General features: G+C 45.1%; 53 protein-coding genes (1 of these 53 running past the window's edge). 51 read left to right on the forward strand and 2 right to left on the reverse strand.

All coding sequences use genetic code 11. From position 1 onward, the window contains the following. The 17 genes from V8Q34_RS10750 to V8Q34_RS10830 all read left to right on the forward strand — a co-directional run. Positions 1-1410 (forward strand): ATP-binding protein (locus tag V8Q34_RS10750; protein ID WP_335835402.1); only part of this gene is annotated, 1410 nt, incomplete at its 5' end. 145 nt (positions 1411-1555) lie between these two features. Then, entirely contained in the window at positions 1556-2026 is a 471-nt protein-coding gene (locus V8Q34_RS10755) for a MarR family winged helix-turn-helix transcriptional regulator (protein WP_335835403.1), read from the forward strand. Next, positions 2023-2208: a cysteine-rich KTR domain-containing protein gene (locus tag V8Q34_RS10760; protein ID WP_033139363.1), complete on the forward strand. Its 186-nt coding sequence runs from the start codon at positions 2023-2025 to the stop codon at positions 2206-2208. The genes V8Q34_RS10755 and V8Q34_RS10760 overlap by 4 nt, the downstream gene beginning before the upstream one ends. 94 nt (positions 2209-2302) lie before the next feature. Continuing rightward, positions 2303-4030 carry an ABC transporter ATP-binding protein gene (locus tag V8Q34_RS10765; RefSeq protein ID WP_335835404.1) on the forward strand — a complete coding sequence of 576 codons (1728 nt, stop codon included), beginning with the start codon at positions 2303-2305 and terminating at the stop codon, positions 4028-4030. Continuing rightward, complete coding sequence (locus V8Q34_RS10770) at positions 4027-5880, forward strand: ABC transporter ATP-binding protein (RefSeq protein ID WP_103731791.1); 1854 nt, start codon at positions 4027-4029, stop codon at positions 5878-5880. The genes V8Q34_RS10765 and V8Q34_RS10770 overlap by 4 nt, the downstream gene beginning before the upstream one ends. 106 nt (positions 5881-5986) lie before the next feature. Further along, entirely contained in the window at positions 5987-6655 is a 669-nt protein-coding gene (locus tag V8Q34_RS10775) for a putative ABC transporter permease (protein ID WP_227242607.1), read from the forward strand. Continuing rightward, positions 6652-7737 (forward strand): sporulation integral membrane protein YtvI, encoded by a 1086-nt coding sequence (gene ytvI / locus V8Q34_RS10780; protein ID WP_158587217.1) that lies wholly within the window; start codon positions 6652-6654, stop codon positions 7735-7737. Before V8Q34_RS10775 ends, ytvI begins: the two co-directional genes overlap by 4 nt. Before the next feature lie 22 nt (positions 7738-7759). Further along, the gene (locus V8Q34_RS10785; RefSeq protein ID WP_033139366.1) at positions 7760-8395 is read left to right on the forward strand and encodes a cytidylate kinase-like family protein; all 636 of its coding nucleotides are present in this window, start codon (positions 7760-7762) and stop codon (positions 8393-8395) included. Then, on the forward strand, positions 8376-9707 hold the full coding sequence (locus V8Q34_RS10790) for an MATE family efflux transporter (RefSeq protein WP_335835405.1): 1332 nt from the start codon (positions 8376-8378) through the stop codon (positions 9705-9707). Before V8Q34_RS10785 ends, V8Q34_RS10790 begins: the two co-directional genes overlap by 20 nt. Positions 9708-9727: 20 nt before the next feature. Then, the gene (locus tag V8Q34_RS10795; protein WP_335835406.1) at positions 9728-9934 is read left to right on the forward strand and encodes a hypothetical protein; all 207 of its coding nucleotides are present in this window, start codon (positions 9728-9730) and stop codon (positions 9932-9934) included. A gap of 75 nt (positions 9935-10009) precedes the next feature. Next, positions 10010-10153 carry a hypothetical protein gene (locus V8Q34_RS10800; protein WP_156120799.1) on the forward strand — a complete coding sequence of 48 codons (144 nt, stop codon included), beginning with the start codon at positions 10010-10012 and terminating at the stop codon, positions 10151-10153. Positions 10154-10240: 87 nt separating this feature from the next. Further along, on the forward strand, positions 10241-11278 hold the full coding sequence (locus tag V8Q34_RS10805; protein WP_335835407.1) for a phosphotransferase family protein: 1038 nt from the start codon (positions 10241-10243) through the stop codon (positions 11276-11278). Positions 11279-11401: 123 nt separating this feature from the next. Then, positions 11402-11782 (forward strand): hypothetical protein, encoded by a 381-nt coding sequence (locus tag V8Q34_RS10810; RefSeq protein WP_033139369.1) that lies wholly within the window; start codon positions 11402-11404, stop codon positions 11780-11782. 93 nt (positions 11783-11875) lie between these two features. Continuing rightward, entirely contained in the window at positions 11876-12460 is a 585-nt protein-coding gene (locus tag V8Q34_RS10815; protein WP_033139370.1) for a TVP38/TMEM64 family protein, read from the forward strand. Positions 12461-12480: 20 nt separating this feature from the next. Next, a complete protein-coding gene (locus tag V8Q34_RS10820) occupies positions 12481-13125 on the forward strand; it encodes a CDP-alcohol phosphatidyltransferase family protein (RefSeq protein ID WP_103731795.1) in 645 nt (214 codons plus the stop codon). Positions 13126-13182: 57 nt separating this feature from the next. Beyond that, on the forward strand, positions 13183-13893 hold the full coding sequence (locus tag V8Q34_RS10825; protein ID WP_335835408.1) for a response regulator transcription factor: 711 nt from the start codon (positions 13183-13185) through the stop codon (positions 13891-13893). Continuing rightward, positions 13874-15244, forward strand: coding sequence for a sensor histidine kinase (locus V8Q34_RS10830; protein WP_335835409.1), 1371 nt, complete (start codon positions 13874-13876; stop codon positions 15242-15244). Before V8Q34_RS10825 ends, V8Q34_RS10830 begins: the two co-directional genes overlap by 20 nt. An 870-nt stretch (positions 15245-16114) precedes the next feature. Here the strand turns inward: V8Q34_RS10830 and V8Q34_RS10835 are convergent. Further along, positions 16115-16837 carry a FadR/GntR family transcriptional regulator gene (locus V8Q34_RS10835; protein WP_335835410.1) on the reverse strand — a complete coding sequence of 241 codons (723 nt, stop codon included), beginning with the start codon at positions 16835-16837 and terminating at the stop codon, positions 16115-16117. A gap of 347 nt (positions 16838-17184) precedes the next feature. On the opposite strand from V8Q34_RS10835, the gene V8Q34_RS10840 reads away from it, so the two are divergent. The 8 genes from V8Q34_RS10840 (at position 17185) to V8Q34_RS10875 (ending at position 24208) form a co-directional block, all read left to right on the forward strand. After that, positions 17185-18015: a transketolase gene (locus V8Q34_RS10840; RefSeq protein ID WP_335835411.1), complete on the forward strand. Its 831-nt coding sequence runs from the start codon at positions 17185-17187 to the stop codon at positions 18013-18015. Beyond that, on the forward strand, positions 18012-18959 hold the full coding sequence (locus tag V8Q34_RS10845; RefSeq protein ID WP_335835412.1) for a transketolase family protein: 948 nt from the start codon (positions 18012-18014) through the stop codon (positions 18957-18959). The genes V8Q34_RS10840 and V8Q34_RS10845 overlap by 4 nt, the downstream gene beginning before the upstream one ends. Beyond that, positions 18956-19849 (forward strand): NAD(P)-dependent oxidoreductase, encoded by an 894-nt coding sequence (locus tag V8Q34_RS10850; RefSeq protein ID WP_335835413.1) that lies wholly within the window; start codon positions 18956-18958, stop codon positions 19847-19849. The genes V8Q34_RS10845 and V8Q34_RS10850 overlap by 4 nt, the downstream gene beginning before the upstream one ends. 15 nt (positions 19850-19864) lie before the next feature. Next, on the forward strand, positions 19865-20869 hold the full coding sequence (locus tag V8Q34_RS10855) for a 2-keto-3-deoxygluconate permease (protein WP_335835414.1): 1005 nt from the start codon (positions 19865-19867) through the stop codon (positions 20867-20869). After that, positions 20859-22088, forward strand: coding sequence for an amidohydrolase family protein (locus V8Q34_RS10860; protein WP_335835415.1), 1230 nt, complete (start codon positions 20859-20861; stop codon positions 22086-22088). Before V8Q34_RS10855 ends, V8Q34_RS10860 begins: the two co-directional genes overlap by 11 nt. Positions 22089-22100: 12 nt before the next feature. Next, the gene (locus V8Q34_RS10865; RefSeq protein WP_335835416.1) at positions 22101-23069 is read left to right on the forward strand and encodes a D-2-hydroxyacid dehydrogenase; all 969 of its coding nucleotides are present in this window, start codon (positions 22101-22103) and stop codon (positions 23067-23069) included. 211 nt (positions 23070-23280) lie between these two features. Next, entirely contained in the window at positions 23281-23736 is a 456-nt protein-coding gene (locus V8Q34_RS10870; protein ID WP_335835417.1) for a GNAT family N-acetyltransferase, read from the forward strand. Positions 23737-23812: 76 nt separating this feature from the next. After that, positions 23813-24208 (forward strand): hypothetical protein, encoded by a 396-nt coding sequence (locus tag V8Q34_RS10875; protein ID WP_335835418.1) that lies wholly within the window; start codon positions 23813-23815, stop codon positions 24206-24208. Between the two features lie 71 nt (positions 24209-24279). Here V8Q34_RS10875 and V8Q34_RS10880 read toward each other — a convergent pair whose 3' ends face one another. Next, positions 24280-25260 (reverse strand): LacI family DNA-binding transcriptional regulator, encoded by a 981-nt coding sequence (locus tag V8Q34_RS10880; RefSeq protein WP_033139381.1) that lies wholly within the window; start codon positions 25258-25260, stop codon positions 24280-24282. Positions 25261-25627: 367 nt separating this feature from the next. Here V8Q34_RS10880 and V8Q34_RS10885 point away from each other — a divergent pair, with 367 nt between their 5' ends. The 26 genes from V8Q34_RS10885 to V8Q34_RS11010 all read left to right on the forward strand — a co-directional run. Next, a complete protein-coding gene (locus V8Q34_RS10885; RefSeq protein ID WP_033139382.1) occupies positions 25628-26854 on the forward strand; it encodes an extracellular solute-binding protein in 1227 nt (408 codons plus the stop codon). A 118-nt stretch (positions 26855-26972) separates the two neighbouring features. After that, the gene (locus V8Q34_RS10890) at positions 26973-27857 is read left to right on the forward strand and encodes a carbohydrate ABC transporter permease (protein ID WP_335835419.1); all 885 of its coding nucleotides are present in this window, start codon (positions 26973-26975) and stop codon (positions 27855-27857) included. Between the two features lie 25 nt (positions 27858-27882). Beyond that, positions 27883-28713 (forward strand): carbohydrate ABC transporter permease, encoded by an 831-nt coding sequence (locus V8Q34_RS10895; protein WP_335835420.1) that lies wholly within the window; start codon positions 27883-27885, stop codon positions 28711-28713. Between the two features lie 18 nt (positions 28714-28731). Further along, positions 28732-30216 carry a glycoside hydrolase family 32 protein gene (locus V8Q34_RS10900; RefSeq protein ID WP_335835421.1) on the forward strand — a complete coding sequence of 495 codons (1485 nt, stop codon included), beginning with the start codon at positions 28732-28734 and terminating at the stop codon, positions 30214-30216. A 59-nt stretch (positions 30217-30275) separates the two neighbouring features. Further along, entirely contained in the window at positions 30276-31634 is a 1359-nt protein-coding gene (locus tag V8Q34_RS10905; protein ID WP_244805906.1) for a NosD domain-containing protein, read from the forward strand. Between the two features lie 105 nt (positions 31635-31739). Next, positions 31740-34214: a GH39 family glycosyl hydrolase gene (locus V8Q34_RS10910; protein WP_335835422.1), complete on the forward strand. Its 2475-nt coding sequence runs from the start codon at positions 31740-31742 to the stop codon at positions 34212-34214. Positions 34215-34457: 243 nt separating this feature from the next. Next, positions 34458-35366 (forward strand): alpha/beta hydrolase, encoded by a 909-nt coding sequence (locus tag V8Q34_RS10915; protein ID WP_335835423.1) that lies wholly within the window; start codon positions 34458-34460, stop codon positions 35364-35366. Positions 35367-35508: 142 nt separating this feature from the next. Continuing rightward, positions 35509-36870: an MFS transporter gene (locus tag V8Q34_RS10920; RefSeq protein ID WP_335835424.1), complete on the forward strand. Its 1362-nt coding sequence runs from the start codon at positions 35509-35511 to the stop codon at positions 36868-36870. A 308-nt stretch (positions 36871-37178) separates the two neighbouring features. Further along, on the forward strand, positions 37179-38156 hold the full coding sequence (locus V8Q34_RS10925) for a LacI family DNA-binding transcriptional regulator (RefSeq protein WP_033139389.1): 978 nt from the start codon (positions 37179-37181) through the stop codon (positions 38154-38156). Between the two features lie 78 nt (positions 38157-38234). Further along, on the forward strand, positions 38235-39236 hold the full coding sequence (locus V8Q34_RS10930) for a LacI family DNA-binding transcriptional regulator (RefSeq protein ID WP_244805904.1): 1002 nt from the start codon (positions 38235-38237) through the stop codon (positions 39234-39236). Between the two features lie 229 nt (positions 39237-39465). Beyond that, entirely contained in the window at positions 39466-40797 is a 1332-nt protein-coding gene (locus tag V8Q34_RS10935) for an ABC transporter substrate-binding protein (protein ID WP_244805903.1), read from the forward strand. Between the two features lie 39 nt (positions 40798-40836). Next, the gene (locus V8Q34_RS10940; RefSeq protein WP_033139392.1) at positions 40837-41715 is read left to right on the forward strand and encodes a carbohydrate ABC transporter permease; all 879 of its coding nucleotides are present in this window, start codon (positions 40837-40839) and stop codon (positions 41713-41715) included. Then, entirely contained in the window at positions 41712-42545 is an 834-nt protein-coding gene (locus tag V8Q34_RS10945; protein ID WP_033139393.1) for a carbohydrate ABC transporter permease, read from the forward strand. Before V8Q34_RS10940 ends, V8Q34_RS10945 begins: the two co-directional genes overlap by 4 nt. Before the next feature lie 6 nt (positions 42546-42551). After that, a complete protein-coding gene (locus tag V8Q34_RS10950) occupies positions 42552-43340 on the forward strand; it encodes an alpha/beta hydrolase (protein ID WP_052098874.1) in 789 nt (262 codons plus the stop codon). A gap of 3 nt (positions 43341-43343) precedes the next feature. Next, positions 43344-44114, forward strand: coding sequence for an alpha/beta hydrolase (locus V8Q34_RS10955; RefSeq protein ID WP_033139394.1), 771 nt, complete (start codon positions 43344-43346; stop codon positions 44112-44114). A gap of 32 nt (positions 44115-44146) precedes the next feature. After that, positions 44147-44920: an MBL fold metallo-hydrolase gene (locus V8Q34_RS10960; RefSeq protein WP_197064066.1), complete on the forward strand. Its 774-nt coding sequence runs from the start codon at positions 44147-44149 to the stop codon at positions 44918-44920. A 103-nt stretch (positions 44921-45023) separates the two neighbouring features. Beyond that, positions 45024-46442 carry a sucrose phosphorylase gene (gene gtfA, locus V8Q34_RS10965; RefSeq protein WP_335835425.1) on the forward strand — a complete coding sequence of 473 codons (1419 nt, stop codon included), beginning with the start codon at positions 45024-45026 and terminating at the stop codon, positions 46440-46442. 61 nt (positions 46443-46503) lie between these two features. Continuing rightward, complete coding sequence (locus tag V8Q34_RS10970; protein WP_033139397.1) at positions 46504-48219, forward strand: sensor histidine kinase; 1716 nt, start codon at positions 46504-46506, stop codon at positions 48217-48219. 5 nt (positions 48220-48224) lie between these two features. Next, a complete protein-coding gene (locus tag V8Q34_RS10975; protein ID WP_335835426.1) occupies positions 48225-49817 on the forward strand; it encodes a helix-turn-helix domain-containing protein in 1593 nt (530 codons plus the stop codon). Positions 49818-49908: 91 nt separating this feature from the next. Continuing rightward, the gene (locus V8Q34_RS10980; protein WP_103732704.1) at positions 49909-51441 is read left to right on the forward strand and encodes an ABC transporter substrate-binding protein; all 1533 of its coding nucleotides are present in this window, start codon (positions 49909-49911) and stop codon (positions 51439-51441) included. A gap of 22 nt (positions 51442-51463) precedes the next feature. Next, positions 51464-52372, forward strand: coding sequence for an ABC transporter permease (locus tag V8Q34_RS10985; protein ID WP_103732703.1), 909 nt, complete (start codon positions 51464-51466; stop codon positions 52370-52372). A 15-nt stretch (positions 52373-52387) separates the two neighbouring features. Beyond that, positions 52388-53269: a carbohydrate ABC transporter permease gene (locus tag V8Q34_RS10990; protein WP_335835427.1), complete on the forward strand. Its 882-nt coding sequence runs from the start codon at positions 52388-52390 to the stop codon at positions 53267-53269. A gap of 7 nt (positions 53270-53276) precedes the next feature. Next, the gene (locus tag V8Q34_RS10995; RefSeq protein ID WP_335835428.1) at positions 53277-54158 is read left to right on the forward strand and encodes a Nif3-like dinuclear metal center hexameric protein; all 882 of its coding nucleotides are present in this window, start codon (positions 53277-53279) and stop codon (positions 54156-54158) included. 12 nt (positions 54159-54170) lie between these two features. Continuing rightward, positions 54171-54992: a ChbG/HpnK family deacetylase gene (locus V8Q34_RS11000; RefSeq protein ID WP_335835429.1), complete on the forward strand. Its 822-nt coding sequence runs from the start codon at positions 54171-54173 to the stop codon at positions 54990-54992. Positions 54993-55007: 15 nt separating this feature from the next. After that, positions 55008-55814, forward strand: a complete 807-nt coding sequence (locus tag V8Q34_RS11005; protein WP_335835430.1) for an alpha/beta hydrolase — start codon at positions 55008-55010, stop codon at positions 55812-55814. Between the two features lie 1266 nt (positions 55815-57080). Then, a protein-coding gene (locus V8Q34_RS11010; RefSeq protein ID WP_118593761.1) for a family 43 glycosylhydrolase crosses the window boundary here: on the forward strand, positions 57081-57671 show its 5' portion. It continues 1233 nt past the right edge of the window; the window shows 591 of its 1824 coding nt (coding positions 1-591); its start codon is at positions 57081-57083; the stop codon falls past the right edge of the window.

Raw genomic sequence — 57671 nt, forward strand, 5'->3', positions numbered from 1 at the left:
TATGATACATTATCCGGCTTTTCCAATCAGGACAGCGGAGGTATCCTGATTTTCGGTCTTGATGAGAGAGCGGCATTCCGGGCGGTAGGCGTATATGACCTGCATGATCTGCAGAAGAAGGTGACAGAGCAGTGCAATCAGATGGAGCCGCCGGTCCGCGCTGTATTTACATTTGCGGAATACGAAGGTGTAAACATATGTTCCGCAGAGATTCCTGCCATTGACCTTGCAGAACGTCCCTGTTACTATAAGGGCGCCGGTAAAGTAAAAGGCGCATATATACGGGTTGGAGATGCGGACCTTCCCATGACGGACTATGAGATCTACAGCTATGAGGCATACCGTAAGCACGTGCATGATGATGAGCGTACTGTGGAGAGAATCCCGGTTTCCATGCTGGAACAGACAAGGCTGGAACGTTTTTTGAACGATAAGAAGGCAGAGCGTCCGCAGTTTTCTCTCCTTCAGGAGTCACAGATGCTGGAGATGCTCAATGTGACCAGAGGAGGCATTCCCACTCTGGCCGGGATTATGAATTTTTGCATCTATCCTCAGGGTATATTTCCTCAGTACAGCATAACCGCGGTCGTGGTACCGGGCTATGGGATTGGGGACGTGGGTGAAGACCTGGAGCGCTTCATGGACAACAGGAGAATCTGCGGAACAATCTCCGAGATGGTGGAGGAGGCTGTGGGTTTCTGTAAGCGCAACATGAAAGTAAAGACCATCATTGACCCGGATACCGGCAGGCGGAGGGATAAGGCCGAATATCCTCTGAACGCAGTCAGGGAAGCTGTTTTAAATGCCCTGATCCACAGAGATTACAGTGAGCATACAGAGGGGACTCCGGTGCAGATCGACTTTTTTAAAGACCGCCTGGAGATCCATAGCCCGGGAAACCTGTACGGCAGGATGACAGTAGAGCAGCTTGGCGTGGCCCGGCCTGACCTGCGCAATCCGGCCCTGGCAGTCATGGCGGAGAGCCTGACCGGAGCGGAGAACCGTTATTCCGGTATCCCCACGATCCGCAAGGAAATGGCAGATGCCGGTCTGCCTGACCCGGTCTTTGAGAACCGGCGCAATGAATTTGTTGTGACTCTCTATAACGGTACTGTCAGCTACCGCAGTGTGTCATCAAAACCTTCGGTAGTCATGGAAAGTGCATTGTATGCTGTGAACGGCCCGGATACGGAAGAGATGCCGGGGGAGAAAAGCGTACAGGATTTACTGAAATTCTGCGCACAGCCAAGGTCAAAGACAGAGATCGCAGAGTTTATGGGCGTGAAAACTTTGTATTATGCCATGAAAAAATATGTGAATCCGCTTTTGAGAAGCGGGAAGCTGGTCATGACTCTGCCGGAGAAGCCACAGAGTAAGCTGCAGAAGTATTATGCGGCGGGGAGGGGATGAACCTCCAGAGCCGCATCTATGCAGATACAAATAAAAAATATTATAAATATTCTAAAGCTTTTATGAAACCTATTGACAAAATCCCGTTTCGGACTTATGATTATTAAAATCCGAAACGGGATTTTGAGCTGTAAAGGAGGAAAAAATGAAAAACAATGCGAAAGAACAATTGGCAGCTTTAAATCAGCTTGACAGAAAGCAGGGAGAATTATACCATCGCTTTGCTGTCCGCTTGGGGATTTCTGATACAGCATTTTGGGTTTTATACAGCCTTTGCGAATCAGATGAGATTTATACACAAAACAGTCTTGCAGAGTTGTGGTGCATTCCGAAACAGACAATCAACTCAGCGATCAATGTCCTTGTAAAAGCCGGCTATGTACAGCTTGCCCCGATACAGAAAGCGCGTAACAGCAAATCTATTCATTTAACAGAAAAGGGAAGTGAATTTTGCAGGGAAATGATCCTGCCGTTGTTTATTGCTGAGCAGAAAGCATTTTCAAGGTTGTCAGAGACAGAACGGGATACGGCAGTTGCCCTTTCTGAAAAGCATCACCTATTCCTCAAGGAGGAGCTGGGGCATCTGTTGGAATGCGGAAAAGGGGGATCGGAATGAGAGAGCAGTGGCTTCTATGCCCCTTTTGTAAAAGTAAAACAAGATTAAAGATACAGGAAAATACAGTGCTGCAGAATTTTCCTCTATTTTGTCCGAAGTGTAAGCAGGAAGCCCTGATTACCGTGAAGCAATTTAAAATGTCTATTATCAAAGAGCCAGACGCGAAGACGCAGAGCCGATAACTACGATTTTTATTCGTGGTTATCGGCTCCTTTTTATTTATGACAATAGAAAATTCGCTGGGGCGTGCTTTCTATTGACGAACAGGAGGTTACAATGAAGAAACTATTATATTTTTTGAGGCCGTATAAAAATAAACTCCTGCTTATGATAGGATTGCTGTTTATACAGGTCATGGGAACCCTATATATCCCGACACTCACCGCAGATATTGTAAATAACGGCATTGTGACAGGGGATCTGGATCATGTGTGGAAAACAGGCGGGTTTATGCTGCTGACCGCTGTGGTCACTGCGGTATTTTCCGTTCTCGGGACATATACATCCACATATATATCCACCGGCATGGGGTGTGATATCCGTGGGGCCTTATTCCGGAGAGCACAGGAGTTTTCTATCAATGACTTTAACAGGTTCGGCGCGGCATCCTTGATCACACGGAGCACCAATGATGTGACACAGATACAGGTGGCCTTCTCCATTATTGTTGAAATGCTGCTTCCTGCCCCATTTATGACGATTGCCGGATTGATCCTGGCATTTTCAAAAAACAGGCTGCTGGCATTCACGATTCTTGGCTTTATGATAGCGATCATTGTTTTTGTTGTCATGATGGGTAAAAAAGTCATCCCTATATTTGACAGTCTGCAGGTCCTGCTGGATAAGATCAACCGGACTGTCAGAGAAAGTATTATCGGGGTCAGGGTGATTCGTGCTTTTAACCGCACCGGATATGAAAAAATGCGCACGGATAAAACTTTCCAGGAGTATGCCGCAACAGCTATTAAAGCAAATAAGATATTTGCAGTCATGATACCATTCGTCATGGTGCTTATGAATGTCTGTACACTGGTGATCATCTGGGTCGGCGGCAGTCAGGTGGCGAGAGGCGGTATGGAGATCGGAGATATTATGGCGATCATTGAATATGCTATGCTGACACTTATGTATCTGCTGATGGGAGTTGCCGTATTTATCTTCATTCCCCGCGCCCAGATCTGTGCGAACCGTATCACTGAGGTATTGGAAAACAGACCGGAGCCGGCAGCAAGTATTATGCAGATTAGCGAGGGAGAAGCAGACGCGGCTGTGGAATTCAGAAATGTGACATTCCGTTACGCGGGAGCAGAGGAAGTGGTACTGCAGGATATAAACTTCACTGTAGAAAAAGGAAAGACAACAGCAGTTATAGGCAGTACCGGTTCGGGAAAATCTACGATCGCCTGCCTTCTGATGCGGTTTTATGATATTGAGAACGGGAATATTTTGATCGACGGAAAAGATGTGCGTGAATATCCGCAGGAGGAGCTGCGTGACAAAATCGGTTACGTGCCGCAGAAAGCCTTTCTTTTCAGCGGGACGATCGCGGATAATCTGCGTCATGGAAAAAAAGACGCAACAGAAAAGGAAATGTACCATGCTGTGAAGACCGCTCAGATCGACGACTTTATCACAAATCTGGAAAAAGGGTTGGAATCTCCGGTCTCTCAGGCTGGGAGTAACTTTTCCGGAGGGCAGAAGCAGCGGCTTTCTATTGCAAGAGCACTCATAAGGAAACCGGAGATTTTTATTTTTGATGACAGTTTTTCAGCGTTGGATTTTAAAACGGATGCCCGTCTGCGTAAGGCACTGAAACAGGATGTATCAGAAAGTGCGGTCATCATTGTGGCCCAGCGGATCAGTACGATCCTGGATGCCGATCAGATCATTGTGTTGGATGAAGGAAAGATCGTCGGCAAGGGTACACATAAAGAATTACTTGAGAACTGCCCGGTTTATCAGCAGATAGCCAGGTCACAGATGAGTGAGGAGGAATTGGCATGATAGAAGAAAAAGGAGCTATGGACGTACAGAACAATACCGATTCCCTGGGAGAAGGAATGACAGCAGACCGTGCGCAAAATATCAAGGGTACATTAAAACGTTTCTTCAAGGATTTGATGAAGCAGAAGGGAAAGATTATTTTCACATTTATCTGTCTGGCTGTTTCCGCTGTGTGTACGATTTTAACACCGACACTGATCGGCCGGGCGATTAACCGGATTTTTGACGGAGTGCAGAATGCAAGGGCCATTGGCGGGATATTTACTGTAAACCTTATATCCATGGGCAACATTATGTTCGTCATCCTGGTATTGTATCTGCTTGGGGCGCTTTTTAACTACATTCCACAGTATATTTTAGCCGGCGTATCGCAAAAACTGACACTCTCTCTGCGGGAATCCATAAGCGGGAAACTGAACCGGCTTCCGCTTCGGTATTATGACACGCACAAAAAAGGCGATATTCTGAGCCGTGTGACCAGTGACCTTGAAAAAGTGGCGGATACACTGCAGGAAGGGCTGACACAGTTTATCTCTGCGGTGATCACGATCACCGGCGCATTCGTAATGATGCTTTCGATCAGTCCTTCTTTAACACTGGTTGCATTACTCACCATAATTGTGAGCATGACGGCTGCCGTTTTGATCTCCATGAAGACAAACCGCTATTACGCAAAAAATCAGTCCGCACTTGGGGAATTGAATGCCAATATCGAGGAATCTTTTACAGGCAACAGCCTGATCAAGGCATTTAATCTGCAGGAAGAGATGATAAAGAACAATGATGAGCTGAATGAAAAATTGAGGAAGACTTCTTTGAACGCGCAATTTATTACCTATGCCATCAACCCTCTGATCCGCCTGTTGGGACAGATTGGTTATGTGGTCATAGCTGTCCGCGGAGCCATGTCCGTGATCAGCGGCACAATCTCTATTGGTGAAGTACAGGCTATTTTCCAATATATAAACCAGATATCCGAACCGGTCACGGAGATGTCCTATACACTCAACAGCCTGCAGGCAGCAATCGCTTCCGTAGAGCGGGTTTATCAGATCGAAGACGAGCTGGAGGAATTACCGGATGCAACCAACGAGGTCTTGCTTCCGACCCCCCGGGGAAATGTTTCTTTTGAGCAGGTACGGTTTGGATACAGCGATGACAAAATCCTGATGGAAAATATTGATTTCCGGATACAGGCAGGCAGTCAGATTGCTGTTGTGGGACCGACGGGAGCTGGAAAAACAACGCTTGTCAATCTGCTGATGCGGTTCTATGAATTGCAGGGCGGCAGGATCACCATTGATGGTGTCAACATCAGGGACATGAACCGAAAAGAGCTGCGTTCTATTCTTGGAATGGTATTGCAGGATACCTGGCTGTTTAATGGCACGATCGCCGAGAATATAGCCTATGGATATGAGGATGCTTCGATGGAAGAAATCATAGGGGCTGCGAAGGCGGCCAGAATCGATCATTTTATCCGTACTCTGCCCCAGGGATATCAGACCATTTTAGATGATGAACTGACGGGCATCTCTGTGGGCCAGAAACAGCTGATGACAATTGCAAGGGTGATTCTTGCCAACCCGGCCATTTTAATTTTGGATGAAGCAACATCCAGCGTGGATACACGGACAGAGGTTGAGATCCAGAAAGCCATGAATCATCTGATGAAAGGGCGGACCAGCTTTGTCATTGCACACCGCTTGTCCACTATCCGGGATGCGGACCTTATTTTAGTGATGCGGGAAGGAACGATCATCGAGCAGGGCACCCATGAGGAGCTGCTCGCCCGCAATGGCTTTTACGCTGAACTGTATCAAAGTCAGTTTGCCGCACAATCCGTTTAGGAGCTTTGGATAGGTGATGATGCGCATATACAGAAAATATATCCGAGCATGATGGCTGCCCGTCAGGCGGACAGAGGGTACAAAAAACAGGAAAGGAGGCGTTTTGATGAAGCAGAATACCATGACAAAACCTATTGCTTATGAGAATATGTTTTGGCTGTTTATGATCGGCAGTGTCTTAGGCGTGATTCTGGAAGGTATCTGGTGTCTGATCCGGACGGGACATTGGGAGACCCATGTGGTTTCCATGTGGGGACCGTTTTGTATTATCTATGGTTTTGGAGCAGTCGGGCTTTATCTGGGATCTGTCCGGTTAAAAAATAAAAGCCGGATAACGCAGTTTCTGGTATTTTCCCTGATTGCCGCTGTGTTTGAGTATGCCTGCAGCTGGGTTCTGGAATATTGGCTCCATATGAAAGCCTGGGATTACAGCAGGCATTTTCTGAATATCGAAGGCCGGGTAAGTCTTAAAATGACTGTTTTGTGGGGGGCACTGGGAATTGTTTTCTCACGATGGTTAGTGCCGGTGATCGATAAGATGTTTGACAGGATGCAGGCGAAATTTTGGAAAGCGGCCTGTATCTTCATGAGTGTATTTATGGCTGTTAATCTTTCCCTGACAGCCATGTGCCTGGTCCGCTGGAGAGACCGCCATGAAGGGATAACGCCAAAAAACCGTGTGGAACGGGTTATTGATGAGACATATGATGACAATAAAATGGAAAAAAGATTTTGCGAATGGAGCTTTATGGACGGAAAGGAGCGTGCTTATTGAAAGAACAGAGGAATGACCGTCAGCAGACGGAACAACAGCGGGGGTTCATAACGAAATTCGTTTATTGGGCAATCATAGCCATAATTACATACGGTATCATAAAATATGCATTACCCGTTTTATCCCCGTTTTTGATCGCGGGAATCATAGCCTGTATTTTAAACCGCCCGATCTGTATGCTGTCAGAAAAAACGCATCTGAAAAGACCCTTTATCTGCATTCCTGTTGTGGTACTGTTTTTCATAATCATAGGGATTTTGTTTGGAGCCGCAGGAGGTAAAATTGTGGAGGGAATGAAAGAAACTGCAGACGCTCTGCCATCGCTGTTTACGGAAGTCGTTTTTCCGTTTTTAGAGGCCGCAGCAGATAAACTGGATGGACTGCTGGCAGTGCCTGGTCCGGATGCAGGAGAGATTTTTTCTGTCCTTATGCAGTCAATGGGAAAAGGGATCACGGCTGCATCGGGTTTTCTTTTTAAAATGATTACGGGAGCTGCATCTGTAATCCCATCCTTATTTTTAAAGACGATCATAACGATCATTGCCACTGTTTTCCTTACGATTGATTTTGAAAGGATAAAAACATTTATCATACGCCAGATTCCGGACAGCAAACGTCAGGTTTTCAAAGAGGCACGTTCTTTTTTTGGCGGAACGATTTTAAAATGCCTGGTCTCTTATATAGCAATCTTTGGCATTACTTTTCTGGAGCTTGCGTTGGGATTTACGTTTCTGAGAATCCCACATGCCATTCTGCTTGCCGCACTGGTTGCCGTTGTGGATATTTTACCGGTTTTAGGAACAGGGACTGTACTGCTGCCGTGGGGAGTTCTTTCATTGGTCATGGGGGATTATGGAATCGGAACAGGTATCCTTCTACTCTATCTCGTTATAGCTATCGTAAGAAATACCATAGAGCCAAAACTTGTGGGAAAACAGATGGGTCTGCATCCTATGGTTACCTTTGCAGGTATGCTGCTCGGTTTAAAATATTTCGGATTTTTAGGTATGCTTGGTGTACCGCTGTTTTTTGCATTTTTATACCGGTTAAATGAAAAAGGGATGATTGCTTTTATTAAATAAACTGAACACAGGAGGAAATAATATGAAAACAATAACAGTGAGCCGTGAGTTTGGAAGCGGCGGCAGGGAACTGGGAAAACGTTTGGCAGATGTTCTCGGTGTCGCTTATTATGACAAAGAGATCATCAGCAAAATTGCGGAAAACCTTAAGCTGGATGAACAGTATATCGAAAACCATCTGGAAAGAGATTTTACTGTGAACTTTCCGTATACCTTTCGGTGTAGTTTCAGCACACCGTTTTATGCCATGAATCAGGTAGTGGATATGCTGGTAGAACAGCACAAAATTATCCGTACCCTTGCAAAAAGGGAAGACTGCGTGATCGTAGGCAGAGGCGCAGACGCTGTACTTCATGATATGGGGCCATACAACATTTTTGTATATGCGGATATGGCTGCAAAAAAGGAACGCTGCCGGAATCGGGCATCTCCGGGCGAAACACTGTCTGAGCGCGAACTTGAACGCAGGATCAGGCAGATAGATAAAGCCCGGGCGGCAAGCTATGACCTTGTTTCCGGGTACCCGTGGGGGGATAAGAGAGCTTATCATCTCTGTGTCAATACCACTGGTCTTGATATCCCCCAAATTGTGCCGCACTTGGCGGCTTTTGTAAAAATCTGGTTTGAAAGGAAAGATCATGGCGATTCAATTATCTGATCATTTTGATTATAAAAAATTATTTAAATTTGTATTTCCATCTATCATTATGATGGTATTTACCTCTATTTACGGTGTGGTGGACGGTCTGTTTGTATCCAATTTTGTCGGAAAGACTGCTTTTGCCGCTATAAATCTGATCATGCCGGTTGATATGATCTTTGGTGGTGTCGGTTTTATGCTGGGGACAGGCGGAAGCGCTCTGGTTGCCAAAACACTGGGAGAACAAAAACGGGAAAAAGCAAACCGTTATTTTACCATGATGGTCTGGATAACAGTCATCTCAGGCGCTGTTCTCTCCATAATCGGAATCGCAGTCATGCGTCCGGTAGCAGTCTGGTTAGGGGCAGACGGAGGCATGCTTCCCAATTGTGTACTCTACGGCAGGATCATGATGGGCTTCAGCATTTCCTTTATGCTCCAGAACGCGCTTCAGGGATTTCTGATCACGGCGGAGAAACCAAATCTCGGTCTGGCGGCGACCGTAGCGGCAGGTGTGACCAATATGGCATTGGATGCCCTGTTTATCGTTGGTTTCAAATGGGGAGTAGCAGGTGCGGCTATTGCCACAGGGCTGAGTCAATGTGTGGGGGGCCTGATCCCACTCATTTATTTCCTGCGGCCCAATACCAGCCTTCTCCGCCTGACAAGAACCAAGTTGGAGGCAGTTCCTATCGTCAAAGCCTGTGCGAACGGCGCATCCGAAATGGTATCGAGTGTTACTTCATCCGTCGTGGGTATCTTCTATAATTTTCAGCTGCTGAAATATGCCGGAGAAAATGGCGTCGCCGCTTACGGTGTTCTCATGTATGTTCAATTTATTTTTGCCGCTGTCTTTATTGGATATTCTATGGGATGCGCGCCGGTCATCAGCTATCACTATGGCGCTGATAACCATGCAGAACTAAAGAATCTGTTCCGAAAAAGCATCATCCTGATGGGGGCGATTGGCGGAGGTATGGTCGTGGCGGCGCAGATTTTTGCCCTTCCGCTTTCCGATATCTTTGTGGGATACGATATGACACTCTTTAAGATGACGGTTCATGCCCTTCGGATTTCCACCATATCATTTCTGATCGTGGGATTTAATATTTTTGCGTCTTCCTTCTTTACTGCCCTCAACAACGGTGGTGTGTCGGCAGCGATTTCTTTCCTGCGGACATTTATCTTCAAGCTTGCCGCGGTATTGTTTCTGCCTGTTTTACTTGGTCTGGACGGCATATGGTGGGCGGATGTCACAGCGGAAATTTTTGCGTTTGTAATCTCACTTTTCTTTTTGATCAGGGAAAGAAAGAAATACCATTATATGTAATAGCAGAAAGGATGTTTATCATGAAAAAGAGTACCAAAATGTTATTGATCGGAGCAGGGATCACCGCTCTTGGATTTGCCGCCTATTCATTTTTTAAAGAGTTGGTTTCAGACACAGTGGAGAACGAAGATCTTGACTGGGTAAATGCCACAGCAGAAGCAGCCGGACAGTCGAAGGCAGGTCAGGAATATTATTCCTATCACTCCGGGTTAAAGAGAAGCGAATGAGGATGGAGGTAACGTTTAAAGTTTGAAATCCTATGGATGCAGCAAGTGACTATGCAAAGCAGCGGAGGTGTTGTTATGAAGTTTGTTGACAATAAGAAAAAGTACAGTTTGTTAAAGTTGGGTGCTGTAGTAATTGCTGCACTTGTAATATTAGATATAATCGGCAGGAAATATGAAAAAAGATATTTTACAGTGCCGATAAAACTGAGGATCAAATAAAGAAGAGAGGGTGCAGCATCTGTATCAGGATTAAGCCGATCATGCATGGGTTTAAAAGGGATAAAATAAGTTGGAGGTTGAAGATTAGTGAAGACTGTGACGAAGAACGTATTCACAAGAGAGCAGATTCGCAGACTGGTCAATAAGCATTTTCCCGGTGCGGAGATCACTTCAGTCAGGACATTAAAAGGCGGTACATTTAATACCCTTTATCAGATCGAAGGAACCGGCGGCCTTGAAAAAGGAGTGGTCTTAAAAACAAGCCCCATAGAATCTGTTGGGGTTCCGAATCATGAGAAGGATATTTTGCGTGCTGAGATCTATGCCTATCAATTATTGAAACATGTGAAAATCCCGATTCCAAAGATATATGTCTACGACTTTTCCAGGAAAGTTATTCCCTGTGATTATTTTATTATGGAACGGATAAAAGGAAAGTCCTGGTATGAACTCTGGCCCGGGAAAAATCCGGAACTTATGAGGGCACTTGGACGTTACACAGCGAGAATACATAGTGTGGAATATGATTGGTTCGGAGATATAAACCATGCTTTTGCAGGACGCTTCTCTACATGGGGCAAGGCTTTTACCTTTATGGTAGATGATGTTTTGTACGAGATCAGTAAGCAGGGGGGAAAACTGCCCTACAAGGAAATAAGGTCAGCAATATATTCCAGAAGGGAATTGTTAGATACGGTAAAAACCCCCGTGTTAGTGAATTTCGATATGTGGGCAGGAAACGTGTTTCTGAGTCAAAAGCGGACGTCTTCCATTTCCGCGATCATTGATTTTGAACGAAGCTTTTTTGGTGATCCATTGGCTGCTTTTGTATCTGCTTTGTTTATATACGATGATGTGGAAAAAGAGACGGATTTTATAGCTGGCTACAATGAGGTGAGCAAACGACCGCTCATCCTTACATCCGGGGACCGTGAAAAGATGATCCTGTATGAAATGCTGCTGTATCTTCGCAGTTACTGCGAAACCCAGCGTTATAATTTCTGGATGCGTAACATCCAGCGATTGAGTATCCAATCATTAATTCTATATGATTTGCGAAGACTGAAGAAATTATCTATGAAAAATCAGAGAACAGTTTCAAATCATAAAAACCATATTCAATGATAAATGTAACTTTAGATTTATTAAGAAGTTTTTTAGGAATGGTTAAGATTTTTTGATGATACTTAAGATAGTAACGAAACACAGTTACATATCAAAAAATCCAATGCGAAAGGAGCAAAACAAATGAATGACAGCAAAAAAGCAAGGAATGGAATCTTAAAGAGAGGACTTGTACTCAGTGTAGTATGTATCATGGCACTTGGTATGGTAGCCTGCGGGGGAAAGGATAAAAATGCAGCACCCCCTCAGCCGGGAGTAAAGAACGAGTCCGCCCAGCCGGAGACAAAGAACAGGTCCAATTCGTCTGCTGACGAAAAGGAACAGGATAGCAAGAAAACACCACAGAAAAAAAACAGTACCGGTGTACAGAAGGACAGGGAGAAAGATACTGAAACAAAGAAAAAAACACAGTCAAAACAAGATAAGGATAAAAAGAATAGCGATACGAAAAAATCGAACATAGCAAATAAAAATGATTCTGTAAAGGACAAAAGTAATAATTAAAAGGAAACATGATGGGCTGTACAGGAGTGTACAGCCCATTTCATCCTTAATACATTGAGAAAGAAATATCCAAAATGGAGGTGATGCACAAAAATGAATATAGATGATTCAAGCGGTAAGAAGAAATGGATAACCGCTTTTCTGCTCCTGATGTGTCTGGCTTTCTGTGCCGCCCTTTTTAAAGCTTATCTGGACGGCAGGTTTCATTCTGTAGAAACGCTGCAGCGGTATATTGCAGGTTTTGGGCTTCTGGGTCCCGTTATATTGACCGGGATCCAGGCGGTACAGGTGGTGCTGCCAGTATTGCCCGGATTCTTGGGGTGTATTGTAGGAGCTGTTCTTTTTGGATGGATGGGAGGGTTCTGGTGTAACTATATCGGAATATCCGCAGGTTCTGTCATCGCTTTCTGGCTGGCCAGAAAATATGGCAAAGATTTGGTTTCCCGGATGTTTCCCGGAAAACGATATGAAAAATGGGCCACTTGGGCAGCGGAGAGCAGATTCTATACAATTGTGCTGTTTCTCGGTATGGTACTGCCATTATTTCCAGATGATTTTTTTTGTTATTTTACCGGTATAACAAGAATGACTGCCCGCAAATTTACTGCGATTATCATATTTGGCAAGCCGTGGTGTATCCTGGCATATAGTCTGATATTCTCAACGGTTGTATCATAAGGAATGAAAGAGGTGGAAAAATGGAGGAAAAGAAACGGTTATGCGGCTATTATAATTATACAGTCGTGTTGACCTATCTGGGAATGCTGATAGGATTTGTAGGTATTACGTATACGATGGAAGGGGCATACAGGCAGGCAGTCCTCTGTCTTATGACCGCGGGGGTATGCGACATGTTTGACGGTACAGTGGCAGCTACAAAGCAAAGGAGTGTCAGAGAGAAAAGGTTCGGAATTCAGATTGATTCCTTGAGCGACCTGATCTGTTTTGGGGTGCTTCCTGCATTATTTACGTATAACATCAGCGGGAAGAGGTATTCCGGCCTGTTGGCAGGGTGCCTTTATTTGTTATGTGCATTGATACGGCTGGCTTATTTTAATGTCCTGGAGGAAGAAAGGCAGCAGGGAGAAACCGAAAAACGTCAGTGGTATCTGGGACTTCCTGTGACCTCCTCTGCATTGATCCTGCCGGCTTTTTATGCCATGGAGAATGGCAGGGGACCGGCTGCAGGAGGAATGGTCATAACAATTTCGATGCTGATGGCAGCTGCATTTGTGCTTCCGATAAAGATTAAAAAACCATATCTTTTTGGTAAAATAGGGCTTGTTACTGCAGGATTGATTGAATTTATTGTATTGCTGATGGGATTGGGAATGGAAGTATAAAATAAAAGAATAAATTCTCATTAAAAATGGGTATCCGCAGTTGGAAAGGAGCAAAGTATGGACAGGGAGCAGGTTTTAATTGTAGAAGATGAGGCCGATATTCGTGAAGGAGTACGTATTCTTTTGGAAAGTGAGAACTATGAAGTGAAGGAGGCGGCGAGCGGAAGACAGGGGCTGGAGATCTTAAATGACAAGACAGATTTGGTCATTTTGGATGTCATGATGCCGGGAATGTCAGGAATATATACATGCAGAGAAATACGAAAGGTTTCCAATGTTCCGATTCTTTTTTTGACAGCAAAGGTTCAGGAATCTGATAAGCTGATCGGGCTGATGGCGGGTGGGGATGATTATCTGCCTAAACCCTTTTCCTACGCAGAGCTCCTGGGAAGGATAAAAGCTCTACTGCGCAGATATAAGGTGTACATGGGAAAGAACGCGGGAGGTGATGCCGAAACCTATCTGGAAATGGGCGGTATACGGATACATCAATCATTTAATGAGGTTTATGTAAAGGGAGAAGAAAAGGAGATAACAGATATTGAGTATCACATCCTGCTGCTGCTGATGCAGTATCCGGGGAAGATATTCTCGGCGCAGAATCTTTATGAAAGTGTGTGGCAGGAACCATATTTTTACTCTTGTAACAGTACCATCATGGTGCATATTCGGAATCTAAGGGTAAAGATAGAGCCGGATCCTAAAAATCCAAGATATATACGTACTGAATGGGGAAAGGGGTATAAGTTTGACGCAGGCAGTGAATAAAAAAGATTCTATCTATTTCCAGCTTCTGCGGCTTTTGGTTTTTTCAGCAATCGCGGCAGGACTTGTTTTTTGGGTGATGAATTATTCGATGGAATATGTGATTAATTGCTATTATGATCATACCGGATATGAAAGACAGCAGGATGAAAACTATATCAGAAAACTACAGCAGTATATTGAACGGAATCAGCTTACATCAAGAGATGCGGAGTCACTGGATTCATGGGTGAAAAAGCAGAGAATCCTTACCATAAGGATTTATAAGGACGGTATTCAGGTATTTGATTCAGAGTATCCCCAGCAGGAATTATGGGAAGAGGAAATTGCCGCCGGTGATTATGAATGGGAGAACTATTATTCGGTAAAATTTGTTGATGGGGAAGCACAGGTATACATTTTGGGGTTATATGCATATCAGTTTTACAATTATGCATTGATCATAGAGATCATGTTTTCCTTTATCTTGTTTTTAATATTGGTTCTTTTGGGAATCCGCAGGAAAATGAATTATATTTTAAAGTTAAGTGAAGAGATTGAACTACTGGAAGGCGGGAGCCTGGACTATAAGATTACGGTAAAAGGAAAAGACGAGCTTACTGCGCTGGCGGAGGGCCTGGACAATATGCGTTTATCTTTTCGCAGCCTGATTAAACGGGAAGCGGATATCGTGCGGGAAAATCAAAAGGTGATTACGGAGATGTCTCATGACATCAGGACACCGGTCACCTCTATTATGTTATATACTGAAATTATAAAGACAGGAAAATATAAAGATGAAGTGCATTTAAAAGAATATATAGAGAAGATAGACAAGAAAGCACATAGAATGAAACAGCTTACAGAACATCTATATGAATATACGCTGGTAACCGGAACAACGGAAATGGTGTTGGAGGAACCGGAATATTATGAAGTCCTGTTTTATGACTTGTTCTCGGAAACTTGCAGCTATCTTCGACAGAAGGGATTTACTATAGAGTTCAGTATGGAGTGGGTAGATAAGAAACTTAGGATTTGTACGGATTATATATGGCGTATCATGGATAATATATCATCAAATATTATAAAATATGCCGATCCCCAAAAAGCAGTTGAGATATGCTCTGTCTGCAATGGGAACAAAATCGGATTCTCTTTCAGAAATGCGGTAAAACAGTTGGAGGAAGCAGTGGAAAGCACCCACGTAGGAATACCGAGCGTTAAGAATATGATGGAAAAGATGAATGGGATCTGTGAAGTCAGACAGGACAAGGAATATTTTTATATCGCAATTATTTTCCCTGAAGCTGCTTCATATTCTGAAGAAGATCATAAGCGGAATGTAACAAAAGAATATATGGAAAGTGAATAAACAGGAACAGAATATGAAAGAAAAAATGTTAGGACTGCCAATGGAATTATATCATAATAAAAGGCTTATTTTGTCATTATCCAGAAATGATTTTAAGACAAAGTATGCAGGTTTTTTTCAGAATGCACTGTATGGCAGATTGAATGCATTGATGGAGTATAATTATCTGGTTAAGAAAGTGGTTTTCAAAATCAGTATTCTGCACATATACACCTACTCTTCATACACTGCAGATTTTTTATTATACTGGCTGCACGTTTGTTTTTACATTAGCTCTTGTATATGCACCAGTGCTATTGTGGCTTTTTTCCGGGATTCCTCATCTATATAGTTTTGGTGAATGTACCTACTGTTTCAAGCAGTAATCTATGCGGTAGCGGTCCCAGTATTTGTCACACTTTCTGTAATCCCGCCCCGGCTAGACTCTTCTTCCTGTTCGTGGCATTTATTACAATAGTTCAGCAGAAAGCGGAGCCGAAAATCTTTGGGATTGAGAACCAGATAGTCCGATTTCACTGGTGTCTGATAGAGTGATAGATGAACCATTGGGGCACACGCGAATGTGCTGGTACATAAGGAACATGCCTATATTTTCTATTTTACGCATCCGGAGACATGGGATTTTAACCAGTGAACGGGATTATATAGAAATTGATTTACAAAAATGAAGTGAATACATGCAGGGAAAATAGAAATTTGATAAAAACAGATGCCAAAAGCTTTTTAGAAAAGCTTTGGACATCTGTTTTTCAGTCAAGTGATTATTTATACATACATCTAAGTATAAAATAGTTTAAGCACAGGCAGATTTCACTGCATCAGAATTTAGTCTTACACGCAAGGCATGTGGAATTTAGTTTTTTATTTAAGTTATTTATAAATATCCTTCCAATAAAAATAACTGTTCTGGATCGCTTTATATAACTGCGCAATGTCTCCGCTGTCTAACTTCTCCAACAGATCATAATGGGTGTCAATGAGATACTGCCGCTGTCCGTCCGTTATCACCTTTTCCACCGTTTTTAACCGGGAATGATAAGTCAGCTTTGTGATCATATCATTTTCCAGGACGATCAATTTATTGCCTGTCATTTCAGCCAGTGCAGTATGAAAATCAATGTCTTTGTCAATAATTTGTTTGTAATCAACAGGCTCTGCTTTGATCGCGCTTTCCAAATCTGCGGCGATACGGTGAAGCTGGTCTTTCTGGTCCGAAGTCAGTCCTTTTTCTGCCAGAAGCAGAAAAATTCCATTCTCAAATACTTTTCTTAAATCTATCAGTTCTTCGTAGGAATCCTCCTTTTGCAGGATTAATCCGTACAGCATGGGATTAATGCCCTGCGGTTTAAAAGTATCGCATACAAATGTCCCGTTGGGGCGGCGTACTTCCAGAATGCCGTATGCGGTCAGGGTGCGGATCGCTTCCCGCACGGTATTTCTGCCGACTCCGAAGTTGGCGGCCAGTTCAGGTTCCGGAGGGATTCGTTCCCCGGGTTTCAGTGTACCGTCAATGATCGCCTGGGTCAGGCGGTCTATTAAAATATCAACGGCAGATTTTACTGAAATGGGGTCCATGTAATTGGAATGATTCATAAGGTGATATTCCTTTCTTTATTTTCTATTCTTAACGTCACATGATAGAACATATACTCAGTTTACATGATTTTAGGGCAAATTTCAAGAAACATCTATCCACATGCTTTTGACGTTTATTGCTTGTTCCATGATTGGCAGAACATTTTATGATAAAACATCTTCCGGGATTGTCACATCTTCACAGTAATCGTTGACTAATCTGCACAAATTCTTAAGTAGAAAATTATTAGAAATATACAAAAAGAAAAAAGTAGGAAAAAAATAATTGATATTTATGAAAAGTATTGTATAATGAACCTATCGACACATCATAGGATGATAGAACAAAGGCGGGAGGAAATAGAATGAAAACGGTAAATGAGTTAAAAGAACAGGCAAAAGAACTTCGTAAAACGGCACTGACTATGATATACCAGGCACAGTCAGGACATCCGGGAGGTTCCATGTCCGCTGCGGATATCGTGACGGCTTTATACTTCAGGGAGATGAGGATAGACCCGGGTAATCCGAAATGGGAAGACAGGGACAGAATGGTACTCTCCAAAGGTCATGTATGCCCGATCCTGTATTCAGCACTGGCGCTGAAGGGATATTTTGATAAGGAGGTACTTTCCACTTTAAGGAGACAGGGGTCGATTCTTCAGGGACATCCTGATATGAAAAAGTGTCCCGGAATTGATATCAGTACAGGTTCTCTGGGACAGGGGATTTCCTGTGCGGCAGGAATGGCTCTTGCGGCAAAACGTGACCATAAGGATTACAGGGTTTTCGTACTGGTCGGAGATGGAGAGTGCAATGAGGGCCAGGTCTGGGAAGCAGCGGAGGCAGCAGCCAAATATGAACTGGACAATATGATTGTATTTGTTGACAACAACCGGCTGCAGAATGACGGGAGCTGCGCAGACATTATGCCGACACAGAATTTAAAAGACAAATTCCAGGCATTTGGATTTGAGGCTTACCGTATCAACGGTCATTCTATGGAAGAGATTGTAGCCACCCTTGATCTGATAAAAAACAGAAAAAACGGAAAGCCTAAAGCCATCGTCTGCGATACTGTAAAAGGAAAAGGCATTTCCTTTATGGAAAATGTACCTTCCTGGCACGGAGTCGCACCAAACGATGAGGAATATAAAAAAGCAATGGAAGAATTAGAAAGGGGATTAGAGGCATGAACGGAAAAGCTTTAAGAGAGGCATTTGGAGATGAGATGCTGGAATTAGGGAAAGAGAATAAGGATATCTATATCGTGGACGCAGATGTGGGAAAATCCTGTAAGACACTGGCATTCGCCTCAGCATATCCTGATCAGCATGTAAATGTGGGAATCGCCGAACAGAATGCCTGCGGAATGGCGGCGGGACTTGCGACCACAGGTAAGATACCATTTATCAGTACATACGCAGTCTTTGGTTCCATGAGAATGGTAGAACAGATCAGGCAGGAAATCTGTTATCCGAAACAGAACGTTAAGATCGCCTGCTCTCACGGAGGACTCACTCCGGCCAATGACGGAGCCAGCCATCAGTCCATTGAGGATATGGGGATTTTAAGAACACTTCCGAATATGACGGTCATCATGGGAGCAGACTACTATGCTGCCAGAAAGCTGATCAGACAGGCAGCCGAGTATGAGGGACCTGTATATCTGAGGTTTACCAGGGATGCTATTCCTTTCGTTTATGATGAAAGTGTAGAATTGACCATCGGAAAAGCCCATCGCATCCAGGACGGAAAAGATGTGGCGGTCATTGCCAATGGGGATACGGTCTGTATCGCGAAAAGAGCAGCGGAGGTACTGAACGAAAAAGGTTACAGCGTCAGGCTGCTGGATATGCACACTATTAAGCCCTTGGATACAGAGGCAGTGAAGGATTGTATTGATACTATCGGAAAAATTGTTACTGTGGAAGACCACAATATCATCAATGGATTAGGCAGCGCCGTATGCGAGGTAGTCGCAGAAGCGGGAAAGGGGATTGTAAAACGAATTGGTGTACAGGACTGCTTTGGACAGTCAGCACCCTACGAAAACCTGCTGGAGATGAACGGCATAACCGTTGAGGAGATTGTAAGATCCTGTGAAGAACTGTGCGGCAAAAAGGGGGAAGACAGATGAAAATAGGTTTTGTCGGCCTGGGAAATATGGGCTATAATATGGTTAACAATCTGCTGAAAAAGGGTTTTGAGGTATATACATACGATGTATTTGAGGAGGCTGTAAAGCGCACGGAGGCCATTGGGGCAAAGGGGGTCTCCTGTCTGGGAGAACTGGGCCGGAAAGCGGATGTTATCCTGGTGATGGTCATGAATTTCCAGCAGGTGCAGAGTGTTGTTCTTGGGGAAGACGGACTGATCGCAGCAATGGATGCGGACAAGGTACTCGTGGTATCCAGCACCATCTCCCCGGCCCAGACCAGGGAAATCGCAGAAACCGCATTGGCAAAAGGCATACATTATGTGGATTGTCCGGTAAGCGGCGGGAAATCAGGAGCCGTAGAAGGGACACTGACCATGATGGCAGCCTGTGAGGAAGAGGTTTTTGGGAGAATCCGGGAAGTCCTTTTTGCCATGGGAAGCAACACGTATTATGTAAGTAATATCATTGGCAACGGGCAGGTTATGAAAAGCATCAATCAGGTGATGATCGCAACGGGAATGACCATTGTTTCCGAAGCTGTGACCATGGCGGTAAAATCCGGTCTGAAACCGGAAATGATATATGAAGTGATTTCAAAATGCACAGGCTGCAATGATGTTTTCCGGGACAAGCTGCCGCTGATCATGGAACGTGATTTTACCCCGAGAGGGCCGGTGGACATCTTTATTAAGGATTTGTCCATAGCACTGGATATAGGCAAAGAAGTAAAATCCCCCATGTTTGTCAGTGCCCTGGTAAAACAGATTTTTACCTGGTCCAGTGCGTGCGGATATGGGCAGGACGATCTGGGAGCCTTGATCTGTGCATATGAAGATTGTGCAAAAATAAAAGTGGAAAAAAGAAAGTGATAACAGGGAGGACTTATGGATATTAAAGTAGTAAAACTAATGAATCGAATACCCGGAGGGATTATGGTCATTCCGCTTCTGGCGGGGGCGCTGCTGAACACCTTTCTGCCGGGCACATTGACGATAGGGGGATTTACAACCGGGCTTCTCAAGGAAGGAACCTCCTGTCTGATGGGATTGTTTCTGATTTGCTGCGGCGCATCGATCAGTTTTAAACAGGTGGGGGCTCCGCTCTATAAAGGCGCGTTACTGACAGTCCTGAAGCTGATCATCGGAATCGTGATCGGATGGGGGGTCCAGTATATTTTTGGAAGCAAGGGTATTTTCGGAATTACACCTGTAGCCTTGATCGCAGTGTTGACCAATTCCTCCGGTTCTATTTACGCCACTCTGGCAGACCGGTTTGGAGATTCTACGGATGTAGGTGCTGTATCTGTACTATCCATAAATGACGGACCTTTTCTCACAATGGTGGCACTTGGCGCCACCGGAATGTCGGACATTCCGTTTATGGCGCTGCTTGCAACTGTTCTTCCTATTATCATAGGAATTGTATGGGGAAATCTTGATAAAGAGTTCAGGGAACTGTGCAGCAAAGCACTGCCTTTGATCATTATCTTCCTTTCATTTGTACTGGGAGCAGGTATGAGCTTTGTGACTGTTATCCAGGCCGGTGCATCAGGAATTATTCTGGGAGCGATCGTACTTATCTTTTCCGGTCTGTTGCTCAATGTCCTGTATTGTCTCATTCTGCGAAAAAGAACGGCTGTGGGCGCAGCCGCGGGAACGGCTGCCGGCAATTCGGTGGCAACCCCGGCAGCTATCGCTGAGGCAGATCCGGGATTTGCACCATATGCAGCTGTTGCAACGGCACAGTGTTCTGCAGCATGTGTTATGACAGCAATTTTATGTCCGGTCATGGTTGCCCTGCTGGATAAAAGGATCAAGAAAAGACAGGCAGCCGGCCAAAATATAAAGGAAGAGAACAGGATAGGAGGAAAAGAAGTTCATGAAGAATAATAGAACTATTTTAAAAAATGTAAATGTGTTTGACGGTATATCAGATGAGGTACAGGAAAACTGTATGGTGGTGATCGAGAATGGCCTGATCAGGGAAATTCTAAAAAAAGACTGTGAAAACGTTGAGAACGCCAAAGTGATCGACCTGAAAGGATATACGGTTTCACCGGGCTTTATTGACTGCCATATGCATATGCTGTTGGAGGAAGTCACGGATAAAGAAGTATCTCTGGCAACGACCTCACCGGGAGGGGAGCGTCTGGACACGGCGCAGGCTGCCGTTGCATATCTGGGAGCTTATAACTGCAGAAGAATGCTGGAGGCCGGTTTTACGACCGTGATCGACGGCGGCGGCAACAATTATATTGAATGTGCGCTGAAAGAGGCCATTAACAAAGGATATCTCGACGGACCGGATTTATATATAGCGGGAAAGCAGATCACCACCAACAAGGCGCATTTTGTAGGGTTTTCCATGGAACCTTACGGTCCTTACGGCATGCGGAAGGCGGTGCGTGACCTAATGTACCACAGCGTAGATCACATTAAACTCCAGCTCAGTCCTCCAATCCGCATGATCGGAAGAAATTCACAGGCCTGTGATTTTACGGTGGAAGAAATAGAAGCCGCCATCGACGAGGCACATAATTACATGACACCGGTCCACGCCCATCTGAGAGGATCTGAGGCTATCAAGAGATTCCTCCGGGCAGACGGAGATTTGGTAGTGCACGGTACGGATATTGATGAGGAAGGCATTGAATTGATGCTGAAGAAGGACCGTTATCTTCTGGCAACCTTATTATCTCCTACGCCGACGCCATCCAAAGAGCTTGTGGCGGCAAAAAGTAAAAGTGTGCTGGATCTGCTGGCTTCCACTGCAGAGCGTCATTGGAGAAGTGTTAAGAATGCATACAAAGCAGGCGTGAAGATCGCATTTTCCACAGATGCGGGTACTCTCGGTATTGCACCGGGTACTAATGCGCTGGAATTTATGAACCTCCAGAAGATTGGTATGAGCAATGCGGAGGCATTAAAAGCAGCCACATCCGTAGCCGCTGCGGCAATCGGACATGGAGATACAGTGGGCAGGCTCGTACCGGGTTACAGAGCCAATCTGGCTGTCATGGACGGAAACCCGCTGGCAGATCTGACGGCTGTCCAAAGAGTTGTCATGACATTCAAGGATGGAAAAATAGTAAACGATAAAAGGGAGTAACAGGAGGTCATTATGAAGATAGTTGTTTTAGACGGATATACCTTAAATCCCGGTGACTTGAGCTGGGAAGGTCTGGAACGTATGGGAGATACTGTGATCTATGACAGAACATCCCTGACGGATCACAGGGAAATCATTCAGAGGATTGGCGATGCGGATGTTGTATTTACAAATAAAACCCCTATGCCGGAAGAAGTTCTGGAGGCATGCAGCAGCATAAAATATATCGGGGTGCTGGCTACAGGATATAACGTGGTAGATGTGGAATATGCGAAAAAGAAAGGCATTGTTGTCACAAATATTCCCACATATGGCACAGCTGCAGTGGGACAGTTTGCCATAGCACTGCTGCTGGAAATCTGTCATCATATCGGATACCACAGCCAGGCTGTTCATGACGGAAAATGGGAAAGCAATCCGGACTGGTGTTTTTGGGATTACCCGCTGATCGAATTAGATGGCAAGACAATGGGAATCATTGGATACGGACGTATTGGACAGGCAACCGGAAAGATCGCCCAGGCATTGGGCATGAAGGTGCTGGCATATGATGCCCATAGAAATCCTGAGCTGGAATCAGATACCTGTAAATATGCAGATCTGGATGAGCTGCTGGCAGAGTCCGATGTCATTGCTCTTCACTGCCCCCTGTTTCCCACAACAGAGGGAATCATCAATCAGGTTAATATTGCGAAAATGAAGGACGGTGTGATCATCCTGAATAATTCCAGAGGACCGCTTGTTGTGGAGCAGGATCTGGCAGACGCGCTGAATTCCGGGAAGGTTGCGGCAGCAGGGCTGGATGTAGTATCCACAGAGCCGATCAAAGGGGATAATCCATTATTAAAAGCAAAGAACTGCTTTATCACACCGCACATCTCTTGGGCACCAAAAGAATCCAGAAAACGTCTTTTAGACATTGCTGTTCATAATCTGAAAGCATTTGCAGAGGGAAATACTGTAAATGTGGTTAATAAGTAAATAGGTATTCATCCGATAAAAGTGTTGGAGGGCTGTGCAATGATTGCTGCGCAGCCTTTCTTTTGTTTTGGGGTGTTGAATAGCGGATACATTATCATAATTTGTTTTTAAGGTGTTACGGCAATATAATCCGTGAAGGCATAGGGTAATATGCAAATCTCTGCTATATCTGTTATAATAGAAAAAGCATGAGATTCGGAGGATACTGTTTATGGAACTAGTTATTAAAAAATACCAGGAGCTCACATTAGATGAGTTATATGAAATATTAAAAGTCCGCGCCGAGGTCTTTGTTGTAGAACAGCATTGTGTATATCAGGACATGGATGATCTTGACCAATGTGCAGTCCATATATATTTACGCGATGATGACGAAATTCAAGCTTATTTACGGGTGATTGAACCGGGTAAAGCAGGGGAAGATGCGGTAATAGGAAGGGTATTGTCAAAAAAGCGGCGCTGCGGCTTGGGAACTGAAATAGTCTCTGCCGGCATCGAAGTGGCAAAGTCTCGGATGCACGCGTCAAAAATCAGAATTGCGGCGCAGACATATGTGAGATCTTTGTATGAAAATATCGGTTTCAAACAAAGCAGTGAGGAATTTATGGAAGACGGCATTCCGCATATAGAAATGATTCTGAGTATAGGGCAGAGGAATTTAGTGTAAGTACGGGGCATTGGATATCGTTCCAATTTACAGCGCCATATTGTTTATAAGAAGATTTGAGAAAAGGTGGTCTATAATGCCAAAACAAAAGAAAAAACCTGCAAAGTCGGAACGCCGTGACGCAAGGCTTATAAAAGCACGTCAATGGGTTCTAACCTATCAGGGAAGCCATATTGTACGGGCTTACCGCAAAAAATTCAACGTAGATATTTCCTGTGCGCTGAAAGATTTAGGAGAAATCGGTGCCATCCCATCGGAGAAACTGGCTGCCCTGCAGCGGGCAGAGCAGCTCCGTCTGCAGGCATTGCACCGGAAACGTGAGGAAAAGAAACTACAGGCTGTGGATGACAGTTATCCTGATTCTGACGATACCTTTTTCTTTATTGCCGGCTATACGTCAGGCGGCGCCCCCTACGGTGTCACCTGGGAGGAAATGGGGATGGAATCGTGGGACAGCCCTTCTCCGTGGTAGGGGAAACGGATGACCGCTGTCGCTGCGCTTATGCTCGGTCAGCGCAGTAAACGCGCTGACCTGACTGACAGTTAACTTGTCGTTTCTTTTTCAACCAATGTAGCAGGCACCATACTCTCATATGGGATATAGTTTTCCAGTGACTGGATCGCAATCTGTGCCATGAGAGGGATATTCTGATCAATGGAAGTGATGGAATGTACGGCATAGTTGGATACCGGGGAGTTGTCGTATCCAACCAATTCAATGGTATTTGGAATAGCAATCCCATTTTTGATGCATTGGCGTTCAAACAGACTCGCAATATCATCGTTGGAACAAAAGACACCTATTTTCTTACCGGCATATTTGGTGATAATATGCTGAACTAACCGGTTCATGGATTCGGCAGCTTTTAGTGTGTAAGTATCCGTGAAATCATGTTCTATCACACGTTCATAACATAAGTCTCTTACCTCATATTCAAATCCCAGAATTCTCTTGAAGGAAGGCCAGTCTTCCCGAAAATCATTATTGATATGAATGAAAACCTCGCAGCCGTTACGGACCAGAAGATTTGCGGCCAGCTTTCCACCGGTAAAGTTATCGTTGTTGATCTGTTTGAAATTACCGCCGACACGTTCAACGGAGATCACCGGTACGGGCAGCTTTTCAATGTCTTCGGCAGAAAGGAGATGGCTCAGCAGTATCAATCCCTTGATCCGGTAGGAAATCAGGTTTTGAATCAGCTGCAGTTCCTCCTCCCTTGAATCGTTGGAAGTATAGACGATTAAATTATACCCCTTTTCTTTGCCGTACTTAATAAGCTGATTCAGCAGCTCGGTATAGAAACTTAAATGAAGATGGGGAAAAATGACTCCTACCAGATTGGATTCCCCGGTTACTAAAATACGGGCCAGATTGTCCTGCTGGTAATTCAATTCTTTGATCGCAGCTTTGATTTTATCTTGTGTCTCCTGAGACAAAAGTTCAGGATGATTGAAATACCGGGAAACGGTAGTCAGGGAAACGCCGCTTCTCTCTGCGATATCTGTAATCTTTACTTTACTCATAAAAACCTCTCTTATATCGTTTTTTACGGTCAGCGCAGTAAAAGCGCAGACATACGGAATAGTTATAAATGCTCACTGTTTAGCAAAAATTATAGCACAGTATTATGAAAAATGAAAGGAAAAATGAAAATAATTTCATGAAAAATATTTCATATATGTTTTATCATTTAAAGATAAATTCGACAAAAATCGGGTAAAGTATTATGGAATATAGATAAAAACAAGGGAAATATCTTGTGAAAATTGAAAGAAAATGAAAATTATTAATGAAAACGTTTGACATTATAAGTTTCATGGAATACAATAGAGCCATCAAAGCAAAAGTAACGAAAACAGATGATCAAAAGGAAAACAGGAGGATTCAAAAATGAAGAAAAAGATGCTTAGTATTATGCTTGCGGCAATGATGGCAGGAACAATGGCAACCGGGTGTGGGGCAGATGGAGGAAAAAAGGAAGAGAATCATAAGAACAGCATTACTGTACTGGTAGAAAGCGGTTCACCCGCAGAGGCGCTTGCAAAAGAAACAGCGGCATCTTTTAAAGAGGAGACAGGATGCGAGGTTATTATTGACGCGGTTGCCTATACAGGAATGTATGATAAGCTTTCTACAGAGATCAAGGCAAAGCAGGCTGCCCATGACGTGGCGTGTATGGATGTGGTATGGCTGGCAGCATTCGCAGACGCAGTGGAAGCCGTCAATGATGCAGATACCAGTGATTTTCTGCCTACATTACAGGAAAGCGGAACGATTGATGGGAATCTTTTGGGGTACCCGATGTGGGTAAATGCAAAAGTGCTGATCTACAGAAAAGACCTTATACCGGAAGACAAAGTTCCAAAGACATGGGAAGAGTATCAGGCAGTTGCAGAAGAAATGAAGACCGATGATATGAGCGGAACAACAGTCTTTGGAAGTGGCTCGGATGCAGTGTGTTCCTTTCTTGACTTTGCATGCCAGGCCGGTGCAGAGGGACTTGTATTTGACAAAGACGGCAATGTGAACATAACAGATCAGGCTTACGCGGACGCATTGCATTTTATGGTGGAAAATGCCAACGCTGATTACACTCCGTCAGATTCACTTGCCACAGCCTCTACAGAGTCACAGGAACTCTTTACGAACGGAAAAACAGCTATGCAGCTGAACTGGAGTCATCAGTATCCGGCGGCAGTAAAGGCTCTCGGTGCCGATAAAGTCGGATGCGCACCGATGATCAGCGGAAGTGCGGGTATTGGGGCAACAACCGGTCCCTGGTATGAATGCGTTATGAAAGGCTCTGAAAATAAAGAGATGGCTAAAAAATATGTAGAATATATGTACAGCCACAATGCGGATTATATGGATCTTACCTTAAAGATCGCAGGCAGAACATCTGTATATGAAGAAACAGGTAAAGAGGCGGGCAATGAGCATACAGCGGCAGTTCTTGAGACGTTAAAAGCAAAGCAGTCACAGGCAAGGCCTATGGTGACAACATGGGCGCAGATTGAAGAGGTTTTGATCGGTGTTGTGGAAGCCAGTCTGGGCGGCGCAGATATAAACGAGACATTAGAATCAGCAAAGAATGAGATTGAAGCGATCGCCCGATAACGGAGGCGCGCAGTGAAACAGATAAAGTGAGCAGCAGAGGGGAATCCCGCGAAGCGTGTTGCTGGGCACGGAGTGAACAGCGATTTTTCCCCTCTGTTTATAGAAGGTGGTAAATAGAATGAGATTGATTTCAAGAAAAACATTATTACTATTTTTTCTGCCGGGTGCGGTATTTATGGGGGCATTTCTCATATATCCAATCATTACAATGGTAGCTGACAGTTTCTTTCAAATCGGAATCACAGGTGAGAAGACATTTATCGGTTTGGAAAACTATATACGTGCGTTTACCGCCGGCGGATTTTTAAAACAATTAAAGAATACTTTGATATATATTGCAGTGGCTGTAAGTTTTGAGACGGCAATCGGTTTATTATTCGCATTATTCTTTGAATTGAATTATAAAGGAAGTAAAGTGATACGATCATTCATGATGGCACCTCTCATGATCGCGCCTTTAGTAGCCGGTCTTACATGGAAATTGATGATGAGTTCCAGTTTCGGAATTGTCAATGAACTGTTGGCTGAAATTGGGATTTTGTCAAGCAGCAGTGACATTCTGTGGCTTGCGGATGAAAGGTGGTCGTTAGCTGCATGCTGTATTGCTGATATTTGGCTCACTACACCGTTTATGATGCTGATGATATTGGCCGGGCTGCAGGGCCTGGATTCCAGTATGCTGGAGGCCGCGAAAATTGACGGGGCAGGTATGCTGCAGCAGGTCTTTGCCATAAAGCTTCCTGTGATCAAACCGGTTTTACTGACAGCATTGTCCGTAAGGATCATTGACGCGGCCAGAACCTTTGATATTATCTGGGCAATGACGGAGGGAGGTCCGAACAGCTCATCGGAAACACTCAGTATTATTATATACAAGACATTGACGCGCTATAATGATGTGGGGTATGCCAGCGCAATGGCAGTGGTATTTATTGCAGTATTAGTAATATTTACGCTGGTATTTATGCAGAGTCTGTGGAATCCGAAGAAAAAGAACTGTTAGCTGAGTGGATAGGAGGCGAAAAAAGGTGAAATTTAAAGGTGAGGTCGGGAAGAAGCTGGGAATCAGTCTGTCAGTGGTTTTAACTGTATTCTGGCTTTTCCCTTACATATATGTAATTTGTTGTTCTTTCAAGCCGGGATCAGAAGTGATCGCAGTTCCGCCGAGTTTTTTCCCAAAAGTGTTCTCGGTTGAAAATTTTGGGGGACTGTTTGAAAGAATGGATGCACTCGGATTTCTGTTCAACAGTTTGAGTGCTTCCTTGATAAGTACAGTGATCGCGTTGATATTGGGATCTCTTGCAGCGTATGCAATACAGCGCTCAGGTGCCAAATTATCGATCATACTGGTGGTTTTGGTTTTATGCCTGAAGATGATACCTACTTCAAGTATTGTAGTGCCGATTTATGAATTGATCTGTAATCTTGGCTTGTATGATACCAAAATTGCCTTGATCATTGTTTACGCAGCCATCAATATGCCGTTTGTTATGTGGACCATGTTAAGTTTTTATGAGGGAATTCCCACGACACTGGACGAGGCAGCATTCGTAGACGGGGCAGGCAGCTTCCAAACATTTTGGAAGGTTATTCTGCCGATCTGTAAACCCGGTTTGGCAACAGCGTTTATATTTACTCTGTTCCTTGCATGGAATGATTTCCTTGTGGCATTATTGCTGACAAGTACCAGTGCAAAGACATTTACGGTTGGACTGGCCGGATTTTTGTCAGCATACAATCTGGATCTGGGGCCAATGTGTGCAGGAGCATTTTTGTTTAGTTTTCCGGTGATGATCATTTCCCTTGCGGCTCAAAAATATATTGTGCAGGGAATGACAGCAGGAGCGGTAAAAGGTTAAGCAGTATGGAGGGGTCTTATGAGTAAAGAATTGTTGAAGCTGAATATTGAAAAGGCTCAGATGGAGACAGACAGAAAAAAGGAAGCTGTAAAGAATGGCATGATGCGTCAGCGCTATCATTTTATGCCACAGACAGGGTGGCTGAATGATCCCAATGGATTGATTTATTTTAGGGGAAAATACCATTTCTTTTTTCAGCATAATCCCTATAGTGGTTTCTGGGACAGTATGCATTGGGGGCATGCCATCAGCGAGGATATGCTCCATTGGGAGTATCTGCCGCCGGCACTGGCACCCAGTGAAGGGTATGACGATCATCCAAAAGGCGGATGTTTTTCCGGAAGCGCGATAGAACATGACAATAAACTTTTCCTCATGTACACCGGAACAGCCAATAAAGGCAGAGGTTATGAGCAGACACAGTGTATCGCATACAGTGAGGATGGAATCCATTTTGAAAAATATGAAGGGAACCCAGTGCTGACAGCGCCGGAAGGGATCTTGCCGGATATGTTTCGTGATCCGAAGGTATGGAAGCATGAGAACATGTATTATATGGTGTGCGGCGCAAGCCGTGAAAACAGGGGCTTGGCACTTCTCTATCGTTCCGGGGATATGCTCCACTGGGAGTTCTTCCAGGTTCTGGCGGAAAGCCGTGGGGAATGGGGATTCATGTGGGAATGCCCGGATTTTTATCCGATAGGCGATAAATATGTTCTGACCTTTTCACCTATGGGGGCAGGCGATCATACTGCCGTGTATATGGTGGGAGATTTTGATTATAAGACAGGAAGGTTTTATCCTCATGTGAGCGGTGAGATCAACTGGGGATTTGATTATTATGCACCGCAGTCATTTCTGACACCGGATGGAAGAAGGATTATGGCAGGATGGTCAAATGAATGGGAATGGATGCCATTATGGAAGGACTGGGGGCCAACGTACAGGGAAGGCTGGTGCGGCTTTTTTAACATCCCTCTGGAGGTACGTTTGATGGAAGACAGCACGTTACAGTTTCTGCCAATCGAGGAAATAAAAGCTTTGAGGCAGAACCCGGAATATCTGGACAGTCTTGTGATCACGGAAGAGGAGACAGAACTGAGAGCCGGAGACGGTGTGGCTTTTGAACTGAAGCTGAAGATTGATCTTGAGAATACAGATGCGGATAAACTGGAGCTGCTTTTGCGCTGCGGAGAAGGAAAAAAGACGGTATGTCTGTTTGATCTTGAGAATGCGGAAATGAGTGTAGATCGTGAGAAAGCAGATGGATGGAGCAGAGGTATTTCGAGAAGCGTTATGTATCTGAAGGGAAAAAGGGAGCTGGACGTCCATATTCTGTCAGACCGGAGTTCACTTGAAATTTTCACAGATAATTACCGGAATAACCATTCTAATAATATTTTTGCGGGAGAGACGCAGAATCAGTTGAAAATCCGGGCGATTGGCGGGAGTGCGGTGATCAAAGAGATTGAGACATACGGAATAAAGGATTGTTATTGTTAGAACGGATGGAAGCATTATTGTCAGGCCGGGCGGCGTTAAATATATAGGAGGATTTATGTATGGCAGGTAAAAATTACTATGATGTTACGGAATGGAACGTCGGAGATCCCTATAAAGATATAGGAGAAGTGATCAACAGCATGTTGGCGGATATTAAAAGCAGACAGACAGATTCCAATGTGGAGGAGGGCGGAAAACCGGGGGCTGTCATCTACATTCCGTCAGGGGATTATCATCTTCGTACGCAGGTGGTGATTGATATCAGTTATTTGAAAATCATGGGTGCCGGACATGGTTTTGTATCTTCAAGCATTCGTTATAATCTTCCAAAGAGTGAATGGGAGGATCTGCATGAAGTGTGGCCGGGAGGCAGCCGCATACTAGTTGACCTTTCTCCGAAGGACGCAGATGGTGAGGCGGCAGGAGCCGCCTTTTATGTGGAACGGAGCGGAAATCCCAGGATCAGCTCTGTGGAATTTGAAAATTTCTGTATTGACGGATTACACTTTGCGGACGACGGTTCAGGAAAAAATGATCCGGAAAATACATATGTGAATGGCAAAACAGGCATTTATGTTGCCAGTGCACAGGATTCCTTCCGGATCACAGGCATGGGCTTTGTATATTTAGAGCATGGGGTTATTATTTACCATGCAGACGCATTGTCAGTCCATGATAATTTTATAGCTGAATGCGGAAACTGTATCGAACTGCGCGGCTGGGGACAGGCATCTAAGATAACTGATAACCTGATGGGAGCCGGGTACAGGGGATATTCTGTTTTTGCGCAGAATTTCGGAGGACTTTTGATCACTTCAAATAATATTTTTCCGAGAGGTACAAGCTGTGTCCATTTCGATAAGGTTGCCCGCTCTGTTATCACAGGCAACAGATTTCATTCCTTTTATCCGGGGGCACTGGTATTTGAAGGGAACTGTTCGGAAAACACGGTCTCTTCCAACCACTTTTTACGTGATCATGAACCATGGGCGCCTATGCTTAAAAATGACAATGGCTTAGATGACAGGTATGGCCTTCTGCGCATCAGCGGCAATCATAATTCGGTGATCGCCAACCATATTTCAGAAACAATCCATAGGCAGTCTATCAAGCCGGCCGACGCAAAACCTGTGATCATACATGTTGTCTCGGGCAAGGGAAATTATATATCCGATAATCATATCGTTGCCACAACAGAGGCAGCAGATGCGCAGACCGGGGCATCTGATTCCTGCTTTTCTGCACAGGTGGATGCTCTTACTGCTACGGATAAACTGGCGGTGCTTGATGTGACAACTGTTCTGGTGGCAAAAGAATCCTTTCAAAATACTATACTGGATTCAGGAAGTGAGGAGCAGGTTATTCTTGACAGGCGTGTGAATGCTTTTAGGGCTACGCCGGTGCCTGGGGGAGTGTGACCGGGGACAGGACAAATGGTCCTTTCTGTGATATCGCCTACAATCTGAAAAAGAATTCGACAGATACCTTTTTTATCGGTATAATTAAAAAAGGGGTGATTTCACATGGATGAAATTCGTTTTGAATTTGACTGCGACACATCCGTTCCGCATTTTCATGGGGAGCTGGAAATACTTTATGTGCTGACCGGCCGGTGTGCTGTGATGACGGCAAAAAACAATTATCTTTTGAGCAGTGAGGACTTTGCTGTATATAACCCGTATGAACACCATGAGATTTATCGCGAAGCGGGTGCGCATACTGTTTCGGCATATATTTCGCTGCCGATTTTACAGCAGGCAAATTTAGGACGTGTTAAATGCTGCAGTAAATTGCAGCCGGATCAAGCCGATTATCTTTCCATGATTCGCATGAACCTGGCGGTGGTGTTCAAAGAGGTTACCGATTCGCCTGATCTGCGCCGGCTGCAGATCTTAAGTCACCTTTTCGGACTGCTGGCTATCCTGAAATCACAGTTTGAGTTACCGGAGTCATACGAACTGCACCCGACACAGGAAATAGAACGAATACAGAAAGTCCTGATCTATATCGGACAACATTTTTCAGAGGAATTGAGTTTACAGACGGTTTCGGATCTGGTGCATCTCTCCAAAAGCCAGTTGTCCCGTGATTTTCATAAAATACTGCGCATCTCATTTTCAGATTATCTGCGCCAGCTGCGTTTAAATAAAGCAGAGTATCTTTTGCGCACGAAACGGCAGAGCGTGACGGACATTGCATTGGAATGCGGTTTCTCCAATACCAACACTTTTATATTGAACTTTCGGCAGCAATACCACATTACGCCCGGAAACTATCGCCGATGTTATGAAAAACAGGCATCCCCGCAGCCGCAGGAGGGAATCGCCGCTATTTCCGGTACACTGTCTTATATGAATCTTTTAAAATATGCGGCAAAAGAAGAAGCAGTGCTGCCGTTAAACAAACGCAGCACTCTGCCAACCCGTATTGAAATTGATGCCCGGGAAAATCTTGGTAAATTGCAGCTTCATCACAACGATTCCACGTCACTTGGCTGGGCAGAACAGCTCTTGCACGAGGAGGTCCGTGATGCAGTCCGCGATTCTGTGAAAACAATCGGCTTTCAGAGTGTATTGTTTTTCGGTATTTTTGACGATTCTCTGGACTTTTATCATGAGGACCAAAACGGCAGGCCATGGCTGAGTTTTACCTATATTGATTTAATTCTGGATTTTTTGGTGGATCTTAATATTACCCTGCAGATCCAACTGGGTTATACACCGAAACTTTTGACGAAAGACCGCCGGCATGTTTTTGGGAATTCCTGTATCGGACTTCCGGATAATCTGGAAAAGTGGAAATTTTTAGTGAATGGATTTTTAGAGCACCTTGTTTACCGTTATGGAATAGAGTTGGTTTCGTTGTGGAGTTTCACACCGGAACAGCTCCTGTTTGTGCAGTATGGTGTTTTCTCCCTGGAGGATTATCTTTATTATTACGAAACTACCTGGAAGATATTGCAGCAGCAGCTTCCGGGGGTCATGTGGAAGGCACCTGTGTTTGATATTGATTTTTTGTCTGTGGATGGATTTGACATTCTTTATCGCTTTTTAGACTACTGCAGACAAAAGAGCTGCCTTCCCACCCAGCTGAGTGTACAGAGTTTCTGCATGGATCATGCCAAATATGACCGTGCCGTCACCGAGAATCGTATTCAGGCAAAGATGGATCAACAGCCGGGGGAGCCGGCGCCGATCAGTGCGGATGAAAGTGTACTGCAGCACCGTCTGCAGAAACTCCGTACCTGTCTGAATGAGTATGGGTATTTGGATCTGCCAATCTCTGTTTTCGGTTGGAATACCACATTGTGGCAAAATGATTTGGGGAATGATACTTGTTTTAAGGCAGCCGCAGTAGTGAAGCACTGCCTGGAGAGCCGTAATCTGGTCACTGCAATGGCGATGGCTCATTTGACAGATAACTCGGAACGCCGTGTCATGAACTCTAATCCCTATCATGGCGGTTATGGTATTTTAAATTATTACGGAGTACCCAAAGCGGCTTATTATGCCATGATGTTTCTGACGCTCTTAAAGAACAACGGCGATACAATTCTTGCAGAAGGGGACGGATATATTGTTACTCGTTCCGGGGAGGGCAGGAAGCTGCAGATTCTGCTGTACCATTACTGCCACTATGATGAACAAAATCATCTGACGGAATGGATTCCGCTGGAGGAACAGCGAACAATTGACCGTTATATGGGATTTGTGCAGAAAGGAACGCGCAGCTTTGCCCTTCATCTGCAAAATATGATTCCCGGCAATTATTTGAAACGCAGTTTTTCCGTTAACCGTGAGCATGGGAGCAGTTATGACCAATGGATGAAAATGGGCGCGCCGGATTTGCAGAACCGTACACAAAAGCTGTATCTGACGAAGATCAGTACCTATGGCGCTCTTTATGAAAATGTCCTGATCGGAAAAAGCGGGAGCTTCAACCTGTCCACCGTACTGGATGAACATGAAGTGCGGCTGATATTGCTGGAAAAGCGTTAAGGAAAATAGCAAAGTGATTATTTAGTGGGAAATGCTGAAATGTTCGGCATTTCCCTTTTTGCTGTCAAAAATCACGATTTACAGCACTATAAATCACGATTTATTTCATAAAAAAAGATCTGTGAATGTCATTTTTTCAAAAAATGTGGGCGAAAAATGAATAAAACCTGCGGAGGAATCAAGAGAAAGCCGGGCAAAACGTATGATACAATTTGTAAAATAATAACTGAACGAGGTGATCTTATGGAAGTAAAAGAATGGACCTATGAAGAGTTTCCGGAATTTGCAGAAGAGGTGGAAGGAGCGGAAAGGATTCCGACCACCGGCGACGAAATCGGAGTTTTTTATCAACATGATGTGGAGTATGCGGAGATTGAAGGTGAAAAACTGCATCTGCAGATTTTACGCCCGCTGACCCGTAACCGGCCGAACATGATCTGTCCATGCGTAGTGTTTGTACAGGGTTCCGCATGGTTTAAACAGGACGTATATATACAGCTTCCGCGAGTGGCAAAGCTTGCGGAACGTGGTTATGTAGTGGCTGTGGTGGAATATCGTCATTCAGGCATTGCACCTTTCCCGGCACAAATTATGGATACCAGAAATGCCGTACGCTTTATGCGTGTACATGCGGAAGAATACGGAATCGATTCTGATAAAATCGTTGTTGCAGGCGACTCTTCCGGTGGACACACTGCCATGTTTGCCGGCATGATCCACGATGATGTGGAAAATAATCTCTTCCCGGGTATTTCTGCGGAGGTTAAGGGCATTCTGAATTTCTACGGAAGCTGCAGTGTCATGAAGGAAGATTCAAATCCAACCCAGCTTCTCCACTGTCAGCCGGACAGTCCGGAAGGTATGGTGATGGGGCATGTGGACCTGCGCGAAAGCGAGGAGCTGCGCCGCAGGCTTTCTGTGGAATGCAACATAGAGAAAGACAGTGTGATCCCGCCGACGATCATATTTCATGGTACAAAAGACCGTGTTGTAAACTGTGAAGGCAGCGTGATTCTTTATCGGCGCATGAAAGAATGCGGAAAGGATGTAAAGCTGTATTTGATAGAAGGAGCGGACCACAGCGGCAACGAATTCTGGATGGAACAGGTTCTGGACATCATGGAGGACTTCATCCAAAAGGCAGTGCGATAGTTGGAATACATCCAGACATTAAGAATCGCTTCACGATGGGTTGGATGTCTGTCTCCGGTACATTTTCATACGGTCAGCGCAGTAAATGCGCAGACCTGTCTGAACTGTTATACTGAGGGACCTATAAAAAGGAAAGAAGGATATGGAAATGGCTACAGAAATGAAAAAAATCAGCTTATTTGAAAAACTGATCTATGGATCCGGTGATGTGGGTCTGAATGCAATGTATACTTTGTTCAGCTCCTATGTTTTAATGTTCTATACGGACGTATTGATGATAAATGCTGCATTGATCGGTACCGTGATCATGATTTCAAAAATTTTCGACGGTATTTCTGATTTGATTGCAGGTCAGTTGATTGACAAACACAAAAATAAATACGGTCACTGTATTCCGGTTTTGATGAAATGGGCAATTCCGATGGTACTTTCCGTTATTCTGGTATTTACCGTGCCGGATGGAAGTGTAGGGCTTCGTGTTGCTTACATTTTTATTACTTACAACCTTTTTAACACGATATTATACACTTATGTCGGTATGGCCCATGGGTCGCTTGCATCGTATGTCACGAATGATTCCAAGGACCGTTCCCAGATGCTCATTTTTAAGATGATGTTTGCAGCCGCTACCCAGACCATCATGGCATCGGTTATGATTCCCATGGTGGAATACTTTGGCGGTCAGCAGATGCAGTCTGCATGGATCAAAGCCATCATGGTATTCGGTGTTATCGGTTTGATTCCGATTGCGCTGAACGTCTTTTTTGTGAAAGAGCGAGTGGAAAATGACGCTCCGGCAGAAAACATTTTGATTGGTGTGAAATGTGCAGTTGTTAATAAATACTGGTGGATGGCGTTTATTGTCAATTTGATGGCAAACTTTATCCTGACTTTCAACCTTTCGGTATCCTTGTACTATTTGAAGGACGTTGTTGGCAATATCGCTTTGATGGGCACGTTTGTTGCCTGTTCCAACCTTCCGGGTGTGATCATTTCAGCAGTTGCCCCGTTTCTGCTCAATAAATTTACGAAACAGCAGATGGTCATTTTTGGCGCAGGATGTATGCTTGCTGCACAAATTGCATTTATCTTCATGCCGTTTACGACGACCATGCTTTTCCTTACCGCATTGCTTCGCGGTATCGGTATGGGCTTTGCTATGGGAATGGCAGGTGCTTTGATTGGTGATACCATTGATTACGGTGAATGGAAAACAGGGGTGCGCGTTCAGTCCGTTCTCTTCTCCGCAGCTTCGGTTGGGGCAAAAGTGGGCCAGGGCGCACTGACAGCGGCATTCGGTTTCGTCCTCTCAGCTATCGCTTATGACGGTTCCCTGGCAGTACAGGCTGCAGGCACCATTTCCGGTATTGATGCATTCTTTAAGTACGGTCCGTTGGTGGTTGCCATTATCCTTTTGATTGATATTCTTATGCTGGATGTTGAAAAGAAAAATCCGCAGTTTATCAGGGAAATTGCAGAACGTAAAGCAGGTAAAAACGCCTAAGCTTGTCTCGTAATGGTATATAGTTACATAATAGGTCGTGGTTTCCACGCGTCTTCTCTCCGTTACATGTTATAAGGTAATTATCACTAAATACTCGCGGCAGTTGCCCAGACAGCCAAGTTATTTAATAAATAATTTTTATGCTTAATTGAATGAGCAAGAAAATTCAAACAGCCTATTGGGATTCAGCTGGTTCTGGAAGAACTTATAATAGTTTGACATTACTAAAAAATGTATGATATTGTAAACATAGCCCGTGTTGTTAAATAGATGAAATGGGTATTAAAAAAGTCAAATAAGAGGTCAGCATGGCAAATATAAGAGATGTGGCGAGAGCTGCAGGCGTGGGGATCGGAACGGTATCCAGGGCGCTGAATGACAGCGGTTATGTGGAAGCCGGTAAAAAAGAGAAAATCAGGAGAATCGCAAAAGAGTTAAATTATAGACCCAGTGAGCTGTCACGTAGTTTTGTTCAGAAAAAGAGCGGACTGGTTGGGATCGTACTGCCGGATGTGGCATTTCCGTTCTATGGGGCGTTTTTAAAGTATGCAGAACTGGAATTGAATCATATTGGTTATAAAACTTTAGTGTGCAATACGCTGGGAGTTCAGAAGAGGGTTTCGGATACGCTGGATTTGATTGAGGCGGGCAGTCTTGACGGCATGATCATCAATACAGATGTAACGCGAGAGGAAATCGAGAGAATGAAGGGCATGCCGGTAGTCAGTTTTGAGCGGGTGCTGGCAAAAGAAATACCCATGGTTGCCTCTGATCATATAAAGGGTGGTCAGATTGCGGCAAAGCTGCTGAAAGAAAACGGGTGCAAAAATGTTATGATCCTGGGGGCCAGGTTTGCCACAAAAGTACATGCGGAGAACAGGATTAAGGAGTGCAGACGGATACTGGAACAATCGGGAATACAGGTTACAGCTGTGGAGATCAACGGGGCATTTTTGTCCTATCCGTTTATTGAAGAGATGATAAGCCAGTATCTGGATATGTACAGCCGGATCGACGGCATTTTTACAGAGGATGTGGAAGCCTACTGCTGTCTGATGCAGGCAAAAAAAAGAGGAATCTATGTGCCAAGGGATTTGAAGATTGTGGGGTATGACGGCAATGAAATGACGCGGATGATCGATCCGCAGGTAACTACCATAGCCCAGGATGTACCTCTTCTGGCACGCACCTGTGTGGAGGTTCTTGCGAAGAAGATCGCAAAAGAAAAAGTAGATGCCCACTATTATATTCCGGTGAAATTATTGCAGGGTGGAACTACTGTGTGATGTTCCATAAAAAATGTTTGCTTTGTCTTGCACTGTGGAACAAAATGTGGTACGCTAAAAATAAAAGGGTGGGAATATATGGCAAGCCTGAGAGAAGTAGCGGATGCTGCCGGAGTAGGACTGGGTACTGCTTCGAGAGCATTGAACGGGACAGGTTATGTGTCTGAAGAAAAAAAGAAAATGATACTGAAAGCGGCTGAAGAACTGCATTACAGGCAGAATATGTCAGTACCGGAGCCGGCAGAGCATCATGCAGGACTTGCAGCCAAAGGAAAAACAGGTATCGTTGGTCTTTCTGTACCGGATATGGAACAGCCGTTTTTTGCAGGTCTTTTAAAATATTTGGAGATAGAACTGCATAAATTGGGATACCATGTGATGATGTTTAATTCCCTGGGGGTATCCAATCGTGTGGAAGAAATTGTAGAAATGCTGGAACAGCATATCATAGACGGTGCCATACTCAATACTACGGAATCCGATATTCCGGGGATCGGGCGTGTGGGCAGCAGAATCGTGGCATATGAATGCAGGCCGGCAGAGGGGATGACCCAGGTATATTCAGACCACAGGCAGGGGGGACGGATGGCCGCGGAAGAGTTTTTAAGGTGCGGATGCAAAAAAGTTCTGCAGATATCTTCCGACAGCACATTTTATACGCCCTCCAGCGAGAGGCACAGGATATTGGAGGAAATCCTGAGTGCGGAAGGAACAGAGGTGATCACTGTGCGGCTTGCATGGACAAACATCCTGTCCTATGATTATTACCGCCGCAGTATAGAGGAATATCTTCGTCTGTATCCGGATGCAGACGGCGTGTTTGTGGAGGATATTTCTGCATATTTTGCACTGAAACATGCAGAGGAATCCGGGATATCCGTTCCCGAAAAACGGAAAATAGTCGGCTACGACGGACTGGATCTGACCAGGATCTGCCAGCCTGTTATAACTACGATCGTTCAGGATATTCCGGCAATCGCCAAAATAGCAGCAGGGGTTCTGGTTAAAAAAATAAACGGAGAATCTGTTGAACAGAATTATGTCATTCCGGTTTATTTTCAGAAAGGTGGAACAACATAAGATGTTCCATAAACATATAGAAGTTTTAGACAGGCAGATGTGCATGGGTTTATGCAAACTGCCTGTTTTTTTGCGCTTTATTTCAAACTAATTGACATTTTTTCCTGTATAGTGTATAAAAGGAGTATGAAAACAGTTCCACATAAAATATGGAACTAATGGAACGAAGGCCTTTGAAAAATCCGGATTCAGAGTATCGCCCATACAAATCAAAAAGGAGAAAATCAGTATGAAAAAAAGAAGTATTGCGTTATTTATGGCTATGATGCTGGGAGCAACCGCACTGGGAGGCTGCGGAGATGCAGGAAATGATAAATCCCAGGAGAAGTCAGCCAAACAGTCAGAGGCATCAGGGGAACAGGTAGAGATTACATTTTATTCCACTCAGGCGGGTGTGGACAATGAGACGGTGGCGCTCCTGGATGAATTTACGAAAGAGAACCCGGACATTAAGGTGGAGTTCCTGCCCTGCGGTGATGACCAGCTTCAGGCATGGCTGGGATTATATGCAGCGAAGAAGGCGCCGACAGTGGCTCTTATGGATGTATCTGTGGTGACCCAGTACCATTCTTATTTCTATAATTTCAGTGAAAATGAGGTGCCGTGGGTGGATGATATTGTCACAGGCAAAGAGTATTACACTGTGGATGGTTCTCTTTATGCCATACCGGCCAGTGTTCAGGGATTTGGCCTGATGTATAACAACCGTGTGCTGAAGGAGGTCTTCGGGGAAGATTTTGATATCCATTCTGTTGATACAAGGGATGAACTGGAGAAGATGCTTGACGATATCGATGCGTCAGGTAAGGCGGCCTCTACGATCACGCTGAATGCAGACTGGGCGCTGGCAGCTCATCTAGGTGCGCTCCTCTACTCAGGATATCAGGGAGATGAAACAGCCCAGATGGCATTTATTGACAGTCTTAAGAAAGGGGAAGCCTCTCTTGCAGATGATCAGGTCTACAATGATTTGATGGATACTCTGGATATCTTGTCAGAGCACAATATGAACAAAGCAGACCCACTTCAGATCAATCAGGAAATGAACTGCGAAGCTTTTGCCACCGGCAAAGTTGCTACCTACTTCCAGGGAGACTGGAACTGGATGATGATGAGCGGTGTGGAGGGAAGAGATGAAGAGCTGGGAATGATTCCTTTGCCTATCAGCAACGATCCTGAACAAAATGTGGGACTTCCTATGTCTTCTCCGAAAGGTTACTGTATAGACGCTTCCCAGAATACCGAGGAACAGCAGGCAGCCGGGCTCAAACTGGTGGAATGGCTGTGCAACAGTGAAAAAGGACAGGATTTCATGGGAGTGACTATTGGTTCCACTCTTCCATTCAAAGATGTGAAGGTAGAAAATCCCAATGCCCTGGCAAAGTCCACACAGGAATATATGGAAAAAGGTGAGATCAAAGATATCCGAACCTTTACTGTAAATGTTCCAAGCGATTACTGGTATGTTGTTGGCCCCTATTTCCAGCAGTATGTGGCAGGTGAGCTTGACAGACAGGGACTTGCCAAAGAAATCGAGAGCTACTGGACGAGTTTGGAGTAACGATCATCCGGATAGAGGGAGAGGAAAGAGAGGTTGGGTATGGTAGGAAATAAACACGGAGAACGAAGATTGATACTGCTCTTCTTTATGCCGGCAATACTGGTCTGGCTGGGAATCCTGATCGTGCCGTTTTTTTACGGGATTTTCATTTCTTTTACACAGTGGGATGGTCTGGGAAATGATTTTACGTTTGTAGGGCTGAGAAATTATCTCACAATATTCGGGGATTCCAAATTTTTGGATTCCCTGCTGAAGACATCTATCTATGCGGTGGCCGTTGTGATCGTCAGCAATGTGATTGCTATAGGCCTGGGGCTGCTTCTCACAAGCGCTCTGAAAGGTAAAACTTTTTTCAGGACAGCCATGTTTACTCCGAATATTATCGGAGGGCTGATCCTGGGATATCTGTGGAAGTTTATCTTTAACTTTGGTCTTACGGCATTTGGAAAAAGCGGTGGGATCGCGTGGCTTGAGAAGTCCTGGCTTACCAGCTCGGCTTACGCCATGGCCGCTATGATCATTGTGGCTTCCTGGCAGCTGAGCAGTTATCTGATGATCATCTATGTGGCGGGACTTGCCAATGTGCCGAAAGAACTGCTGGAGGCCGCCTATATTGATGGGGCCGGAAAATGGTCGGCATTCAAGCATGTGACACTTCCCATGATCAGGTCATCCTTTACGGTATGTGTTTTCCTGTCTATTGTCCGTTGTTTCATGGTATTCGATGTGAACCTGGCGCTTACAGGAGGCGGACCATTCAATTCCACAGAGTTGATTGCCCTTAAGGTGTACAATACAGCATTTACAAGTATGAAATTCGGAGTTGCACAGGCAGAGGCTGTGGTATTGTTTCTGATCGTAACGGTGATCTCTGTGCTGCAGACATATTTTTCAATGAAGAAGGAGGTAAAGGCATGAGAAAAGTGAAAGCAAGCCGTGTTTTGCTGTTCGCGGCAGCCTGTATACTGACAGTGATCTATATATTTCCGTTTGTGCTGACTATCTTCAACTCCATGAAAACATCGCAGGAATTTATCATGAACCCTTTTTCCCTGCCATCTGCATTTCATGTGGAGAATTTCACCCAGGCCCTGCAGGAGATGAAGTTTTTCTCAGCCCTGAAAAATACATTTATCCTGACGATCGTGTCCTCTCTTCTGATCACTTTGTTCGGAGCTACGGCAGCCTATGTGGTCAGCAGATTTTCCCATAAGAAATGGGTGAGCGCGTTGTTCCTGATGATGGTGGCATCCATGGTGGCTCCTTTCCAGGTATACATGATACCAATCGTGAAGATATATGGGGGTACCTTTGGACTGAATAACAGCCTTTTGTTTCTGTCCGTTGTGGCCTTGGGGCTGAATCTGCCGTTCTCCATATTTTTGATAAGAGGATTTCTGAACGGTATTCCCATTGAGATAGAACAGGCTGCCATGATAGACGGATGTTCTTACATACAGGTATTCTTCCGGATCGTACTTCCTATGCTGAAACCCATCGTGATCACTCTTCTGGTATTCGTATCCATGGGAATCTGGAATGATTATCTGATGTCCAGCCTTTTCCTCACAGACGAGGTGAAGCGGACTCTGGCGCTGACTATCCGTGTGTTTGTAAATGAGTATTCTGTGGATTACGCGCCAATGCTTGCAGGACTCTTCTTGTCAATGATTCCCATGCTCATCTTCTATGTGCTGTGTCAGAAACACATTCTGGAAGGTGTTGTGCAGGGCAGTGTGAAAGGATGATAATATATGGCATATTTACATTTTAATTTCAAATCAGATGCGATTGATCAAAGTATTGAACTGGATGTGATACTTCCAACTCTGACAGGAGGTATGGACTGTAATCCTCCCTTTAAGACCCTGTATTTTCTCACAGGCTACAGCGGGGGAGCGAGAGAGACTTTGACATTTCTGAATATGAAGCTTCATGCAATGCTTCATGGCCTGGCGCTGGTGGTTGTGACCGGGGACCGTTCCTTCTATGTGGACAAGCCGGAGTGGGGTGATAATTACGGGAAATTTATCGGGGAAGAGCTTGTGGAGATCACCAGATCTCTGCTGCCTCTCTCCCGTAAGAAAGAGGACACCTTTATCGGCGGAATCTCTATGGGCGGATTTGGCGCCCTTATAAATGGGCTTCATTACAGCGATACTTTCAGTAAAATTGCCATGCTGTCGCCGGCCCTCAGAGTCAACAAGATTCTGAAAAAGGAAATATCACCCCTTAAACCGGACAGGATGGAGGCTATTTTCGGGACAGAGGATGAGTATCTCCATTCCGATAAAAATCCGGAAAAAGTGCTGCTTGACAGGAAGAAAAGCGGGAAGGCAATTCCGGAATTGTTCCTTCGGTGCGGCTGCCAGGATGAGCTGGTATATGATGTAAACAAAGAATTTCTGCGGTTTTTGGAAGAACAGAATATTCCGGTGGATTTTGAGGAGACAGATGGAGTTCATGACCTTGTATATTGGAGCAAAATGTTGGAACCCTGTTTTGCGTTCCTGTCCCCGGCGAAATCGTTTATGGAGGAATAGAAGATGGCGTATATTGAAATGAATTACAAATCAGAAAGTCTTATGAGGAGTGTATCCCTGAATGTGTTTCTGCCCTGCTGTGACGGCTGGGGAAATGCGGAGAAACCCTTCAAAACCCTGTATTTTCTTCCGGGCTTCAGCGCCAGCGGAAAAGAATTGAGCACTAGCTTGAGTTTTCGCCTGCAGTCCATGATGAAGGGGATTGCAGTGGTGATACCGGACGGGGATAATTCTTTTTATGTGGACAGACCGGACCGGTTTGCCTGGTACAGTAAGTTTGTCGGCAGCGAGATCGTGGAGGTGACCAGGAGTATTTTCCCCCTCTCTGTTAAGCGGGAAGACACCTTCATCGGCGGAATCTCCATGGGCGGATATGGGGCGCTGTTGAACGGCCTGCGTTACAGAGAGACCTTTGGGAAGATTGCGGCTATGTCTCCGGGACTTGATTTCTATGATCTTATGGAGCGGGGTGTGAACGGTTTTACCCGGGAATACCTGGACGGGCTTTTTGGAAGCAGGGAGGAGTTTGAGCGCACAGATCTGGGTCTGGACCCGGCTTATCTGGAAGCGAAGAAGGCGGGAGAAGAGATCCCGGAACTATTTATGTGCTGCGGACGTCAGGATGAGCTGGTGTATGAGAATAATGTCCGCTTTGTAAAATTTCTGCAGGAAAATCAGATTTCGGTTGATTATCGGGAAGATGACGGCGGCCATGATGTAATGTTCTGGGAAAAATTTATGGATCCTGTATTTGCGTTTCTGGCACAGAAATAAGGAATGTGAAAATGAATTTGGGAGGAAAAAATATGGATTACAGAGTTGTACAAATGGATGAACACACCTGGAGAATTGAGGAATTTGATGACACATCCAGTGTATATATGTATCTCCTGGAGGGGAGCGAGAGGGCCATGCTGCTGGATTCAGGCCTGGGCATGATTCCGCTGGATGAGATAACGGCTGAACTGACATCGCTGCCTGTGGATGTACTGGCAACACACGCACATCTGGATCATATCGGCGGGAATAGCTTCTTTGAGAAGGTTTATATCAATGAGCTGGACAGAGAGGTATTTAGTCTGCACTGCGATAAGTTCAGGAGTCATTATCCCGATTATCAATTTCGAGGACAGAGGGATAATATTATCTGGTACACAGGGGAGAAAGAATTTCAGCTCGGCGGGCGGACACTCCGTCTGGTTTCTTCACCGGGCCATACCTTAGGAGCTGTGAGCATTCTGGATGTGGAGAGAAAATGGCTGTTTACAGGAGATACCTGCTGCCAGGCTTCTGTGTTGCTGAACCTGGAATATACCACTACAGTGGAGACTTATAAAAGGACCATAGAGAGGCTACTGTCCATTGGAGAGCAGTATGACCTGACCTGGCCGGCGCATCACAAAATTCCTGTTTCTCCTGAGATACTGGAACAGTTCCGTGAAGCCGCTGACCTTTTGCTGGACAAAAAGGCGGAGGGGGAAGATATAGAGATGCCCTTCGGTCCGGCGAAATGCTTCTATTATAAGGATATCTCCATTACCTATACACCGGACCGCGTATTTGACAGAAACGATGCTTGAAATATCTTGAAATTGAAAGAGACAACCCCTTTTACAAAAGATTTTCGATGCCGGACAGTGGTATAATGAGGACAGGATACAGAGTAGTGAAAGGAGATATACAATGCAGTTAAAAAACGAGATCATGCTGATCACCTACGCGGACAGCCTGGGAAGTAATCTGAAGGAACTGGGGAATATCCTGGAAAATGACATCAAGGACGCAGTGGGCGGAGTACATATCCTTCCCTTTTTCCCGTCCTCTGCGGACCGGGGGTTTGCTCCTATGAGATATGATAGGGTTTCACCGGAGTTCGGAACCTTTGCAGATGTGGAACGGATTGGGAAGAGTTATTACCTGATGTTTGATTTTATGATCAACCACATTTCCAGAAGCTCGGAATTCTTCAGGGATTTTGAGAAGAAGAAAGACCAGTCTGAATACCGGGATCTGTTTATCCGGTATAAAGATTTCTGGGAGAACGGGGAGCCGACTGCGGAACAGGTGGACAAAATCTATAAGAGAAAGCCCCGTGTGCCGTACACGGACGTGGAATTTGGAGATGGCAGCCGGGAGAAGGTGTGGTGTACGTTCTGTGAAGAACAGATTGACTTAAATGTGGAAAGCGCTGCAACGAAGAAATTTATCCGGGAGAATCTGGTTTCCATGTGCAGCCACGGTGCGTCCATTATCCGGCTGGATGCCTTTGCCTATGCGGTGAAGAAGCCGGACACCAGCTGTTTCTTCGTGAAGCCGGATATCTGGAATCTGCTGCGTGAGACAGAAGCCCTGGTGAAACCTTACGGGGTGGAGATCCTGCCGGAGATACATGAACATTACTCGATCCAGATGGAGATTGCCGGAGAGAAATTCTGGATATATGACTTCGCCCTTCCGGTCCTGACGCTTCATGCCCTGTACAGCGGGAAGGGGAAATATCTGAGTGAATGGCTGCTCATGTCTCCCATGAAGCAGTTCACCACACTGGATACTCATGATGGTATCGGAATCGTGGATGTTAAGGATCTGCTGCCGGATGAGGAGATAGAATTTACCAAGGAAAAGATGTTTGCCGAGGGGGCAAATGTCAAGAAGATATACAACACAGAGGCCTATAACAATCTGGATATTTATCAGGTCAACACCACCTATTATGCAGCGCTGGGAGAAGATGACAACGCCTATCTTCTGGCAAGAGCCATCCAGTTCTTTGCTCCCGGCATCCCTCAGGTGTATTATGTGGGAATGTTGGCAGGCGCAAATGATATTGCGCTCATGGAATCAACGAAGAACGGAAGAGATATCAACAGGCACTGCTATTCGGCGGAGGAGGTAAAAGAGGAATTAAAGCGTCCTGTGATAAAGGATCTGCTGGCACTCATGCGGTTTCGCAACCGGCACCCGGCGTTTTCCCTGGAAGGGCAGATAGAAGTGGCGCTGACAGGGGAACACGGTCTGCGCATTACCAGAAAACAGGGGGAACATTTTGCTGTACTGGATGCAGATTTAAAGAGACATACGTTCGAGATCAGGTGTTCCTGACGTAAATACAGCTCCCTGTCTTACGGACAGGGGGCTGTTTGCACAGCAGAGAGGATTATCTATGAAAAAATCAATTGTCCGCAGAATCATAGCGCTGGTCACGGCCCAGTTATTGTTTTTGATATTCATTTTTTGTGTATTTGTCTATTTCTCCTATGCCGAGACCAGAGAGGAGATCATACAGTCCTCTGATAACTTCCTGCAGGTTTACGGCAAAGAGATCAAAGACCGGCTGGATAAGATGGAAAAGATGCTCAACAGTATTGTATATCAGAATATAAACCTCGCAAAACTGGAGAGCAAAGACGAGAGCGAGAGATTTTACGCTTCATTGGCTCTCAGTAATCAGATCAAAGATCTGACGGCATGGGATGACAGCGCTCAGATGCTGGTGATCGCAGAAGGGGAGTACGATATCTGTCTCAGTGCCGAGGGAGATGGGGTGAGCTTTCAGGAAGGGGAGGCTATCCGGGAATTTGTGCTGGAAATGTCCAGAAAGGGCAGGAAAAAGGCCAGGTGGTACTTTACTTCTATCGAAGGAAAGAGTTATATTTACAGAATCTATATGCGCGGAACCAGGGCTGAGGCAGCCTTTCTGTCTATGGAGAGACTGAGGCATTTCTGGGACAATACGGATTTTGGAAACCAGGCGTTTACCATAACTGACGGAGATGGCACAGTCTGGACATCGGTTGGATTCTTAAATGATCCGAAGCTGCTTTCGCAGGAAGGGAAGAATTTGGAGGAGCCGCAGTTTGTGAAAAGGCAGATGGAGATCGTGGAGGGGCAGGTGTGCCTGGAATCCTTTGTGAAGGCCTATGATGTGCTGGGCAGTATCCGCTACAGTGCGGTCATTATTATCTTGCTGATCCTGGGAAGCATCGTGTTTGCGCTTCTGGTCATACGCTATATCAGGAGAGAGCTTTTGCATCCCATGCAGCACCTGACCAGCGTGATGGACGAGATTTCTGACGGCAGTTACGAGCTGCGGTTTCAGGGCGGATATGAGAGCCGGGAGTTTATCCGTCTGGCAGAGACATTTAACCGGCTGATGGATGAGATCGTGGGGCTGCGCATCCAGAGCTACGAGAAACAGTTAGAATTAAAAGACACAGAGTTAAAATGTGTCAGGCTGACCCTGCGTCCCCACTTTTTCCTGAATGCCATGACTACGATTTCCAGTCTGAGTATGCAGAATAAAAATGTTGAGATTGATGCCTATGTGAAATCTCTGTCGAAAAATATCCGGTATATGTTCCGCTCCGGGCTGCATACAGTTCCTGTCCGGGAAGAGATCAGCCACGTGGAAAATTATTTTGAGATGCAGGAGCTGAAGTATCCGGGAAGTGTATTTTATTTCGTGGAGATGGCAAAGGAGTGTGAGGAGTGGAGGATTCCCCAGCTTCTGATCCACACCTTGATCGAAAATGAGTACAAATACGCAGTCTCTCCGGGAAAAACACTGAGCATTCTGATCCGGGTGTCCCTGGCTCATTTCCAAAATGAAACCATGCTGTCTGTGGAGATAGAGGATGACGGACAGGGCTATCCGGAAAATGTTCTGAAGGAGATGGGGGAATATCACGACAAGTATCCGGAGGAGGGGACGAGGATCGGTCTGTGGAGCATACGAAAGATATTGTATCTGATGTATGAGAGGACGGATCTGTTCCAGATGTCAAATGTGGAGCCTCACGGATGCCGGAATCTCCTGCTCATTCCGGAAAAAGCGAAGCATGAGATGAAGGAAGAAACCGTACAGAACAAAATTGGGTGAAGAAAATGAATGTGTTGATTATTGATGATGATATCACGATCGTGGATGCCATTGAAAGTTCAGTGGACTGGGACAGGCTTATGGTGGAGCAGGTTTGCAAGGCATACAACATAGAGGATGCAAAGCAGATTTTGGACAGGCAGGAAATAGAACTTATCATCAGTGACATTGAGATGCCCCAGGGAAGCGGCCTGGAACTCCTTAAGTGGTACAGGGAACAGGAACTGGACGGGGAATTTCTGCTTCTGACCTGCCATGAGAATTTTGAATACGCTGCCAATGCACTGAAAATGCAGGCGGCTGAGTATATCCTGAAGCCTTTTGATGCAGAAGTGCTGGAGATGGCCCTTCAGAAATGCATTCAGAACATCAGGAAGAAGGAGGCAAACAGAAAATCCCGGGAGTATGAAGCCTGGTTCCAGCACAACTATAAGAATATCAAGCTGTCCTTTGTGGAACGCCTGCTGAAGGAACCGTTCACTCTAAAAATGTATGGGGACAACAGCAAACTGATATCCGGCGACCAGAAACTGGAATTGGGAACAGAGTACAGGATACTGGCAGCGAAATTTACAGATGTGGAGAAGGATACTGCCAAATACGGCAGAGAGCTTCTGAAATTTGTCCTGAACAATCTGTTTTCAGAGATCCTGTGCAGTACACCGGAAAATGAGCGGGTCATCTGTCAGGAGAAAGACGACGAGCTGCTGCTGGCAGCAGTCTGCGATGTGGATTCGGATGAGACTATGCTTGACCGTGCCAGGATATTGGTGGATTCCGTCAGGCAGTATATAGATTGTGTGATGACGGTTTGCGTAAGCCGGGTCTGTGATGTCAGCCAGCTCTTTGAGACATATCACAGAATCCTGAAGAAAATGTCCTGGAATGTGGGAATTTACGGCAAAGTGGTGCTGGAAAGCCAGATTTCAGAGAAGCAAAGGACCGGAGATGCTTTACTGGATGGCGGTAAGCTGAAGGAATACCTGGACAAAAAGGACAAAAGCGGACTATTAAATTATCTGAAAAGATGTACGGCGCTGATGCATGAACCGGGTAATCTGGACCGGGAAATGCTGATCAAGGTGAAACAGGAGCTATTGCAGGCCGATTATTTCTATCTCACGGAGAGGGGAATCCAGGCATCCAGGCTTCTGGGGGACCAGTTGTCTGTGGATATGGAGAAGAAGGCGGTGCGCTCTGTCCTGGATTTGATGCGCTGGGCGGCATATCTGCTGGAACGTACCTTTGCCTATGAGGAGGAGATCCGGAAATCCAATACCATGATCGGGCAGATCAATGATTATATCCATAAGCATTACGGGGAGGAAATCGGCAGAAATGAGATAGCGGAGCATTTCTTTCTGACCCCGGAATATCTGGCGAAGATGTATAAGAGGAAAACAGGCACAAGCCTGAAGGATTATCTGAACGAATACCGGATCGGACAGGCGAAAAGGCTTCTCGCGCAGACAGATAAGCTGGTGAGCGATGTGGCTATAGAGGTGGGGATGGATAACTTTTCTTATTTCTCTACCCTTTTCAGAAAGTATACGGGTCTTACCCCGAATGAATACAGGAAGCGTGAATCAGGCGTATGAGGCTTGTTTTTGAAAAAGGAAGACTTGTTTTTGCAAGAATCAGGCCATGGATATCACCTATAATGGGAGTATCAAAAGGAGGTAAGGAAAAATGAAAAAAAGAATGAAACAAATCATGGCAGTGGTTCTGGGCATGAGCATGGCAGCCGGTCTTTGTGCCTGCGGCGGCTCCGGGGGTTCCGGCAAGAAGGAAGAAGGCGCCAAGGCAGACTCTGACAAGTATGAAAAGGTAGTTTTTGCCTACCAGACCTTTAACAATGTTCCCTCAGAAGAAGGACTTGCTGAGGTACAGGAAGCTGTGAACAAGATCACAAGGGAAAAGATTGGCGTGGAGGTGGAGTTAAAGCCTATCGCCTACGCGGATTACAACAATCAGATCAGTCTGTCCCTGCAGGCGGGCGAGCAGATCGATCTCTTTGAGAGTCTGTTTAATTTCCCGGACTGTGTTGCCGCGGATATGGCTATGGATATCACAGAGCTGGCGCCGGAATTTGCACCCGAGGCACTAGAGCTGGTGGGTGAAGAGTGGATGAATGCATGTACTGCAGACGGTAAGATTTATGGAATACCTGTATATAAACCGCTGGCACTCACGCCTATGATCACTTACCGCAAAGATATTGCCGAAGAACTGGGGATTGACATGAGCCAGGTAAACAGTGTGCAGGATTTAGACGCAGTTTTTAAAAAGGTCCAGGAAGGCCGTCCGGATATCACACCGCTGGCCCCAATTGCACCGGGAGATACAGGACTGAACAGGCTCTACAGTACAAATGTGGATTACCTTGGCGATGATTATACCGCACCAAAGGGTGTTTTATTGGGTGATGACACCAAGGTTGTGAATCTCTTTGAAAGCCAGGAGTTCATGGATGTCTGCAAGATGGCAAGGGATTGGTATAACAAGGGCTATATCATGAAAGATGCGGCTACGACCACGAGTATGTCTCTGGAACTGCTGTCCTCAGGAAATTATTTCTGTGCTATTGCTTCCTACAGTTATCCGGAAGAAGATACAGCAGCCAGCTTACAGACTCAATGGGGTTATCCGACAGGAGCCAGGATTCTGAAAGAGGCTTATATTGATACGTCAACAGTTAATGGAGTGACCTTCATGGTTTCTACTAACTGTGAAGTGCCGGAGGCGGCTCTCAAATTCCTGAATCTGACTTATTCAGATAAGGAGATTGTGAATCTTTTGATTTTTGGAATCGAGGGCAGAGATTATGTGGTAAAGGAAGAAGACATTGTTAATTATCCGGAGGGGGAGGATGCCTCTACAGTTCCTTACACAGCACAGCTTAGCTGCGGTACACTGGGAAATTATTTTATTCAGTATCAGATGGAAGGCAATAATCTGGATTCCCTGAAATGGGAAGAAGAACAGAACAAAGAGGCTGCTTCCTCACCAGTTATGGGATTTGTGTTTGACACAGCACCTGTTAGCACGGAGTATACGGCAATCGCAAATGTTCTGAGTCAGTATCTGCCTGGACTGTTCTGTGGCAACGTGGAACCGGAAACAGAGATTCCGAAGCTGAACAAAGCGCTGGAGAGCGCCGGACTTGGAAATGTCATAGCTGAAAAACAGAAACAGTTGGATGCATGGCTGGCAGCTCAGTGACGCTTAAGGGGAGGGAAAGAATATGAGAAAAAGTTCTAAAACCACGCTTCCCTTTATGCTGATCGCTCTGCCGGGTGTTGTATACCTGATCATCAACAATTACATACCCATGTTCGGGATCTTCCTGGCATTCAAGGACTACAAGTATTCCAAGGGAATCTTTGGCAGTGACTGGTGTGGCCTGAAGAATTTTAAGTTTTTGTTTGCAACAGACGATGCCCTGATCATGACTAGGAACACAATCTTATATAATCTGGTGTTTATCGTCCTGGGAACTGTGGCAGCTATCTTTATTGCAATCCTGATGTGCGAGCTGGGTGAGCGGATGCGGGTGAAGATATTTCAGTCCTGCCTGCTTCTGCCGAACCTGCTGTCCTGGGTTGTGATAGGTATCATCGGATTTGCTTTCTTAAGTGCAGATACAGGTTTTATCAACAACACGATTCTGCGCACCATGGGGAAGGAGAGTGTTTCCTGGTACATGCAGCCAAATGTATGGCCCTTGATACTGGTGCTGGTCTTTCTATGGAAAAATGCAGGTTATCAGTCCATTATTTACATGGCAAGTATCTCAGGCTTTGACAAATCTATCTACGAGGCGGCATCTATCGACGGTGCTTCCAAGCTGAAACAGATATTTTCCATCACACTGCCCATGCTGGTCCCGACCATCACGATTCTGACCCTGATGGCGGTGGGAAGGATATTCTTCTCTGATTTCGGTCTGTTTTATCAGGTGCCGCAGGATTCCGGAGCGCTGTATGCAGTTACCCAGACCATTGACACTTATGTATACAGGGGACTGATGCAGTCCAACAATGTAGGTATGGCGGCAGCGGCGGGATTCTACCAGTCTGTTATTGGATTTGTACTGGTGGTGGCAGCCAATGCGGTTGTGAAAAAAATAAACCCGGAAAATGCACTGTTCTAAGGGAGGTGAAAGAAGATGTCTGATTCCAAAAAATTTAATGTCATAGCCACTGTGATCCTGGGGATTCTGGTGGTGGTCACTATGGTGCCCATCCTGATGATCGTGATCGCATCCTTTACAGAGGAGAAAACCTTACTGCGCGACGGATATTCTCTTTTGCCTGGAGCATTGAGCGTTGACGCTTACATTTACATGGTAAAGCAGGGGGCGATTATTATACGGGCCTACGGTGTATCCATACTGGTGACGGTTGTGGGCACCCTTGGCAGTGTCCTGATCACAGCCATGCTGGCATATCCCATGTCGAGAAAGGCTTTTAAGTACAGAGGAATATTAACCTTTTTCGTATTTTTCACTATGCTGTTCAGCGGAGGTATTGTACCTTCCTATATTATGTGGACAAGGGTATTTCAGATCAAGGATACCATATGGGCGTTGATCCTGCCGAATTACCTGGTGACGGCATTTAATGTCTTTCTTGTGAAGAATTATTACACCAACAGCATTCCCGACTCTCTGATTGAAGCGGCACAGATTGACGGGGCAGGGGAGATGAAGATATTCTGGAAGGTCATGCTTCCGCTGTCCGTGCCTACGATCGCCACAGTCAGCCTCTTTTCAGGTCTGGCCTACTGGAATGACTGGATCAACGGTCTGTATTATATCAATGACGCCAAGCTGTACAGCATCCAGATCCTGCTGCTGAAAATCATGAACAATATCAACGCCTTGAAGCAGAATACGGGAAGCCTGATGGGGACCGGCGCTGTCAGCCTTCCGGGAACATCTATCCGTATGGCAATGGCGGTGATCGGAATTTTGCCCATTTTGCTCATCTATCCCTTTGTGCAGAAATATTTCATCAAGGGTGTAGTAGTGGGGGCAGTGAAAGGATAAATATAAAATGAAAAATGAAGAAGTTATTGACCGTATCTTGCAGTTCCACCCTGATATTTCGGATTATGACGGATGTGACGGGTATAAATCGGGAAATCCGTCGGATGAGTGTACAGGGGTGGTCAGCGCTCTGGTGCCCACAGTGGATGTGATCAGGAAGACGGCGGAGCTTGGCTGTAACCTGCTGGTGACCCATGAGCCGATCTATTATCAGACCCCGGATTACCCTGAATGGAAGGGAGAATTTGAAAATCGGGTTTATGATGAGAAAAAAGCTTTGCTGGAGCGTTATGGGATCACCGTGTGGAGGGATCACGACCATATCCATGCCCACCAGCCGGATCTGATTTTCAAAGGAGTTGTGAAATATCTGGGCTGGGAAGCATATGAGCTGAAAGCCCGGAGAGAGATCCCTCTATATTACGCCTTCAAGATACCGCCTGTTACGGTGCAGGAACTGGCAGAATTATTGATGGACAGGCTGGGAATGAACGGAATCCGGTTTGTGGGAAGACCCGGGGATGTGATCCGCCGCATTGCCATTGTGGCTCATCTGTATCCGCAGCCGGGTGATGAGATCCGGGAGGATGGATATTACCGGGACTACTCGTCACAGATCATGCGCCAGATGGAGGAAGAGGACTGTATTGACGCGGTGATTCCCGGAGAGATCATAGAATGGACATTGTTGTCTTATATCCACGATGCAGTGTCCCTGGGTAAGGCGAAAGCATGTTTTAATATCGGCCATTACAATATGGAAGAGCTGGGAATGCGCTACGCGGCGGACTGGATAAAAGAACTGCTCTGCGAAGAGGTACCTGTACATTATGTACAGACGGAACAGTATTTTACATATATGCAGCGGCGGGAAATGGACAAAATATAAGGAGGAGATAACTTGAGTATTCAGCTTTTGAGCAGGACGGATGATTTCGGCTCCGCCCGGGCGGCCAACAGGGCAATCCTGGAGGCCGCAGACACGGGATATGTAGTGCGGAATGTGTCCTGTATAGCCTGTGCCCCTTATATAGAAGAGGGGGCAGAGCTGCTAAAGAAGTATATCCACATTGATATCGGGCTGCATCTGACCCTGAACTCTGAGTGGAATGGAGTGCGCTGGGGCGCGCTTACAGACAATAGACAGATAACGGATGACAGAGGGTATTTCTTTCAGACACAGTGGGAGCTGGCCGGGAGAAAACCGGATGTGGACGGGATTATAAAGGAATATGACGCTCAGCTTGACAGACTGACAAAACTGGGACTTTCCGCTGCCTATGCGGACAGCCATATGGGACCTGAACTGTGGGTGACCGGGCTGGCTGAGGCTATAGAGGACTGGACATTGAAAAAAGGTCTGATCAGTGCGAGAAATTATTATTCTGTTGCGAAACAGGGACAGCCCCCTTTTACGGATAAGGATGAAGTTTATCTGAAAGGGGTAAGGCTGTGGCTGGAAGGTCTGCAGCAGGGAAGGCAGTACAGTTATGTGACACACCCCGCGGTGGGGTGTGAAGAAATGCGGTTATTCTACAATGAGGAAATACCGGCAGGTGTGATAGAGAAACAGAGAAACCAGGAGTACATGGCAGTGACGGCACATGCGTGGACAAAATGGCGGGATGAACTGGATATTCGGCCTGTATGTTATACTGAGGCAAAGGAGCAGGGAGATGGACTGCCGATACTGAAGTCTATGTTGAATTTTGGGAAAAAATAAAAGGAGAGATAAATTATGGCACACATGAAATTGGAGTACAAATCAGCAGCATTAACACGGGGCGTGTCCCTGGAGATATTTCTGCCCACTGACGGATGGGGCGCAGAAGTACTGTTTCCGTACAGAACCCTGTATTTCCTTCCTGGTTACAGCGGAGACAGTGATGAAATCTACACATATCTGAGTATGCGGAGACAGTCTGATTTAAAAGGTGTGGCAGTAGTGATTGTAAACGGAGATAATTCCTTTTATGTGGATCATCCCCAAAGAAATATGAATTATTCTACTTTTGTAGGCAAGGAAGTGGTGGAAATGACAAGGAAGCTGCTCCCGCTGTCCCATAAGAGGGAGGATACTTATCTTGCAGGAGTGTCTATGGGAGGATATGGAACACTTCTGAACGGAATGCGTTATGCAGATACCTTCGGCAGGATTGCGGCGATGTCTCCGGCAATTGATACTTATGAGGTACATGAAAACCAACCGGATGCCGGATTCTCCATCGAGTTGTTGGATAATATATTTGGCAGCCGGGAAGAGTTTCTGGCTGGCGATACCAATCTTACCAAGACATATCTGGATGCCTTTGAGAAAAAAGAGTTGATGCCGGAAGTGTATGTGACCTGCGGCAGACAGGACAGGCTTGTATATGAGCAAGATAAGAGATTTGCAGAGGAACTGCAGAAGGCAGGTGTGCCCATCGTTTACCAGGAAAGCGACGGAGACCATGAAACAGACTTTTGGGAAGGAAAAATGGATGCAGTATTTTCCTTTTTGACAGGTATTCCGGAAGGCTCACGTAATAAAATCGTGCTTCCGTAAAAATTTGCAGATAATCGGGAAACAGAATGTTGTCCTGAATACTGCTCAATGTGGCGGTTAGAGGATGCAGCGGGGTATGGATTTGTAGTCGCGGACTGGAGCGATATGGATATATTGTTATCCCAGGCGGATGTAGTATCCTTTAAGTTTCCATGCAGAAGTGTTATATGAAAGATTAGCTAAACGCAGAAAATGTTTTTGATGCCCTATTTTTAGATATTAGAAAATAAATATTGAAAACCATCTGTGGTTCCTTATGGTATTAGCATCCAAACTCTTACCGAAAGGAAATATCCACAGATGGCTTCAGCTAATTCTTTATGCAATGTCAAGAGTGCAAAACTGATGCCCTCACTGCGGTAAAATTTGGTGATTCCACTTCCAAATCGAAAATCAAATAGGGAGCAATCCGCATAACCAGTGGGGCTGTGAGATGTTTTAACCCACAGTTCTCCACGAAGAGCCCTTTCTTATTTTTCTCTGCCGGTATTGTACTGGCAGATTTTTTATTTTATAATTGGCTCATCTTAAATAAAGGAATAGCCCCACAGATGAGGTCTTTGTTTGACGACGCAGTTTCCCATTCCGTAGGGCTTCCACGTGTATGAGTATATCGACTTTTTCGCTTTTTTACAAGTCCATTTCTGTTCCGCCTGTAAAGTTTTTTGTGACCTTACAAATTAACATATTTTACAGGAGGATTCATTCCATGAATGAACAAAATACAAACTATCTGAAACAGCAAATCGACATCCTTTCTTTTCGTAGTCTTGTCCCCGGTACTGTTGTGACTTACTCTTATTTCTGAAGGATAGCTGACATCTTAATCCCCTTACAGTCAATGTTTATATTGCAAAACTCAGGGATTTCTATCAGTATGTTCTGCATCGTGACTGGGACCGCTATCCAAGGAGGCCATAGGTCTTCTTATCAGGCTTCTGATTTTGAATCCCTGACTTAGAGCTTTGCTAATCTATTCTGACAAAAGATTTGACATAAAAAAGCAGGTTTTTTGCGACCTGTGAGTACCTTTTCTCATGTTCGACTGTCAAACTCCCGTGTAAATAAAAATTAATGCCGCAAATACGATTTGTCAGCGGGCTGAGACTAATGAGATATTAAGAAAGACAGGGGAGCTTTATAATGTTTTAATAAAACAATATACATGAAAAAATAACAACAAATGTAGTAAAAAAGAATTCCTTGGATGATTATAATATAGATATTGAATCGTTATAAGACGTGAAAGTATAAGGAGGAAATTTAATGAAACATTATTGTAATCCTATGAATCTGGAATATCGCTATCAATTCTTTCGACGTCCGAATCAATCGGGGAAGAATGATCTGTATAAAGTATACCGTGAGGCAGCAGATCCGACACTGATTGCGTTTAAGGGATTGTACTATCTGTTTCCATCCATGACAGCTGGATTTTTTACAAGTGAAGATCTGCATGACTGGAACTATTACAGATTAGGAAATGAGATCCCCGTTTATGATTATGCACCTGATGTTCGTGTTATGGGAGATTATATGTATTTTTCCGCGTCCAGAAATGGGGAGAATGGTTCGTTCTATCGGACAAAAGATCCACGGACAGAGGCCTTTGAGAGAATTCCGGCCACATTCCCGTTCTGGGATCCAAATCTGTTCATTGATGATGATGGGCGTGTGTATTTTTACTGGGGATGTTCCAATATGGAGCCAATCTATGGAGTCGAACTTGATTCCAAAACCATGCAGCCGGTCACGGAAAAGCAGGTAATGATTCGCAGTCATGAGGATGTGCGCGGGTATGAGAGATTTGGGGAAGAACATGTGGCTCCCCATACAGATGCGGATATCGAGGAACAG

Source organism: Blautia sp. JLR.GB0024, from assembly GCF_037000545.1.
GTDB lineage: Bacteria > Bacillota > Clostridia > Lachnospirales > Lachnospiraceae > Blautia > Blautia celeris.

Coding starts and splice junctions, on each gene's coding strand:
- V8Q34_RS10930 (WP_244805904.1), top strand. CDS start 38,235: ATGGCAAGCCTGAGAGAAGTAGCGGATGCTGCCGGAGTAGGACTGGGT.
- V8Q34_RS10885 (WP_033139382.1), top strand. CDS start 25,628: ATGAAGAAAAAGATGCTTAGTATTATGCTTGCGGCAATGATGGCAGGA.
- V8Q34_RS10820 (WP_103731795.1), top strand. CDS start 12,481: ATGGAGGAAAAGAAACGGTTATGCGGCTATTATAATTATACAGTCGTG.
- V8Q34_RS10950 (WP_052098874.1), top strand. CDS start 42,552: ATGGCATATTTACATTTTAATTTCAAATCAGATGCGATTGATCAAAGT.
- V8Q34_RS10810 (WP_033139369.1), top strand. CDS start 11,402: ATGAATGACAGCAAAAAAGCAAGGAATGGAATCTTAAAGAGAGGACTT.
- V8Q34_RS10835 (WP_335835410.1), bottom strand. CDS start 16,837: ATGAATCATTCCAATTACATGGACCCCATTTCAGTAAAATCTGCCGTT.
- V8Q34_RS10840 (WP_335835411.1), top strand. CDS start 17,185: ATGAAAACGGTAAATGAGTTAAAAGAACAGGCAAAAGAACTTCGTAAA.
- V8Q34_RS10860 (WP_335835415.1), top strand. CDS start 20,859: ATGAAGAATAATAGAACTATTTTAAAAAATGTAAATGTGTTTGACGGT.
- V8Q34_RS10935 (WP_244805903.1), top strand. CDS start 39,466: ATGAAAAAAAGAAGTATTGCGTTATTTATGGCTATGATGCTGGGAGCA.
- V8Q34_RS10790 (WP_335835405.1), top strand. CDS start 8,376: ATGGCGATTCAATTATCTGATCATTTTGATTATAAAAAATTATTTAAA.
- V8Q34_RS10865 (WP_335835416.1), top strand. CDS start 22,101: ATGAAGATAGTTGTTTTAGACGGATATACCTTAAATCCCGGTGACTTG.
- V8Q34_RS10815 (WP_033139370.1), top strand. CDS start 11,876: ATGAATATAGATGATTCAAGCGGTAAGAAGAAATGGATAACCGCTTTT.
- V8Q34_RS10800 (WP_156120799.1), top strand. CDS start 10,010: ATGAAGTTTGTTGACAATAAGAAAAAGTACAGTTTGTTAAAGTTGGGT.
- gtfA (WP_335835425.1), top strand. CDS start 45,024: ATGCAGTTAAAAAACGAGATCATGCTGATCACCTACGCGGACAGCCTG.
- V8Q34_RS10925 (WP_033139389.1), top strand. CDS start 37,179: ATGGCAAATATAAGAGATGTGGCGAGAGCTGCAGGCGTGGGGATCGGA.
- V8Q34_RS10850 (WP_335835413.1), top strand. CDS start 18,956: ATGAAAATAGGTTTTGTCGGCCTGGGAAATATGGGCTATAATATGGTT.
- V8Q34_RS11005 (WP_335835430.1), top strand. CDS start 55,008: ATGGCACACATGAAATTGGAGTACAAATCAGCAGCATTAACACGGGGC.
- V8Q34_RS10980 (WP_103732704.1), top strand. CDS start 49,909: ATGAAAAAAAGAATGAAACAAATCATGGCAGTGGTTCTGGGCATGAGC.
- V8Q34_RS10755 (WP_335835403.1), top strand. CDS start 1,556: ATGAAAAACAATGCGAAAGAACAATTGGCAGCTTTAAATCAGCTTGAC.
- V8Q34_RS10985 (WP_103732703.1), top strand. CDS start 51,464: ATGAGAAAAAGTTCTAAAACCACGCTTCCCTTTATGCTGATCGCTCTG.
- V8Q34_RS10770 (WP_103731791.1), top strand. CDS start 4,027: ATGATAGAAGAAAAAGGAGCTATGGACGTACAGAACAATACCGATTCC.
- V8Q34_RS10795 (WP_335835406.1), top strand. CDS start 9,728: ATGAAAAAGAGTACCAAAATGTTATTGATCGGAGCAGGGATCACCGCT.
- V8Q34_RS10975 (WP_335835426.1), top strand. CDS start 48,225: ATGAATGTGTTGATTATTGATGATGATATCACGATCGTGGATGCCATT.
- V8Q34_RS10880 (WP_033139381.1), bottom strand. CDS start 25,260: ATGAGTAAAGTAAAGATTACAGATATCGCAGAGAGAAGCGGCGTTTCC.
- V8Q34_RS10760 (WP_033139363.1), top strand. CDS start 2,023: ATGAGAGAGCAGTGGCTTCTATGCCCCTTTTGTAAAAGTAAAACAAGA.
- V8Q34_RS10920 (WP_335835424.1), top strand. CDS start 35,509: ATGGAAATGGCTACAGAAATGAAAAAAATCAGCTTATTTGAAAAACTG.
- V8Q34_RS10775 (WP_227242607.1), top strand. CDS start 5,987: ATGAAGCAGAATACCATGACAAAACCTATTGCTTATGAGAATATGTTT.
- V8Q34_RS10955 (WP_033139394.1), top strand. CDS start 43,344: ATGGCGTATATTGAAATGAATTACAAATCAGAAAGTCTTATGAGGAGT.
- V8Q34_RS10910 (WP_335835422.1), top strand. CDS start 31,740: ATGGATGAAATTCGTTTTGAATTTGACTGCGACACATCCGTTCCGCAT.
- V8Q34_RS10940 (WP_033139392.1), top strand. CDS start 40,837: ATGGTAGGAAATAAACACGGAGAACGAAGATTGATACTGCTCTTCTTT.
- V8Q34_RS10915 (WP_335835423.1), top strand. CDS start 34,458: ATGGAAGTAAAAGAATGGACCTATGAAGAGTTTCCGGAATTTGCAGAA.
- V8Q34_RS10845 (WP_335835412.1), top strand. CDS start 18,012: ATGAACGGAAAAGCTTTAAGAGAGGCATTTGGAGATGAGATGCTGGAA.
- V8Q34_RS10890 (WP_335835419.1), top strand. CDS start 26,973: ATGAGATTGATTTCAAGAAAAACATTATTACTATTTTTTCTGCCGGGT.
- V8Q34_RS10960 (WP_197064066.1), top strand. CDS start 44,147: ATGGATTACAGAGTTGTACAAATGGATGAACACACCTGGAGAATTGAG.
- V8Q34_RS10825 (WP_335835408.1), top strand. CDS start 13,183: ATGGACAGGGAGCAGGTTTTAATTGTAGAAGATGAGGCCGATATTCGT.
- V8Q34_RS10990 (WP_335835427.1), top strand. CDS start 52,388: ATGTCTGATTCCAAAAAATTTAATGTCATAGCCACTGTGATCCTGGGG.
- V8Q34_RS10945 (WP_033139393.1), top strand. CDS start 41,712: ATGAGAAAAGTGAAAGCAAGCCGTGTTTTGCTGTTCGCGGCAGCCTGT.
- V8Q34_RS10905 (WP_244805906.1), top strand. CDS start 30,276: ATGGCAGGTAAAAATTACTATGATGTTACGGAATGGAACGTCGGAGAT.
- V8Q34_RS10765 (WP_335835404.1), top strand. CDS start 2,303: ATGAAGAAACTATTATATTTTTTGAGGCCGTATAAAAATAAACTCCTG.
- V8Q34_RS10855 (WP_335835414.1), top strand. CDS start 19,865: ATGGATATTAAAGTAGTAAAACTAATGAATCGAATACCCGGAGGGATT.
- V8Q34_RS10870 (WP_335835417.1), top strand. CDS start 23,281: ATGGAACTAGTTATTAAAAAATACCAGGAGCTCACATTAGATGAGTTA.
- V8Q34_RS10995 (WP_335835428.1), top strand. CDS start 53,277: ATGAAAAATGAAGAAGTTATTGACCGTATCTTGCAGTTCCACCCTGAT.
- V8Q34_RS10970 (WP_033139397.1), top strand. CDS start 46,504: ATGAAAAAATCAATTGTCCGCAGAATCATAGCGCTGGTCACGGCCCAG.
- V8Q34_RS10785 (WP_033139366.1), top strand. CDS start 7,760: ATGAAAACAATAACAGTGAGCCGTGAGTTTGGAAGCGGCGGCAGGGAA.
- V8Q34_RS10875 (WP_335835418.1), top strand. CDS start 23,813: ATGCCAAAACAAAAGAAAAAACCTGCAAAGTCGGAACGCCGTGACGCA.
- V8Q34_RS10900 (WP_335835421.1), top strand. CDS start 28,732: ATGAGTAAAGAATTGTTGAAGCTGAATATTGAAAAGGCTCAGATGGAG.